Origin of the sequence: Dactylosporangium sp. CA-152071 (assembly GCF_050936335.1) — a bacterium.
Classification (GTDB): domain Bacteria; phylum Actinomycetota; class Actinomycetes; order Mycobacteriales; family Micromonosporaceae; genus Dactylosporangium; species Dactylosporangium maewongense.
The window spans coordinates 5,166,980-5,223,842 of record NZ_JBNJMZ010000001.1 but is presented as its reverse complement, the minus strand read 5'-3'; the positions used below and the strand labels follow the sequence as shown (position 1 = coordinate 5,223,842).

Genomic DNA, 56,863 nt, shown 5'->3' with positions numbered 1-56,863 from the left:
TGACCGGCGTCCGGACGACGGACCGGTGGGCGTCGGTGCACAGCGACGAGCACGGCGGCCGGGAGCTCCGCGTCGGCGAGCGCCGCGCCGCGGTCCACGCCGACGAGACCGGCACCCACGTCCGGATCGAGGACCGGTGGGCGTCCGTGCGCCACGAGGAGTACGTGCCCGAGCCCGACGACGACGAGCCCCGCCGCGAGAGCCCCCGCAGGTCCGAGGCCCGCCGCGAGCGCGAACGCCAGCACGGCGCCGACGTCCAGTGGTCCGAGTCCAGCTACGAGGAAGCCCGCCGCGACGACACCGGCACCACCCGCTGGTCGGAGGTCCGCCGCCCCGCCATCGGCGCCACCCAGGCCGCCCTCCCGGCGTCCCCGGCCTCCCGCTGGCAGGACCCCGGCCCCGCCCGCGACGACGAGCGCGTCTCCCGCCGTGCCCGCCACGACGACGACGATGACTACGGCTGGAACGGCTCCCGCGACGACTCCCGCCCCCGCTCCGCCCGCCAGATCGTCGACTTCGAAGGCGACGACGACCGCTGGCGCTGACCCGCGGCTGCGGACCGGAGGCGGCGGGCACCGCCCTGACGGATACGAGTGAACAGCTCCGCTATTTGTCGACGTCGCCGACGACGAAGAACATCGAGCCGAGGATGGCGATCAGGTCGGGGACCAGCGTGCCCGGCAGGAGCTTCGACAGGGCCTGGACGTTGGAGTAGGACGCGGTGCGCAGCTTCAGGCGCCACGGGGTCTTCTCGCCGCGGGAGACCAGGTAGTAGCCGTTGATGCCGAGCGGGTTCTCGGTCCAGGCGTAGGTGTGGCCCTCCGGCGCCTTCACGACCTTCGGCAGGCGGACGTTGACGGGGCCGGTGAGCTTGTCGACCTCGTCGAGGCACGCCTGCGCCAGGTCCAGCGACGCGTACACCTGGTCCAGGAGCACCTCGAAGCGGGCGTGGCAGTCGCCGGTGGTGCGGGTGACGACGGGGACGTCCAGGGCGCCGTAGGCCAGGTACGGCTCGTCGCGGCGCAGGTCGAAGTCCAGGCCGGAGGCGCGGGCGACCGGGCCGGAGGCGCCATACGCGGCGGCGTCGGCGGCGGACAGGACGCCGACGCCGACGGTGCGGGCGAGGAAGATCTCGTTGCGGCGGATCAGGTTGTCCAGGTCGGGCATGCGGCGGCGGACCTGGTCGATCGCGGCGCGGGCGCGGGTGGTCCAGCCGGCCGGGACCTCCTCCTTGAGGCCGCCGACGCGGTTGTACATGTAGTGCATCCGCCCGCCGGACGCCTCCTCGAGCACGGTCTGGATGGTCTCGCGCTCGCGGAAGGCGTAGAAGACCGGCGTGATCGCGCCGATCTCCAACGGGTAGGAGCCGAGGAACATCAGGTGGTTGAGGACCCGGTTGAGCTCGGCGAGGGCGGTGCGCAGCCAGGTGGCGCGCTCGGGGACCTCGATGCCCATGAGGCGCTCGACGGCGAGGGCGACGCCGAGCTCGTTGCAGAACGCAGACAGCCAGTCGTGCCGGTTGGCCAGCATGATGATCTGCCGGTAGTCGCGGACCTCGAAGAGCTTCTCCGCGCCGCGGTGCATGTAGCCGATGATCGGCTCGGCGCTCAGGACCCGCTCGCCGTCGAGGACGAGCTTCAGACGCAGCACGCCGTGGGTGGAGGGGTGCTGCGGGCCGATGTTGAGCACCATGTCGGCGGTGTCGAGGCCCGCCCCGGTGCCGACCGTCAACTCGGAGGTCATACCGTAACCCTAAGGCCCTACAGATCCTGCAGGATCCGCAGCGCGCGCGAGACGTTGTGCATCGTGGCGGTGTCGGCCACGGCGACCCGCTCGACGAACCAGCGCTTCAGCGGCGAGGAGATCCGGTCGGGCATGACGACCAGGTCGTCGAGCTCGACGGCGAGCGGCGAGTCGCGCAGCTCCTCCTGGTCGGTGACCTCGGCGACGATGACGACGGGCACGTCGGTGCCGTTGAAGACGTCGGAGCTGATGATCAGTCCGAGGCGCTCGCGGGCGCCCTTGATCAGCCAGACCTCACCGCGCCGCACGGCGCCCGCTGAACAGCTCCGCGTCGACCATGGCGATCTCTTCCTCGTCGGCGAGCGCGGCCCGCTCCAGGTCGGGTTTGGCGCGGCGCACCGCCTCGGCGTGCGCGGTGAAGATCTCACGCAGCGCGCGCTCCTGCGCGGCCCGGTCGATCCACGCGCTGAGCGACACGCCGTCGCGCTCGGCCCAGTGCCGGGCGTCGGCGATGGTCTGGTCGGAGAACGACAACGTCACCTTGGCCGTCATGCCCCTAGCGTACCCCCGGTATGACCGATGTTCATACCCAGTACATGACCCAATGATGGCCGCCGAGGCCGGCGGGGTCGGTCAGCTCGGCCGCCTGCCCGGCCCGTGCCAGGGCCCGCACGTAGCCGGCCGGGTCGGTCGAGGCGAGCGCCAGCGGCGGGCGCCGGCCGTCCACCCCGAGCAGGCGCAACGCCTCTCGCTGTGTCGTCAGCAGGTGGTGTACGCCCAGCGAGTCCAACGCCACCGCGATCGTCAGATCACACGACCCGTCGGGCACGGGTGCGGTCTCCCGGCCGTCCCGGAAGCCGGTGAGCGTGCCGAACAGCGGGCGGTCCCCGGCGAGGTGCCCGTAGTCGACGGCGAGCGCCATCCCGCGCGCCACGCTGGCCGTGGCCGCCGCCCAGGCCTCGTCGCGCGGGGCGCCCACCTCGGCGCGGGCACCCTCCGGTAACCCTGCGAGGGGCCACCAGTCGGCCAGCCATCGGGCGTCATCGGGTTCCAGCGGCGACTCGTCGAGCGTCAGGGTGCCGTCGGGCGTGCTGCGCCAGTACCGTGGCCGCAACGTCGAATCGAGCTCCACGACCTCGACGGGGATGTTGTCGAGCCATTCGGTCGCCACCAGAAGGCCGGTGATGCCGGAGGGGATCGCGGAAGTCCACCCGATCGTGGGGGGCAGGTGCTCGGGGCGGGGCGCGACCTCGACGCCGACGGCCGCGACCCGGGCGGCGACCGCGGGCGGCAGGGCGGCGAGGATGCCGCGCAGCAGCTCGCCGCGGCCGGCGCCGACGTCGACGAGGTCGAGCCGGGCCGGGTGGTCGAGGGCCTCGTCGACGCGCTCCAGCAGCGTGGCGATCGCCCCGGCGAAGAGCGGCGACGCGTGCGCGCTGGTCCTGAAGTGCGCGGCCGGACCGGCTTCCGCGCGGAAGAACCCGCCGTCGCCGTAGAGCGCCCGCTCCATCGCCGCCCGCCACCGCACGGCTCCGGCGTTCCGCTGGTTCACAGGAACACTTTGCCTTCTCCCCGGTACGTCGGCACGGTGTCGACGATCGTGTCGCCGGAGACGAGGTGCACCTCGTTGACGTGCTCGCACAGCTCGCCGGCCTTGGCGTGGCGGAAGTAGACGCGCTCGCCGAGGCGCAGGCCGGCCGCGCCGGGGCCGATGAGCGGGGTCTGCACCTCGCCGGCGCCCTCGGTGCCGATCAGTTTGAGGCCCTCCGGCAGCCACGGCTGCGGCTGGCGGGCCGGCGAGGTCTCCCCGGACGCGATCCAGCCGCCGCCGAGCACGGTCGCGACCTGCTGGTTCGGCCTGCGCACGACCGACATGGCGAAGAACGCCGCCGGTTGGGGGCGCCAGCGGCGGTACGAGTCGAACAGCCACGGCCCGAACAGGCCGGATCCGGCGGCGACCTCGGTGACCGAGGGGTCCTGCGCGGTGGCCTGGACGCTGCCGGTCCCGCCACCATTGACGAACTCGAGGTCGGCGTGGCGCCGCACCTCGGCGACGACCGCGGCCCGCCGGGCGAGCAGCTCCGGGAACGAGCGCGACTGGATCATGCGGATCAGCGCCCCGCGCACGGGCCGTCCGGGTGGGGCGTCGCCGAGGCCGGCGATCTGCGCCTCGTAGGACATGAGCCCCACCAGCCTGAATCCCGCCCGGCCGGCGATCGCGGCGGCGAGCTCACCGGCCTGGCGGGCGCTGTGGACCGGGGAGCGGCGCACCCCGATGTGCACGCTGCTCATCGGCCGCCAGGAGGCGTCCAGGTCGATGCACACGCGCACGGCGCCGGCCCGCTCGCCGGCCGGGATGACCGAGTCGACCAGGTCGAGCTGGGCGGTGCTGTCGACCATGACCGTGACGGTCGCGGCGAGCTTCTCGTCGGTGGCGAGCCGGTGCAGCGCGGCGCGGTCCGCCGTCGGGTACGCCACCAGGATGTCCCCGGACGTGCCCTGCTCCGCCAGCCAGATGGCCTCCGGCAGCGTGAACGCCATGACGCCCTGCCAGCCGGGCTGGGCGAGCGCCCGGTCCATCAGGGCGCGGACCCGCACCGACTTGCTGGGCATCCGCAGCGGCTTGCCGGCGGCGCGGCCGAGCATCGCGGCGCTGTTGGCGTCGAACGCGTCAAGGTCGACGATCGCGAACGGCGGGTCGAGATCCGCGGTCGCCCGGTCGTAGCGGGCCCGCTGGGCGGCACGTGAGCTGGTCACGACTCACCGTACCGAGTCGGTGATGAATATGAAAGAACCTCGCGTCCGCGCGTCGGCCGACACCGGGGCGACATCTGGGGACCGGTAGCGTGGTTACAGTAGGCGTCCTAGTTGAGGAGGTGCCGCCATCGCGAGCAGCGACCTGTCCGGCTTCGGGGAGCTCAAGGCGGTCCTGCGCATCCGGGCGTTCCGCCGGTTGTGGGCCGTCCTGGGGCTCTCGTCCCTGGGCGACTGGCTCGGCCTCCTCGCCGCGGCGACGTTCGCCGCCTCGCAGGTGTCCAACTCGGCGGCCCAGGGTGCGGCGTTCGGCTCGGTCATCGCCGTGCGCCTCCTGCCCGCGCTGATCCTCGGACCGGTGGCGGGGGTCTTCGCCGACCGGTTCGACCGGCGGCTCACGATGGTCGCCTGCGACCTGGTCCGCTTCCTGTTCTTCGCCTCGATCCCGGCGTCCGCGCTGATCCTCGACGACCCCGCGCTGGTGATCGGCTGGACCGCGATCGCCACGTTCATCATCGAGACCACCGCGATGATCTGGACCCCGGCGAAGGAAGCGGCGGTGCCCAACCTGCTGCCCCGCGCCCGGCTCGAGACGGCCAACCAGCTGACCCTCGCCACCACCTATGGCATCACGCCGGTGCTCGCCGGGCTCGTGCTGATCGGCCTGGAGCAGCTCGTCGTCCTCGTGTTCGGGGCCGAGGGCCGCCCGAGGGGCGCCGAGCCGAGCGACGTCGCGCTGTGGTTCAACTCGCTGACGTTCCTGGCCACCGCCGTCACCGTGTTCTTCGGCATCAAGGAGATCAGCGGCCGTCGCACCGCGGCCGTCGAGCACAAGCCGGGGATGCTCAAGGAGTTCGTGCAGGGCTGGGCGTTCGTCCGGCGCACCCCGCTGGTCCGCGGCCTGGTGCTGGGCATCTTCGGCGCCTTCGCCGGCGGCGGCGTGGTCGTCGGCACCGCGAAGTTCTACGCCGTGTCGCTCAGCGCCGGCGACGCCGCCTTCGCCCTGCTCTTCGCCACGCTCTTCCTCGGTCTCGGGGTCGGCATCGCGGCCGGCCCGCGGATCGTCGGCGCGCTGTCCCGGCGCCGCTGGTTCGGCTTGTCGATCATCCTGGCCGCCGGCTCCGTGCTCATCCTGGCCCTCGCCACCCACCTCGCGGTCGCCGTCGGCGGCGCGCTGCTCGTCGGCGTCGGCGCGGGCATGGCGTTCCTGTCCGGCACCACGCTGCTCGGCAGCGAGGTGTCCGACGACATGCGCGGCCGGGCGTTCGCCTTCGTGCAGACCGGCACCCGCGTCGTGCTCATGCTCACCATCTCGCTGTCCAGCGTCATCGTCGGCGCCGGCGGGTCGCGCCACCTCAGCCTCGGCTTCACGTCCGTGGAGATCTCCAGCACCCGGCCGCTGCTCGCCGTCGCCGGCGTCCTGGGCGTCATGGCCGGCATCGTGGCGCTGCGCCAGATGGACGACAAGAAGGGCGTGCCGCTCCTGGCCGACGTCCTCGGCTCGATCCGCGGCCGCCCGCTCAGCCCCGACGAGCCGAAGGCCGCCAGCGGGCTCTTCATCGTCTTCGAGGGCGGCGAGGGCGCCGGCAAGTCCACCCAGGTCAAGCACCTCGCCGAGGCGCTGCGGAAGCTCGGCCGCGACGTCGTCGTCACCCGCGAGCCGGGCGCCACCGCGCTCGGCGCCCGGATCCGCAGCCTCGTGCTCGACCCGCCGGAGGTCACCGGCGAGGTCGTCACGCCCCGCGCGGAGGCCCTGCTCTACGCCGCCGACCGCGCCCACCACGTCGCCTCCGTCGTGCGCCCCGCGCTCACCCGCGGCGCCGTCGTCGTCAGCGACCGCTACGTCGACTCGTCCCTGGCCTACCAGGGGGCCGGCCGCACCCTCCCGGTCGACGAGGTCTCCTGGCTGTCGAAGTGGGCGACCGGCGGCCTCAAGCCCGACCTGGTGGTCCTGCTCGACCTGGAGCCCTCGATCGGCCTCGCCAGGGCCGGCCGCCGCGGCGAGGCCGACCGGCTGGAGAGCGAGTCGCTCGCCTTTCACGAGCGGGTCCGCTACGCGTTCCTCGACCTGGCCGCCGCCGACCCGAGCCGCTACCTGGTCCTCGACGCCTCCATGCCACCCGAGGCCCTGGCCGCCGGCGTCCTGCAGCGGGTCCGGCACCTGATGCCCGCCGAGGAGGAGTTCGACCTGGAGGAGGCCATCGAGGAAGCCCTCGAGGACGCGGCCGACACCGTCACCATGCTCACCGGCGACGAGCTGACCGACCTCCCGCCCGTCGACCTGGACAAGGACGCCCCCGGCGGAGGCCGGGAGACCCGGGTATGACCCCCGACGCCGCCCCGCCCCGCCCGTTGCCCGCTGGCCTCCGGGCCGGCGCCGGCGCCCGGGGCGACGTCCTCCCGAGCACCGACCACCTGCGCCCTCCACCTGGCGCCTGCCTCCCGTCCGCCGCCGCGCTGAAGGCTGCCATGCCCGGCGCCACCGTGTCCGACGTCGACGTGCTGCACGCGGGCACGGACGGCGGTGTGCCGAGCGCGGGCGTGAAGGCCGACAGGTTTCCGGACGGCGGTGCACTCAGGACCGCTGGGCGGAGCGGCCGTGCGTCGTGCGTCGGCGTGCCGCGCCGATCGGCCTGGCCGGGATTTCGTGAGAGGACGGTCGGCGCGGGTTTGAGCCCTGTCACCATGCACCGTCCGCTGGATGTCGGCGCGGGCACCTCTGCGGGGGTGGGTGCTGTCCGCGACCCTCTGCTGAGTGGTGCTCGTCCGGGCGGCGGTGTTGCAGGCGGCCGACTGGCGAGTGACGCTCGTCGGGTGGCGGGCGAGCGGCTGCGGGGTGGTCGCCTGCGCCCGTCCGTTGCCGGCCGTTTGGCCATCGCGCGCGGGGTGGTGGGTCGGCTGGAGATCGCTCCGGCGGTCGGGGGGAGGCGTGGGCATGAGGTCTGAGGTCGGCACGGCTCCGCCGATCTTCGCGGAGCTGGTCGGGCAGGAGGACGCGGTCGCGACGCTGAGCAGGGCGGTCGCGGCCGCGGGGGTGATCGTCCAAGGGGGCGTGCCCGAGGCGGGCATGACGCATGCGTGGCTGTTCACCGGGCCGCCCGGGTCGGGCAGGTCGGTGGCGGCGCGCATCTTCGCCGCGGCACTGCAGTGTCCTGATGGTGGTTGCGGCGTGTGTACGGCATGCCACACGACCCTCGGTGGCACGCACGCCGACGTACGGTTCGTGGTGCCGGAGGGGCTGTCGATCGCGGTCGGGGAGATGCGGGCGCTCGTGTTGCGGGCGGCCAGCTCGCCGACGCAGGGGCGCTGGCAGGTGCTGCTGGTCGAGGACGCGGACCGGCTGACCGAGGCGGCGGGCAACGCGTTGCTCAAGGCGATCGAGGAGCCGCCGCCGCGGACCGTGTTCCTGCTGTGCACGCCCAGCACCCATCCCGACGACATCTCGGTCACCATCCGGTCCAGGTGCAGGGTCGTGCCGCTGCGGCAGCCGCCGGCCGACGCGATCGCCGGGCTGCTGCGGCGGCGGGACGGGCTGGACGAGCAGACCGCGGCGTGGGCGGCGGCCGCGGCGCAGGGGCATGTGGGGCGGGCGCGCCGGCTGGCCCGGGACCCGCAGGCCCGCGCCCGGCGCGAGGCGGTGCTCGCCGTGCCGCGGCGGCTGACGGGCATCGGGGCGGCGTTCGACGCGGCCGCGGCACTGATCGAGGCCGCCGAGGCGGAGGCGGCAGCGTCGGTACTGGAAACCGACGCGGCCGAGCGGGCGGCGCTGGAGACCGCGCTCGGCGCCGGCGGCACGGGCAAGGGCGCCGCCGGGGCGGTCCGCGGGTCGGCCGGGCAGCTCAAGGACCTCGAACGGCGGCAGAAGTCCCGCGCCACCCGGGCCCAGCGCGACGCGCTCGACCGGGCGCTGGTGGATCTCGCCGGGTTCTACCGGGACGTGCTGGTGCACACGTTCGGCGCGGGGGTCGAGCCCGTGCACGGCGACACCGACGAGCTCGCCGGGGCCGCCGCGCAGAAGTGGGCGCCGGAGAGCACGCTGCGGCGGCTGGAGTCGGTGCTGGAGTGCCGCGTCGCCATCGAGGCCAACGTCAAGCCCCGCATCGCCGTCGAGGCGATGATGCTCGCGCTGTGGCGGGGCTGACGCGCGAGGTTATCCACAGGCCTGAGTTCGGGGTTTCGTGTCACTCGCTGGTGCCGTACGGTCACTCCGGGGAGGGGCCGACATGCGCGAGATCGACGAGTCGTGGATCGAGGAGGCGGTGGAGCGTTACCGCCGCATCGAAGCGCTGCTCGCCGAGTTCGACAAGGCGGTCACGACCGTCGAGGTGAGTGTGCGCTCGCCCGACGGCCTGGTCGAGGTGGTGGTCACCGCCGACGGCACGATCCGCGACGTGCGGATCGACCACCTGCGGGGGCAGACGGGCGCCGAGGTGTCCCGCTCGGTCCGCGCGGCTGTCACCGCCGCCACCGACGCCGCCGCCTGGGCGAGGAAGAAGCTGCACGCCGAGACGTTCGGCGACTACCGCTCCCTGGCCTGACCAGCACACCGTCGACCCAGCGGGGGGACTGCATGCGACTCGACGACCTGGCCAACCGGCTCGACGCCACCGGCGACGAGCTGGCCGCCACCAGCACCACGACGGCGCTCATCGACCCCGGCTCCGGCCCGCTCGGCGGCGACGCCCCGGGCGGCCCCGGCGAGCTCGGCCGCGCCCTGCACCGCACGCTGACCACGGCCCTGACCGCCCGCGGCCGGGAGGCCTCGACCCACGGCGCCCGCCTCGCCGAGACGGCCGAAGCGCTCCGCCAGGCCGCCCGGTCCTACCGCGCCGCCGACCACGACGCCCGCCACCAGCACCGGGACACCTGATGCTCCGGGCCGCCGCACCTCCGACCCGTCCGGGCACCCGGGCCGCGGGCCGGCCGGCCTCACCGACCACCCCGACGGCCCACCGCGCCACGGAAACCGTGGCGCTGGACGGCCCCGCCAGCGACACCGGGACATCCAGCGCTCAGGGTCGACGCATCTCTTGCCCGTCCGGGGATCGGTCGGCGGCGCGATGATGGACGCGCTTGAGCGGTTGGCGGGGGTCGGGGGTGACCTGCTGCGCCGGGTCGACAGAGTGCTGATCGCCGGGGGTGCGCCGGCCGGGGACCCGGTCTGGGAGCTGCTGCGGCGGGTCGGGGCGCTGCCCGGGGACGTGCTGGAGTTCGGGCTCAAGGTCAGGGCCGAGCCGCTGCGGGTCGCCGGGGCGCAGCTGCGGGCCGACGCCGACCGGTTCGCGCGGCGGCAGGGCAAGCTCACCGTGGACCTGGCGGGGGTGTGGGAGGGGACGGGAGCCGAGGCGTTCGCGGTGCGGTGGGGGGCGCTCGCCTCGTACATCGGCGACGGCGGCGACCCGGGCACCATCACCGGCAGGCTGCGCGCCACGGCCACTTACGCCGAGGCGCTCGCCGACTGGTGCGACGCGCTGCGGGGCGAGCTCGCCGAGGCGGTCGCCCGGGTCGTGAGCTCCACGGAGGCCGTCACGCTGCGGCAGGTCGATCCGGCTGCACTGAGGGAGGAGCCACCGGCGGCGGACGTGCTGGAGGCGGCGGCGAGGATCGCGGTGCGGGTGCTGCAACCGGCGGCGGACGCGTTCGCCGAAGCGCGCGAGCTGATGGCGCGCCGGGCGCCCGACCTGGAAGAGCTGCGCTACAGCGAGCCCGGGGCCGGGCCCGCCGGGGGTGCGGCACCGACCACCAGGGTCACGTTGTAGGGGCATTACGATCGCCGCATGCCAACCGCGGTCGAGCAGCTCTCCGGATACGGCGACGACGGCTTCGAGGGCGACCTGGTCCGCTGGTTCCCGGACCGGCCGCCGGTCGAGGTATCGGCGGACACCCGGCCGGTGGACCCGTTCCTGGCGCGGCTCCCGCGGGAGGCGGCCGTGGCGCTCGCGGCGTTCGACCGGCGGGTGCGGTCCGGGACGCTGCCGTGGGTCGTCGACGTGTCCGGGTATTCGTACGGGTTCGACTTCGCCGGGAACGAGTGCGAGATCCTCGACTCGGACTACGCGACCCGGCTCACCGACGACGACGTGTGGTCGATCGCGTCGGACGGCGGCGGCAACCTGTACGTGATGCTGACCAACGGCAGGATCGCCGTCTGGTTCCACGAGGAGCAGGTCATCGAGGGGCACACCCAGTTCGACAACCTCGACGTGTTCCTGTATTCGATCGTGCGGTACCAGGCGGCCCGCAGCGGCGTGCTGGACCGGGCCGCCGTCGCCGAGGAGTTCCGCGCGCTCGGGCAGCCCGGTGCGCTCGCGCCCGAGGTGGGGCTGCTGGCGTACCTCGGCGGCTAGGACAGCTTCATCGGGCGCTCCATGAGGCCGGCCAGGACGGCTCGATCGAGGGCTCCATGAAGGCCGCGGCTAGGACAGCTCGATCGGGGGCTCCATCAGGCGCAGGGCCATCGGCTTGCGCGGGGCGAACCAGGAGCCGGTCGGCTGCGCGTTCCAGCGGCGGGCGGTGCGGTCCACCCCGATGGGGTAGATCGTGAGGGTGCCGTCGGCGCCGAACCGCATCCGGAGGAAGCCCTTGTAGCCGGTGATGCCCTGGCCGGCGAACAGCTCGTTGACGTTCACGCCGAACTTCGAGGCGATCAGCAGGTACAGCGCGAAGAGCTCGCCGGCCGCGACACACGACAGCGGGAAGTACAGCACGATCGCGATGAGCAGCGGCAGCGGCCACGGCTGGTCGACGAACGGCAGGTTGAGCCACGCCCACGTGCCGAGCACGGCGATGCCGACGAACGCGGCGCCGTGCCCCAGGCCGAGAATCCAGTGCCGGGGTCTGCGTTTCCCGGCGACGCCCGGCATCGCGAGGAAGAAGCCACTGAGCACGTCGACCATCACCATCAGGAACGCGGGGATGGTGACGAGCCGCTGCTCGGTGCCGGAGATGACGCGGTCGGCGGCGTTGACGAAGGCGAGCATCGTCAGGGTCTGCAGCACGCCGAGCAGCCCGAGGAACATGGGGTTGCGCCACGGCACGCGCCAGAAGACGCCGAGGGAGAGGGCCCGCGACCGGGCCTTGCTCGGGTACGCCGCCTTGAAGTCGAACCACTGCGAAGGGCTCGCGTTGCGCACCAGCGAGCGCCGGGGCGGCACCTCGATCCGCGGCGGCAGCTCGTGCGTCGGGTACAGGTACGCGCCCCCGCCGCCGCAGGTGATCAGCTGGCGGTCGGTGCCCTCGTACCGGGCGTAGTGATGCAGATCACCGGAGAGCATCAGCTTCACGTCGGCGCCGGTCGGGGCGATGACGGTCCGCACGAAGTAGTCGAGGCTGTCGTACGCCTTGCGGTCCTCCTGCGCCTCCACCCAGCTCGGCGCCGGTGGGCAGATGATCACCTTGTCACCGGGGCCGAGGCGGGCCGCGACGCGGTTGAAGTACCGCAGCTGCGGGTCGTCGATGTACGCGCCGGCCTGCACGTCCGTGCCGAGGATCCACCACCGGTTGGGCAGCTGGATCGCGAAGTACGACCGCGACTGGCGGGTCTGCCAGCCGCCGATCTTGCCCTCGCCGCCGCGGACGAACAGGCGGAGGAACGCGGTCAGGCCGTCGTACCAGTCGTGGTTGCCGGGCACCGCGTACATGCGGGGGCGGGGACCCTCCGCGGGCGGGTCGGGGAACGCGGCGCGGAACGGGCCCTTGAAGCGGTCCTCGTACTGCTGGCCGCTCGCCGTCGGGTAGACCTGGTCGCCGCCGAGGACGAGCACCTCACCGCGGGGCAGTTCGTGCCCCTCGACCGTCAGCGACTGCTGCGCCAGCAGATAGGCCACGGAGTAGGTGGCGTTGAACCCGTCGCCGGTGTCGGCGCAGTAGTCCACCCACAGCTCCCCGTCGGGGATGTCGTCGGTGTCCTCGGCGCTCAGGAAGCCGGTGTACCCGGGTGCCTCCCGCATGATCCGGTCCGGCATCGAGTCCTGCAGCTCGCGCTTGTCCAGGTACGCCCCGAACAGGTCGGCCAGCACCACCCGCACCGCGGTGCCGCTGAGCAGCACCGGGCTCAGCCACGGCACGGCCCGCCGCGGGGTGAACCCCATCTGGTCGGGGTCCAGCGCGTCGGGCCGGTCACCGACCCGCGCGACCGGCGGCCCGGTCTCGGGCATCGGCAGGATGGGGTCGCCGGGCTGTGCCGTGAGCTCGCCGGGGGCGGCCGGCAGATCGTCAGGGATCACGCGCCGGACGTTACCCGGATAACCCCTCGCGCGCGCCCCCCGGGCGTGCCGTACACTTGGTCATCGTTGCCGCCTTAGCTCAGTCGGCAGAGCGATTCACTCGTAATGAATAGGTCAACGGTTCGATTCCGTTAGGCGGCTCTGGCAACGTCGAAGCGCCCCCCACCTGTAGGTGGGGGGCGCTTTGCATGCCGCCGTAGAACCGGAAGCGGACGCGCTCAGGCGACCAGGGAGATCTCGGGCTCGCGGGGGTGGAACCCGAAGCGGTGCAGGCCGCGCTCGACCCGGCTCGGCCCGATGATCCGGTTCTGCCCGACGTGCGCCGCCGCGGTGGGAACGTCCTTGGACAGGTCCACGTGCTGCGAGTGGAGCATCGACCGCCGGTGCGCCTTGAGCTCGTCGATCGCCGCCTGACGCGCCGCGACGCGCAGCAGGCTCTGGTAGAGCCGGTCCGCTTCGTGCACGAGCATGTTCACGTCTTCGAACTCGTCGCGGTCGCGCTGGGCCAGGATCTGCGAGGTCAGGGTGTTCAACTGGCGTGCGTGGTGGATGACGTCCATGTTGAGGTCCAACGGGCCCGACTGGGTGAGCAGCTCCAGCTGGACCTCGTTGAGGTCGAACTCCATTGCGGCCATGATCGGCTCCTCCTCCGGTTCTGTCGGTTCGGGTCAGTTCGAGCGGCGGCGGATCAACAGGAAGGCGAGGGGCACCGCCGTGGCGACCGCGACTGCGCCCGCGACCAGTGCCCGGCGCCAGTCGGGTGCGACGACGATGACGGCCGCAATGCCGAGGCGACGCTCACCAGGAGGAGCGAAGTTATGAGCAGAACCGACACGCTTGACCATCGGGCCGCCGTCAATGACGACGTCGACATACCGGGGCCGGGTGACCCGGTGGGCGCCGGCGGTGGCAATGGGCTCACGCGAGTGACGGTGAACCTCAACCAGCAGGCCATGAAGGCGCTGGAGCAGATCAGCTCCACTGAGCGGTACAGCAAGACCGACACGATCAACCGGGCGCTGCAGATCTACGCCATCGTGCAGGAGATCATGGACCGCAATGAAGGAGTGCTGCGGGTCCAGCATGCCAATGGCGAGATCGAGCGCATTCACATCATCTGATCCGGGATGCCAGAAGGAAGGCCCGAGGTGTGCTCCTCGGGCCTTCCTGCCCTGGATTCCAGGAGAAACCCGATAGGCATGACGCAACGTATTCAGTTCGTCGCCTTCAGTCAATAGATACTCGCCGGTACGTTGCGGCATTGCTTGCGAAACGCAAAGCCCCCCACCGCCGTGGGTGGCTTTTCTATGCCCTGAAGCCTCTTGAAAGGCGCTCGGGTGGCGTGCAACACTCCTCAGCAGTAGATGGTCGATCGTATACGGTCGACGCTGAGCAGGGGAGATGCCTGACATGGCAGACGCGTTCGACAGGCCGCTCGGTGGGTTCCAGACCAAGGCGGACCTCGTGTACGAGCGGCTGCGCGACGCGATCCTCAGCGGTGAGCTGCGCCCCGGCGAGCGGGTCAACATCGACGCGCTGTCGCGGCAGTTCGGCATCAGCAAGATCCCGCTGCGGGAGGCGATCCAGCGGCTCACCGGCCAGGGGCTCGTGGTGCAGCCCAACCCGCACGCCGGTGCGCACGTGGCGCCCCTGTCGCTGCGCGAGATGCGCGGCGTCTACCTGGCCCGTGGCGCGCTCGAAGGGCTCAGCGCCCGGGTCGCCGCCGCGGTCATCACCGACGCCGAGCTGGAGGAGTTGGAGGAGCTGCACGCGCAGATGCAGTTCCAGCACCAGCGCGGCAAGCTCACCCCGATGTCGGGGCTCAACCGGCAGTTCCACACCGGCATCGCGACCGCCACCCGCTACGCGACGCTCCGCGAGCTGACCGACCTGGCCCTGCTGCGGGTGCAGCACTACCGCGTCGGCGTCCGCGTCGAGCCGGCCTGGGGGCAGGTCATCACCGAGCACGAGGCGATCCTCGGCGCGCTGCGGCGGCGGGACCCCGACGGTGCCGAGCGGGCCGCGCGCGACCACGTCGAGTGGCAGCTGGGCGTGGAGCTCGCCGCCCAGCTCGACCCGGAGCTGATCGACCTGGATGACGACCACCCGAGCGTGATGACATGAAGGACCGGACGTTCGGGTTCCTGCTGACCCTTCCCGCGCTGGCGTTGCTGAGCGCCGTGGTGCTGTACCCGCTGGTCGGTTCGCTGACCACGAGCCTGTTCGACCAGAGCCTGGTGCTGCCGGGGCGCTCGTTCGCCGGCCTGGCCAACTTCGCCGACGTGCTCGACCGGCAGTTCTGGCCGACGCTGCGCAACACGCTCGTCTTCACCGCCGGCGCGACCGTGGCGCCGGTCGTCATCGGCATGGCCCTCGCCCTGGCGCTCAACACGCGACTCAAAGGCCGGGCGGCGCTGCGCGGGCTGTTCCTGCTGCCGTGGGTGATCCCCGGCGTCGTCGTGTCGTTCGTCTGGCTCTGGATCTTCAACGCCAACTACGGCCTGCTCAACGGGCTCCTCACGAGCATGCACCTGATCGACGAGCCGATCGTCTGGCTCGGCAGCCCCGGCACCGCGATGGCCGCCGTCATCGTGGCGAAGACCTGGGCGAGCTTCCCGTGGATCATGGTGATGCTGCTCGCCGGGCTGCAGACCGTGCCCGAGGCGCTGTACGAGGCCGCCGCGCTCGACGGCGCCGGGAGCGTCAACCGGTTCTGGCACGTGACGCTGCCACACCTGCGCGGGGTCCTCGGCATCGTCGTGCTGCTCGAGGTCATCTGGAACCTGCAGCACTTCGACATGATCTACGTGCTGACGCACGGCGGCCCGGCCGGCTCCACGACGACGTTCGCGGTCGCGGTCTACGACACCGCGTTCAAGGCCTTCGACCTCGGCCAGGCGAGCGCGCTCGGCGCCCTGTGGCTGGTGCTCATCCTCGGCCTGACGATCGTCTACGTCCGGTTCTCCGAGCGGGGTGAGCGGGCGTGAGAAAGGCAGCGGCGACCGTCGCGCTCGTCGGCATCTTCGCCTTCGGGCCGGTCTACTGGGTGCTCGTCACGGCGCTGACCCCGACGCACGAGGTGTTCCGGTTCCCGCCGCGGCTCTTCCCGGAGCACCTCACGTTCGAGCACTTCACCGCGATCCTCGACAACGCGAAGCTGCTGCGGTACCTCACCAACAGCCTCATCGTGTCCACCGTGACCGCCGTGCTCACGGTCATCGTCGCGGCCTACACCGGCTACTCCTTCGCCAAGTTCCGCTACCGCGGCCGCCGCTCCCTCATGTACCTCGTCCTGGCCTCGCAGATGTTCCCCCAGGCGCTGCTGCTCATCACCCTGTACCTCGTGTTCAGCCAGGTCGGGCTGATCAACTCCTACCTCGCGCTCATCCTGTCCTTCACCACCTTCACCCTCCCGCTGTGCGTGTGGATGCTCAAAGGGTTCTTCGACACCATCCCCGACGAGCTCATCGAGGCCGCCAAGATGGACGGCGCCGGACAGGGCGCCATCATCCACCGCATCCTGCTGCCCGTCTCCCTGCCCGGACTCGTCGCCACCGGCCTGTTCGCGTTCATCCGCGGCTGGAACGACTTCATCTTCGCCCTCACCCTCGCCGGACCCGACAAACAGACCCTCCCACCCGGCCTGGTCAACACCTACCTCGGCGAGTTCGAGACCGCCTGGCCCGACCTCATGGCCGCGTCCCTGGTCGTGTCCCTCCCCGTCGTCATCGGCTTCACCATCCTCCAGCGCTATCTGGTCGCCGGCCTCACCGCCGGCGCCGTGAAGGGCTGAACACCCCGCCGCTGAACAACCCCTCCCGCTGAACACCCCGCCCCAGCCCAGGAGCACACCCATGTCACTCAGCCGCCGCAACATACTCAAGCTCGGCGCGTTCGGCACCGTCCTCGCCGCCTGCGCCCCATCGACCAGCACCCCGAAGCCCGCCGGCACCGAGGGCCTCAAGGACGACGGCGTCAAAGAGTTCCCGCTGACCAGCTGGGCCTACAACGAGGCCGTGACGAAGGAGCCCCTGCAGGCGGCGATCGACAGGTACGCCGCCGCGAACGCCGGGACGAAGATCAGCACGCCGTCGTACCCGTACAACGACTACCTCAACCAGGTCCTGCTGCAGGTGCAGGGCGGGCAGCTGACCGGCGCCGTCCAGCTCGACGTCGCCTGGCTCGCCACCCTCGCCGCCACCGGCAAGCTCCTGGACCTCAAGAGCGTCGCCGCCGGCCAGGACTACGCGGCCGCCCCGCTCGCGCTCGGCCAGTCCAAGGGCGTGCAGTACGGCCTGCCGTGGACCACCGCCGGCATCGGCCTCATCAGCAACACCGAGCTGCTGACGAAGGCCGGCGTCACGAGCGCCCCGAAGACGATCGCCGAGTTCGAGGCGGCGCTCACCGCCGTCAAGGGCCTCGGCGGCGGGGTCGTGCCATGGGCCGGGATGACGAAGGTCGACCAGCTCAAGGACATCATCCCGTGGCTGTGGGAGTTCGGGTCGCCGATCGTCGAGAACGACAGGATCGTCATCGGCGACGACCCGTCGATCGAGGCGCTCACCTGGTACAAGAAGCTCTACGACCAGAAGCTCATCGCCCCCGACGTCAACCGCGTCGACGCCCGCGCGCTGATGTCCCAGGGCAAGACCGCCTTCTACGAGGACGCCATCGGCGGCCGCGCCGCCGTCACGAAATCCTCGCCCGACAAGGACCTCGGCACGAAGATGGTCCCCGTCGCCCGCCCGGTGAAGAACGCCGGCGACAAGCCCCGCCACCTCGCCTGGGGGCAGATCATCGTGGTGGTCAACGGCGCCGGCGCGGCCGCGGCCGCGGCCTTCGCGAAGACCATCACCACCGACACCGGCTACTCGATCCCGTGGTTCACCAAGGCGGGCCTGCCGCCGACCACGACCGCGGGGCAGGCCGCCACCGAGGTGAAGAACGACAAGTTCGCCACCGACTTCACCAGCCAGATCGGCGTCAACTCCAGCGCCGGCCCGTTCTGGATCTACCCGCAGTTCTCCCAGATGGAGAAGGTCCTGGCCGAAGAGGTCCAGGCCATCCTCATCGGCAAGAAGACCCCGAAGGACGCGCTCATGGCTGCCCGTGACCGGATGAACGCCCTCATCAAATGAGTCTCACCATCGCCTCCGTCGAGGCCATCGCGCTCGCCGCGCCGTTCGCCGACCTCTACGACACCGTCCCGGACTGGCTCACGACCCCCGCGTCGAGCCACCGGGTCCTGCCGCGGCTCGGCCAGTACACCACCCTCGTGCGGATCCGGACGGTCGACGGCATCGAGGGGATCGGCGAGTGTTACGGCCTGCCCGAGCCGCGGGTGACCGCGACGATCGTCGGCACGCTGCTCGCCCCGATGCTGGTCGGGCGCGACGCGGGCGCGTCGGAGGCGCTGTGGGAGCTGATGTTCGGCGCGCAGTCCGGCGCCGGCCGGACCGGCGGGTTCTACCTGGAGGCGATCAGCGGCGTCGACCTGGCGCTGTGGGACCTGCGCGGCAAGGCCGCCGGGCTGCCGGTCCACCGGCTGCTCGGCGGGCCGGTCCGCGACACGGTCCCGGTCTACGCCAGCCCGATCCCGTTCCTGCCGGACGTGGCCGAGTCGGCCGAGCGCGCCCACGCGTTCCTCGACCAGGGCTTCCGCGCGATGAAGCTCAAGCTCGGGCGCGGCGAGGCCACCGACCTCGCCCACGCGTCGGCGGTCGTCGACGCCCTCGCCGGCCGGGCCGCGCTGCACGTCGACCTCAACTGCGCCTACGACGTGAAGACCGCGATCCGGCTCGGCCAGGCGCTCGACGGCCTCGGCGTGCGGTGGCTGGAAGAACCCCTGGCCACGGACGACGTCGCCGGGCTCGCCGAGGTGCGCGCCGCCGTCCGGATCCCGGTCGTGACCGGTGAGAGCGAGTTCAGCCGCTACGGGTACCGCGACTTCCTGCTCGCCCGCGCCGTCGACGTGGTCATGCCCAACCTGGCGCGGGCCGGCGGGATCACCGAGGCGCGGCGGATCGCGGCGCTGTGCGACGCCTTCCACGTCACCGTCTCCCCGCACGGGGTCGGCTCGGCGGTCGGGCTCGCCGCGGCGCTGCAGTTCGCCGCCGCGACCCCCAACGTGCCGATCTACGAGTACAACCGGCTGCCGAACCCGCTGCGCGACGACCTCCCGGTCACCAAACCGTCCCTTGTGGACGGTGCGCTGGCGGTGCCGGAGGGGCCCGGCCTCGGCGTCACGCTCGACGAGTCGCTCATCGCCAGATACGAGGTGTTCAGAGCATGAGAGGGGTGTTCAGAGCATGAGAACGGTCGTGACGGGGGCGGCGGGCGGCATCGGGTCGGCCGTGGCCGCCCGGTTGCAGGCGGACGGCCACGACGTCGTGGGCATCGACCGGCAGGAGGCGGACCTCACCGACCCCGGCGCGGTCGAGCGGGTCTTCGCCGCGATCGGGACCGTCGGCGTGCTCGTCACGTGTGCGGGGCTCACCGAGGGTGCGCCCGTCCACCGCACCGACCCGGCCGACTGGCACCGGATCATCGACGCCAACCTCACCTCCGCGTTCCTGTGCGCCCGCCAGGTGCTGCCCGGCATGACGGCCGCCGGCGAGGGCGTGATCGTCACCATCGGATCCGTGCTCGGGCAAACCGTCGCTCCTGGTCTGCCGGCGTACGCCGCCGCGAAGGCCGGACTGGTGGCGTTCACCCGCCAGCTCGCCGTGGACTACGCCACGCACGGCATCCGGGCCGTGACCGTCTCACCGGGCTGGATCCGTACACCGGCGACCACCGCACGACTGGGTGGTCCCGAGGACGAGGCCCGCCAGCGCGAGGCGCACCTCGGCCGGCTCGGCACCCCCGAGGACGTCGCCGCCGCGGTGTCCTTTGTGGTCTCTCCCGCCGCGGCCCTGCTGACGGCGACCGAGATCGTGCTCGACGGCGGCGCGTCGGCCGTGCAGGCGGCCAGCCTGCTGCGGACCGCCCCGCGCGCCGCCTTAGGTCTTCCACCACTGTGAGATCCGAGAGGAGTTCCACCGCCATGGCACTCACCCGCCGCTCCACCCTCGGCCTGGCCGCATCGGCCGGCGCCGGGGCCGTCCTCGGCACCGCCGCCCGCACCGCACCCGCGTCCGCGGCCGCCGCCGACTACGTCATCCGCCACGACCAGCCCCGCCAGACGATCTGGGGGCTCGGCGTCGAGCTGCAGTTCGACTCGATCGGCTCCGGCAACAACGGGCTGCCCGAGGCCACCACGTCGGTGCCGCACGACCTGGTCACCGAGGAGCGCACCCGGCTCTACCGGGACATGCTGAAGGTCCGCCCCGACCGGGGGTTCCGCTACTGCCGGCTCGCCCTCGGCCTGTACCTGCGCGGCCTGACCGCCGACCGGAAGAACATCGTCGGCCGGTGGCCCGAGCAGATGGCCGAGATCCGCGAGCTGATCCAGCAGTCCGGGATCGAGGGTGTGGCGGCCGAGTACTGGTCGCCGGCGCCCGCCTGGAAGTCCACGAACAGCTACATCGGCGGCACGCTCGCCTCGACCACGCCGGCGGCGCTGGACCAGTTCGGCGACGCGCTCGTGCGCGACATCGAGTACCTGGAGGCCAACGGGATCCCGGTGAAGATGTGGGGGCTGCAGAACGAGCCGCACCTGACCAACCTCGCGTATTCCGCGTGCGGCTACTCCAACGAGCAGTACTACGCCGCGTTCAAGGTCGCGGCCGGGAAGATCCGGGCGAGCCGGCCCGACATCCACATCCACGCCGACTCCAACGCCGGGCAGAACGGCCGCGGCGGCGCGCTCATCCGCGCCGACGCCACCGCGCTGTCCTATGTGGACGGCTGGAGCTGGCACCGGATCGGCGCCGACAGCAACGAGCAGCTGACCGCCGGCGCGTTCACCGGCAACGCGGCCGGGAAGGTGGTCTACAACAACGAGTTCGAGTACCTGTCCGGCGGCACCAGCGACTGGCGGATGATCAACACCGCGCAGTCCATCATGAACTGGATGACGTTCCAGAACTCGCCGACCTGGTTCTGGCTGCACGCGCTCAAGCCCACGTACAACACGGAGGCCGCCGGCTACTCGCTCGGCTTCTGGCGCCCGTACGACGACAACGACTTCACGAAGTACGCGAACATCGCCAAGGGGCACTGGGACTACAACCGCCAGAACTGGCACGCCGTCGCCGGCTTCGTGCAGTACCTGCCGTGGAACTCCGTGCGCCACCACGTCGACGAGGGCACCGTGCGCCAGGACCAGCGGATCATGGCCTGGAAGACGCCGCAGGGCAAGCTGGTCTTCGCCTTCACCAACCGGGGCACCGCATCCGTCTCGTACACCGTGGACACCGGCTCGACGCGAGCCTTCCACGGGCAGCAGTACACGCCGTCGCAGTACAACAGCGGCCTCGGCGACAAGACCGGCCCGGTCCTGGCGCTGACCCTGCCGCCGAAGTCCATCCAGTTCTGGATCGAGAAGGTCTGAGACCGCTGGTCATGCGGGCGGGAACAGCAGCGGCGAGTCGTGCTCGCGGAACAGCGCCGGCCGGGCGAGCAGGTGCGTCCGGCCGCGGGCGAACGCGTCCGGCACCGCCCAGCCGGCGAACAGCCCGAGGTAGAAGCCGACGCTGAACTCGATCGCCGCCTCGTCGCCGATGCGGTAGCGCATGCCGACGACGTGGTCGATCCGCGCCGTCAGCGCCTCGGCGAGCCGCTGCGAGTAGCAGGCGTTGAGCACGACGCAGCGGATCGTCGAGCTGTGCTGGCCGAACAGCCCGGCGAGCCCCTCCGGGGTGACCTTGGTGCTGTTGCCGGTCTCGTCCTCGACGCACAGGTTGCCGTCGCTGTCGCCGTGGCCGGAGAAGTGCACGATCTGCGGCTCGTAGTCGACGAGGGCCTGGCTGATGTCGTCGAAGCGGGCGGCGAGGAAGGGCTCGATGCGGTACTGGTCCCGGTGCCGGCTCAGCTGGAGCCGCTCCTTGACCTTGCGCATCTCCAGGTCCGACCGCAGCTGCGGCAGGTTGCGCGGGCTGGCCGCCAGGTACAGGACGGTCTGCACCGACGGGGACTCCTGCCGCGGCTCGACCGCCCGCACGACGACGGTCGCATGGTCCTCCTGCCGGGCCGTGCGGAGGTCCCCGCCCAGGTCCCGGTAGCCGTACGTGGTGCTGACGGTGACCGGCACGTGCCGCCCGCCCTGGGCCGCGTTCACCGCGAAGGTGCACCTCGCGGTCGCGCCGTCGGCCAGGACGGCGATCCGGGACCGCTTGCCGTCGCCGGAGAAGGGGCCGACGACGTCGACGATGACGTCGTCGAGCGGGACGCCGGTGGTGTTGGTGACCCTGACCGACAGCTCGTCCCACGCGCCGAGGTCGAGCTCGCGGTCCTCGCACTCGACGCGGAGGCGGCCGGAGGGCTGCTTGCGGCGCTCCGGCGCCGGCGCGGCCGTCGCGGTCAGGCCGGCGCGGAAGTCGTTGACCCGCACCGGGCTGTCGTTCTCGTCGCGGTAGGAGAAGTTGGTGCTGGTCAGCTCGAACGCGCCGGCCCGCCGGGCGGCGACGGTGACCGTGTGCGTGTGGGTCTGGCCGGCCCGGATCGCCGGGATCTCGACCTGGCCGGATCCGCTCATCAGCACGACCCCGGTCGGCAGCCGCAGCTTGAACACGACGTTGAAGCACGAGCCGCGGCCGGTGTTCGCGAAGCGGATCGACAGCGGCGTCGCACGCCCGGCGACGACGTCGCCGGGCGTGACGGAGACCTCGATCATGGCCGGACGACCGGTCGGGGGTCGGCCCAGCCGTGCCGCTTCACCGTGCCCTTGTGGAACCTGTCCACGCAGTCGCGGCAGTGCATGGCGGGCCGCGGCACCGTCAGCCCCGTCGCCGGTGGCGGCACGTCCGGCAGCACCGACAGCACGTGGGTGAACTCGGCGAACGCGTCGTCGGCCGCGACGACCCAGCCGTGCTCCTCGCACACCGGCATGCCGCAGTGGTGGCACACGAAGATCTGGTGAACGTCGCGCCCCTCGCCGTTGACCCCGCACTTGATGTTCATCGTGACGCCTCCAGCCTGCTGAGCTCCGATTCGATCCGGGCGACGATCCGGCCGTGCGTGTCCTCGTTGATCCGGCCGTTGATCACCGCGTCGTCCGCGGCCTCCCGCTGCCGGACGAGCTCGGCGCGCCGGTCTCCCGGCGCCGGCCCGCCGTTCGACGCGACCGGCACAGGCGCGACCGGCACAGGCGCGACCGGCACAGGCGCCGCCGACACGGGCACGGTGGGCATGGACCCGGTCTGCATGGGCACGGCCGTCGCGGACACGGCGGGCATCGGGTCGGCCCGCACGACGTGCTCCGGGACGGTGTCGACCAGCTCGCCGTGGTGGATCTTCTCCGCCGCCCCGGGCAGTGCGTGCCGCCGGACGGTCCGCTCGGCCCGGGCGGCCAGCAGGTCCGTGACCCTGGTGTGCAGGCTGACCCAGGTGTCCTCGATCCGCCGGAGCAGCTCGTCGCCCTGCAGGTCCGTCTCGACCGTCGCGTCCGCGAGGTCCATGACGGCGCCGGTCGTGTCGGAGGACTCCCGGCTGTCGACCAGGGTCCCCTTGGCGTACGCGCCCTTGACCGTCACCTGCACGACCGTGTTGCCGGTGAACCCGTCCTGCACGGCCATCTCGTCGCCGCGCAGGTTGATGTCGAAGTCCATCGGGAAGAGCCCGACGTACATCCGCCCGGCGATGTCCCAGACCCGGTTCACCACACCCATCCGGACGTCGTCGCGGAACGGTGGGTGCTCCACGACGCTCTTCACGTAGTAGCCGTCGGAGCTGATCGCGTTGGTCAGCTCCGCGACGGTCCGCGAGTCGGGCAGCACCCCGTGGAACTCGTCCGCCCGGTGCCGGCCCTGCGCGAGGTCGCTCTCGTGGTTCTCGTCCGGCACGACCCGGTCGTCCTGGTAGCGGATCGAGCGGAGGCTGGCGTCGAAGGTCACCGCCACCTTCGTCTGCGTCTTCGGCCGTGGCGAGTGGCCGGGCCCGCCGCCGGGCAGGTAGACGCCGACGCCGGTCACCCCGGACAGCAGCCCCTCGAAGGTGGCCTCCACCTTCCCGGAGAGCGTGAGCCGGCTGCGGCTGCCGTCGTCGTCCGGGTCCGTCGACTCCGGCACCTCCGTGATGGGCCGCTCGAACCGCAGCTGCAGGGTGAGGCTGCGCGCCCCGGGCTGCGGCGGCGGCAGCTGCTTCCAGCGGATCGTCCGCCGCCCGCCGGACCGCCCGATCGCCACCTGGCCGGGTGCGGAGCTCTCCACGGTGCCCCAGCTGGCCGGCACCTCCAGCTCGATGAGGTCGAACACGGCGAGGCTGAGCCGCTGCTCCCGCTCGGGGCCGAGCCGGTTCCAGTGCAGGTCGATCTCCAGCGCCCGCCGGTCCGACGCCGGCACCAGCGACGGCACGATCCACAGTGGAATCTCGCGCGGGCTGCGGCGGTCCTGCACCTCGTAGTCGATCGCGAGGGTGCTCTCGCGCTGCGGCAGCTGCGGGTCGGCGGGGAACAGCTCGTGCTCGTCGGCGGACTCGCCGCCGATCGAGACGCCGGTGCCGCCGCTGAGCACCGGCGCCTGCCCGGCCCGGAACGCCAGGCCGACGTCGCCCTGCAGCATCAGGTACCCGCCGGAGAACGGCACCGGCTCGGCGGCCGGTACCCCGAACTTCCTGCGGTAGGCGCGGAGCGCGGCGTGGCCCTCGTTGGCCGACATCTCGGCCGTCAGCTGCCCGGTGAGGGACTCGACGGTGCTCGTGTACTCGCCGTCCTCGAGCCGGACGTACCCGGCGAGCCGCTCGAGCAGCTCGACGGTGTTCACCTGCGGGACGAGCGGCAGCGGCGGGCGCACGATCCGCGTGGCCATGGCCCGGCCGAGCAGCCAGGCGCCGCCGCCGACCAGCCCGCCGGTCAGGATCAGGAACAGGCCGAACTTCGCGGCGACGCACAGCAGGAGCAGCCCGAGCACGGCGGCGCCTGCGCCGGCGTACACCCAGGGCATCAGGCTGCCGCGGACCATGTGCACGTGGTCCTTGCAGTGGTAGACGGCCTCCCGCAGGCCGCCCAGGTGCAGGCCGGCGAGCTCCTTGCTGGCCGGGCGCGCCTCCTCGGCCGACCCGCCGGGCATCCGGACCAGCGTGCCGCCCTGCCGGTAGGCGAGCGGGCTGTGGTGGTCGCACATCGGCCGCTGGCAGTGGTGGCACACCGCGAAGACGCGGTCGGACCCGCACTCGTAACAGCGCACCCGTGGCGCGCGGTCCACCAGTTCTTCAGTCATGATCCCGCCGACTTCCTGGACAGTTGGTGAGAGTGGTAGCGCTCGCGCAGCTTGCTCTGGAATGCGTTGATCTCGCGGGTGAGCTCCCGGTGGTCCCGTGGCAGCGTCGCCATGACGGACACCTTGAGCCGGCCGCTGTCCCTGATCCCGCTGACCTCGTAGTCCGAGCGCAGGAGCTGCTTGTGACCCTGGGTGGTGCGTTCGCCCTCGACGGCGACCAGGAGGTCCAGGCTGTCCGGCCCCTGGCTGCGGTGCGCCACCACCAGCCACGTCGGGGCGAGCGGGTCCTGCGGATCCTTCGGCCGCGGCTCGTCGACCGTGAACCTCGAGTTGCGCAGCACCGTGACGACGTCGGTGATCCGCTTCTCGTCGGGGAGGATGTCGTCGACGACGAACTGGTGGTAAGGCGAGAACGCCCGCCCGGCGAAGATGTCGGCCGGGTAGACCATGGTGCGGACGTTCAGCTTCGTGGCCAGCTTCGGCTGCGTGCGCTGCGGGTGCCCGGTCGCGTCGTAGAGGCGGGCCTCCATCCCGGACAGCAGGTAGTCCGGCACCCGCACCCGGGCGGTCACCTCGAGCTGGTCCTGGTCGAACAGCTCGCCGGGGTGCCCGATCTTCAGCAGGCAGTTCGCGCTGAGGAAGACCCGGGTGCCGGCGCCGTTGCCCGGCCCGCCCTCCTTCACCTCACGCATCGGGACGGCCTTCCACTCCAGCCGGCCCTTCACCGGGTTGTACCGCACGGGCGCCCGGCGGATCCGCTGGTCGGGCTTCCCGCCGAAGTTCTCGATGTACAGCTCGGTGCTGCGCATCGAGGTGAGCGTCGGCCACTCCACCGACATGTCGGTGACCGAGGGCCGCAGCGCGGGGTAGCCGGCCTTGACCGGGATCGCGATCTTGACCCGGAACGTCAGCAGCAGCGCGCTGGAGAAGCTGGCCTCCTGCTGGAGCCGCTCGATGACCAGTGACGGGTTCTCCCGCCCGCGGGTCATCAGCGTCTGCATGGTGTCGAACGTGCCGGTCAGGGTGTCCAGGTCGTCCAGCTCGACCGTCAGCGCCACCGGGTACACCGGCGGGTTCTCCGGCTGGTAGTCGAGCGTGACGACGCTCGCCTGCCGGCCGCCGCTCAGGTCGAGCGTCCCGTCGCGGTCCGCCACCGGGATGCTCAGCGGGACGAGGCCGGCCTGGCCGTGCGGCCGCATGACGTTGCGCAGGCCCGACGTGTTCGTGTGGTCGGCGAGCAGCAGGTGCCCGATGGTGGCCCGGCGCTCGCCCGGGGCGCCGCGCGCGCCGAGCGCCCGCTCCACGTCGGCGACGGCCTGCCGGGTGAAGAACTCGTACCCGTCGTACGGGACGGTGGCCTCGATCCGGCCGGCGCCGTCGCCGACCTGTTCGATCGTGGGGTTGCGTGAGATCTCCTGGTCGACGGCGTAGGTCTCGGTCAGCTCGACCTTCTGCGGCGTCGCTCGGACGTACACCGTGTCGTCGCCACGCGCGCGCCGCTGTCCAAGCATGGACACGTCACTCAGCCTCCATCGGGATGTCGGGCGTTCACTCGCACGCGGCTTCTGACGGACAGCGGCCACCGGCGCGCTGTCCGTCAAGTGAGCCTTGAGCGACGAGTGAAGGAGCTGGGGCGTGGCCGAGACCGACATCCACCTTCGGATCAATGAGGCGCTGAACGGGCGGCGCGGCCAGTGGGCGTTCGTCGACCGGCTCAGCGCCGGCTGGGCGGCGATGACCGGCGGGCTCGACCGCCTCGTCGGGCTGCTGGAGACGGCCGACCAGGCGGTCCGGCGGGAGCAGGACGTCGCGGAGCGGGCGCGGATCATCGCCGAGGTCGGCGGGCTGCTCCAGCAGGGGCGCGCGCTCGCCGGCAAGGGCGGGCGGATCGCGGACGCGGGCCGGCAGATCGACGCGGTGGCCGCCCGGGTGCGGCGGGAGACCGTCAACATCGGCGTGATCGGCGCGACGAAGGTCGGCAAGAGCACGCTGCTGCGCACGATCACGAACCTGCCGGACACGGTGGTGCCGTCGACCCGGTTCAACCCGACGACGGCGGCGGCCAGCAGCATCTACCACACCGAGGGCACGCCGTCGGCGACGCTGATGCTGCACACCTGGGCGTCGTTCCGGGACGGGTACCTCGCCCCGCTGCACGACCAGGCCGGTCTCGGGCCGGTGCCGCAGGACGTCGACGGCTTCCGCGACTACCGCTACCCGGCCGCCGGCAGCGCCGAGGCCGCCGGCGCGAAGGCCGACGACTACCTGCGCAAGCTGCACGCCGCGCACCGGTCGCTGGCCAGCTACGAGGCGCTGCTGCTCGGGCCGGACCGCACGGTCAGGGTGCCGTTCGAGCGGCTCCGGCCGTACATCGCCTATCCGCGCAAGGAGACCGGCGACCCGGTGGAGGTCCAGCCCTATCACGCGGTCCGCAGCGTGCGGATCGAGCAGTCCTTCCTCGACGGTACGGCGACGCGGCTGGGCCTGATCGACCTGCCCGGCTCGGGCGAGGCCGGGCTGGACATCGACCGGCAGTTCCTGCAACAGGTGAAGAACGAGATCGACCTGCTGGTGATGGTCAAGCGCGGCGACCGCAAGGGCGCCAGCTACCTGGCCGAGGACTCCTACACCCGCAACCTCGCCGACTCCGCGCGCGGCGGCGTGCCGCTCGAGGACTACTACGTGGTCGTCGTCAACCGCGACCGGGCCAACGACCCGGAGGGCGAGTACTTCGACAACACCGTCAAGAGCGTCCGGGACGCCTCGCTGGAGCGCGACATCCGGGTGCTGACCGCGGACGTCGCCGTCCGCGACGAGGTCGTCGAGGAGCTGCTCCAGCCGCTGCTGCGGCACCTGGCGGGGAAGCTGGCGGAGATGGACCGCGCGGTGGTCCGGGCGGCGGTGTCGGTCGCGTCCGGGGCCGCCGCCGCGGTCGCCGCGTTCGCCGCCGAGGTGCGGCGCAGCGGCCAGGACCTGGCGCAGCTGCTGCCGAACCGGGAGGACGAGTTCCGGACCCTGGCCGAGGAGCTGCGCAACGACCTCGCCGACGACCTGTCGCGGCTCGTCGACCGGTACGACGCGGCGCTGGCCGCTGGCGACGCCGGCCGGACCCTGACGGAGGCGATCGCCGAGGCGGTCGGCGAGGCGCGGGCCTGGACGCGCGGCGGGCTCGGGCACGGCGACCGGGCCACCTGGACCACCAAGATCCACGGTCAGTTCGTCCACGGGCCGCTGGAGACCAAGCAGGACGAGTACTACCGGGCGCGGACCAGGATCGGGGAGATCTTCAGCGGGATCGACCTGTCGCTGGCCGCGTCGGTCCAGCAGCTGTGGGACGACGTGGCGGAGGTGCTGCGCGGCCGGTTGACGCCGGAGCTGGTGCCGGCCGGGCCGAACGCCCTGCACGACCTGCGGGCCACCGCCGGCGACCGGCAGGCAAGGATCCTCGCCGGCGCCCTGCACCGGATGTGCGAGCTGAAGAAGGACTACGGCAGCGTCGTGCTGCGGGTCACCCAGCCGATCGTCCGCGAGGTGCACTGGGACACCGTCGTGCCGCCGTCCGCGCCACCGTCCGCGCCGGCGCCGTCCTCGCAGTGGCCCCCGCCGCCGCGGTCCGTGCCACGCCCCGCGGCCGCGCCGCCCCAGGCCGTGCCACCCCAGGCCGCTCCGGCCCAGGCGGCTCCGGCGCGGCAGGCCGCGCCGACCGGCGGCGGCAGCAGCCAGTGGGTGGTGATGCCGGACGGGTCGCGCAAGCGCGTGTCCCGCGTCGTCGGGCAGTTCGGGCATCCGGACCCTGCCGTGCCGCAGCGGGCCGCGTTCCAGCAGACGGCCGCGGTCGGCGTCGACGGCCTGTACGACGAGCTGACCGCCGTCGTCGAGCACTGCGTCGTCGAGCTGGAGACCGCGCTGCTGGACGAGGTGCGGCTGATGACCCGGATCCTCGCCGCCGCCGCCGACCGGTTCTTCGACACCGTCATCCGCACCAACCGCAGCGAACGCGACTACGAGAACCTCTGCCGGCAGGACATGTCGTCCATCTGGCCGCAGCGCTTCGACGGCGGCAACGCCAGGGTGGCCGCCGAGCTGGAGCGGCTGCAGGACCAGGCGCGGGCCGTGACCGATCTGGCGACCGCGGTGAGCGGCCTGTCCGCCGACCGCGGCGCCCCCTGATCCCAACCCGACCGAGAGGAACACCATGGACCACTCCGGAGCCAAGCTCCTGCCGTTCTACCTCGTCGTCGACGTGTCGCTGTCGATGCAGGGCAGCAAGCTCGACGAGGCCAACAAGATCATGCCGGCGATCGTCGACGCGCTGTCGGAGAACCCGATCCTGTCGGACAAGGTGCGCTTCGGGCTCATCGACTTCTCCGACGACGCGCAGGTCCGGCTGCCGCTGTGCGACCTGCTCGACCCCGACCTCACGCTGCCGGCGCTGTCGGTGCGCGGCGGCACCAGCTACGCCGCCGCGTTCCAGACCCTGCAGCGGGAGATCGACGCCAACGTCGCGCAGCTGAAGGCCGACCAGTACGTCGTGCACCGGCCGGCGGTCTGGTTCATCAGCGACGGCGAGCCCACCGACCAGAAGCAGGTGTGGGAGCGGGCGTTCGCCGACCTCACGTCCGCGCGGATCTACCCGAACTTCATCCCGTGCGGCGTCGACCAGGCCGACATCAAGGTGATGAGCTCGCTCATCCACCCGTCGGCCGGCGCGAAGAAGATGGCGCTGTACATGATGGAGACCGGCCACGACCCGGCGAAGGCGATCACCGGCATGGCCGAGATCCTGATCTCCAGCATGATCCAGTCCGGGTTGAGCCTCGCCGGCGGCGGCACCGGCACGATCCTGCCGCCGAAGTCGAGCCTGCCGGCCGGCATCAAGCAGTACGACCCGGACGACTTCGTATGAGCCCCGAGCTGCTGCCGCTGTACCTGCTCGTGGACCTGGCCGGCGAGCCGGCGAACCCGTCGAAGCAGGCCTCGGTCGACGCGTTCGTCCAAGGGTTCATCGGCGTGCTGAAGGAGCCGGACCTCGGGTCGCGGGTCCGGCTCACCGCCGTCGGCTTCGGCCGCACCGTGCGGCGCGTCCTGCTGCGGGCCGAGCCGGCGCACGCGAGCGGCTCGCTCCCGCTCCCCGTCGAGGGGGAGCGGGCCTACGGTGCCGCCTTCCAGAAGGTCGCCGGGTGGATGAAGGAGGACCTGGCCACCTTCCAGGCCGACGGTCTCGCCTCGCAGCCGCCGCTGCTGCTGGTGCTCGCCGACGGGCCGCAGGCCGGGGACGACGAGTGGGAGACGGCGCTGCAAGGGCTGACCGCGGCGCACCCGCTCGCCGTCGTCCGGCTGGTGTACCACCAGGGCCACGACTGGGACGGCGCACCGGTGGATCCGGTCGCCGCGGCCCGGCGCATCGTCCAGGGGCACGCCGCGCTGGGCCGCTCGGCCCCGCGCCGCCCGTCACCGACGAAGCGGGAAACCGCGGCACAGGCACCCCAGGTGTTGGCGCACGGGCCCGCCCGGGCGCAGGCCCCGGTGAAGGCGCACACTCCTGTCCTGACCAAGGCCCTGGCCCCGATCCAGCCGCAGTCCCAGCCGCAGTCCCAGCCGCAGTCCCAGCCCCAGTCCCAGCCCCAGTCCCAGCCCCAGTCCCAGCCCCAGTCCCAGTCCCGGTCCGAACCGCGAGCCGAGGTACAACCCCAGGCTCAGCCGCCGGGCCGGGGGCCGGAACCTGCCTGGGCCGGTGGGTTCACGCCATACACCGTCGGGGAGCCGGGTGCCGCCGCGCTGAGGGTGAAGCCGCGGCCCGACCCGGCCGAGTGGGACCGGCGCGACACCGTCCTGGACGGCGTGTACCTCCACGACGTCACCGACCGCCGGGTCCTGCAGCTGCGCGCGGCCAGCGTGCGCGGCCTCAGCCACCGGTACAACGGCACCGTCCGGCAGGACGACTACGCGTTCCGCTGCACCGACGACCGCCGCCACCTCGTGGCCGTCGTCTCCGACGGGGTGTCCAACAGCAAGCTGTCGCACAAGGCGGCGTCCGTCGTCACGCGGCTCGGCGCCGAGCTCGTCTCGCTCGCGCTGACCCGCAAGCCCCCGGCCGAGATCGACTGGCCGGAGATCGTGACGCAGCTCAGCGACGAGATCGTCCGGCTCGGCAACAAGCTGGTCGAGCCGGCGCCGGACGGCGGGGAGCTGGACGCCGGCGAGATCGCCCGGCACCTGGCCGCCACCGCCCTGTTCGGGGTGATCGACCTGCGCCCGGTGGAGCCGGAGGTCGACGCGTACTTCTACGCCGTGGGGGACTCCTCGGCGTGGGTGCTGCGCGACGGCAGGCACTGGCAGCCGATGTTCGAGACCAAGAACAGCGGGGAGGGCGCGGCCACCTCCGTGACGAAGGCGCTGCCGCTCAGCCGGCCACCCGCCGGCGGGTGTGTCACGACCACCGTGCGGAAGGGCGACGTCGTGGTGCTCATGAGCGACGGGCTCGGCGACCCGCTGGAGGACGGCACCCGCACCGTCGGCAGGTTCCTGGCCGAGGCGTGGCGGGAGCCGCCGGCGCCGCTGCAGTTCGCCGCGCAGGTCGACTTCGCCCGCAAGACCCACGACGACGATCGCACCGCCGTCGCGATCTGGGCCGTGTGACGCGGTGGCCGACGAAGTCGTCACCGTGGGCCAGCTCGGCGCGCTCGGCCGGCTGCTCGGCACGGGTGGGCAGGCCAGGGTGTACGAGGCACCGCACCTGCGGCTCCCCGACGCGCCCGGCCCGCTGGTCTACAAGGAGTACAAGCCGGAGTCCAAGGCCCGGCAGGGGCCGCGGCAGCTGGTCAAGTTCCGCAACGGGCTGGAGCCGGCGGGCCGCGCCAAGCTGGACAGCTTCACCGCCTGGCCGCTGCGGGTCGTCGAGGACGGCAGTCAGGTCAGCGGGGTGATCATGCCGCTGATCGACCCGTCGTTCATGCAGCTGCGCACCCTGCCCGGCACGGGCACCAAGAAGACGTCGACGCGGGAGGTGCAGAACCTGCTGGTGCCGCCGCAGCGGGCGGCGCTGGTCGGGATGCCGGTCGTCACGGCGCAGCAGCGCCTGACGATCTGCCGCGACCTGGCCGCCGCGCTGCACTGGCTGCACGCCATGGACCTGGTCTTCGGCGACCTCAACGCCCGCAACGAGCTGTTCCGGCTCAGTGGGCACCCGTCGGTGATGCTCGTCGACTGCGACGGCGTCCGGAAGAAGGGCACCATGGCGGAGGTCGCGCAGCTCGACGCGCCGGACTGGGACGCGCCGGAGGGGTGGCTGACCACCCAGTCCGACTGCTACAAGTTCGGCCTGTTCGTCCTGCGCGTCTTCAGCAGCGGCGACCAGCAGTCCACGACCCGCGACCCGGCGCGCGCCGACGCGGCGCTCGACGACGACGGCCGGCAGCTGCTGCGGGCCACCCTCAGCGAGGTGCCCGGCAGCCGGCCGCCCATCGAGGACTGGGGCTACTACTTCCGCTACCGGCTCACCGGCAAGCCGCCGCCGGCGGCCGACCCGGCCAGGACGGTGCCCCAGCCCCGCCCGGCGGCCGTCGTACCGGCGGCGAAGACCACCGCGACGACAGGATGGATCCGGGACAGGGTGACCGGCAGATGGACGCCGCTGTAGTGGCGCCGGCGTGCACCGTCTGCGGGAGCCGGCCGGTGCTGGCATACCGGCAGTCGCTGCACGGCGAGGTCACCTGCGCCGCCCACCCGGTCCTGGCCGAGTGCATGTTCTGCGCCCGGACCCACGCCGACCCGGCGCCGCCGGGCTGGCGGCCCTTCGCCGCCGGGATGATGCGCTGCCCGACGTGCCTCGCCGACGCGGTGGAGACCCAGCAGGACGCCCGGCTGCACCTGCCGTCGGTACGCCGGCAGATGACCGACATCGGGCTGGAGCTGCCGGACCGCGTGCGGGTGCGCATCGTCAGCCCGGAGGAGGCCGCGGCGACCGCCGGGCTGGTGACGACGGGGGTCCTGCTCGGGCTCACGGAACAGACGACCGGCGGAGCGGAGGGGACACGGGTGACCGGGATCAGCATCGTCGCGGGCCTGCCGCCGACCTACTTCGGCCGGGCGGTCGCCCACGAGATCGGCCACGCCTGGCTCGCGCTGCGCGGCCGGGCACCGGTCGACGACGTGATCGAGGAGGGCCTGTGCGAGCTCTTCGCCTACGCGTGGCTGCGGCGGCACGGCACCCCGATGGCGCTGGAGCTGCGCCGCCGGCTCAGCACCAACCCCGACCCGGTCTACGGCGGCGGGTTCCGCACGGTGCACCAGGCGGTGCGGCGGCACGGCGTCGCCACCGTCCTCGACCGGTTGCTGACGACAGGAGGCTTGCGGTGAACGGCCATGACCACGCGTGTGTCCCATCCCCGACCCAGCGGATCCGGGCACACGGACAGCGAGCTTCGGCCGGTCGCCCGGCCCTGGCGCACAAGCAGCGACCGGAGATCGACATGTGTGACTACGAGACCGACGGTGGCCTGCCCTGCACCGCGCAGTGCCGGCTGACCGGGCTGCTCGCCGGCGAGCTCGCCGCCGCCTGGGGCGCCGCCGTCGCGGCCGGGGCCGACCCGGCCGAGCTCTGCACGATCGTCGCCGAGCGGCTCAGCGCCGTCAACGACGACAGGGGTTGATCGCCACCCTCCGTTCTCCTGGCTTCTGCCGTCCGTGTCGCTACCGGGCGCCACCGCTTCGGTCCGACGTGCGGCGTCCGAGGGGGGAACTCGGCACAGGCCCGGCTGACATCGGCCGGTGGCGGAGGCACGATGGCGCAATGGCAGGCGATCGGACGGCCCGCGCGTTCGTCGGGCGTCGCACGGAGCTCGACCGGCTCCGGCATCTCCTGCGTGGCGCCGGCGGTTCCGCCGGCACCGGCACCGTCCTGATCGCCGGCGAGGCGGGCATCGGCAAGAGCCGGCTCATCAGCGAGTTCACCGCGGCGGCCATCGCCGCCGCGGGGCCGGCGGGCAGGCTGCACGTGCTGTCGGGGGCGTGCATCAACCTCGGCGTCGGCGTGCCCTACGCGCCGCTGGTCGACGCGATCCGGCGGCTCGTGCGGGCGCACGGCGACGACTACGTGACGAAGTACGGCGGGCCGGCGTACACCGAGCTGACCAAGCTGATCGCCGGCCTGCCGGGCGGCGGACCGGCGACCGGTGCCGCCGCCGAGCCCGTGTCGCAGATGCGGGTCTTCGGCGCGGTGCTGCGCATGCTCGACCATCTCGGCGCGAACGGCCCGACCATCCTCGTCTTCGAGGACCTGCACTGGGCGGACCCGTCGACCCTCGACCTGGTGTCGTACCTGGTGCAGTACCGCACGGACGAGCGGGTGCTGTTCGTCTTCAGCTACCGGCCCGGCCGGGAGATCGAGGGCAGCCGGCTGATGGCGCTGCTGGCGGAGACCACGTTCAGCGCTCGGGTCGAGCACATCAGGCTGCCCGCCTTCACCGAGACCGAGCTCGGTGAGCTGCTCGGCGCGTCCGTCGCCGAGGAGCTCGAGCCGGCCGTCGTGCGGCAGTACCACCGGCTCACCGGCGGCAACGCGTTCTTCGCCGAGGAGCTCATCGTCGACGGCCGGCTCACCGACCCGTCCGCGGGCCAGCTGCCGCACTCGCTGGAGCACCTGCTGCACTCGCGGCTGCACCCGCTCGGCGAGGACGCCAGGAACGTCGTCGACGCCGACGCCGTGGCCGGCCAGCCCGTCGGCTACGACCTGCTGGCGACGGTCTGCGAACTGCGCCCCCGCGTGCTCGACAACGCGCTGCGGGTCTGCGACGACCGGCAGATCCTGCAGCTGGACCCGCAGCGGCTGACGTACGACTTCCGCCACGCGCTGCTGCGTCAGGTGGTCCTCGACGACCTCGGCCCCGGGCACCTGCGCGAGCTGCACACCCTGCTCGCCGAGGCGCTCACCGCCGACCCGTCGCTCGCCACCGAGGGCAACCCGGCCGCGACGCTGGCCCACCACTGGTTCGAGGCCCGCCGCTGGCCGCAGGCGCTGCGGGCGGCGCTCGCCGCGGCCGCGGAGGCCGAGCGCAGCCAGGCGTTCCGGGTCGCGCAGAGCCACTACGAGCGGGTGCTGGACCGGCTCTGGCAGCTGGTCCCGGACGCGGCCGCGGTCGCCGGCACGACCGAGGACCGGCTGCTCGCCTCCGCCGCCGAGGCCGCCCGCTGGGCCGGCGACCTCGACAAGGCCCTCCAGCTGCTGCGCCGCGCGATCGACGGGGTCGACGCGGGCGAGCGGCCGGTCCGCGCCGGCGAGCTGCACGAGCGGCTCGGCCGGTACCTGTGGGAGCAGGGCGACAACGAGGCGTCGGTGGTCGCCTACCGCCGGGCCGACACCCTCCTGCCGCTGGAGCCGCCCAGCGCGGCGAAGGCCCGCGTGCTCGCCGCGCTCGCGACCGTCCAGCTGCAGTCCGGGCACTACCGGGACGGGCTGGCGGCGGCCCGCACCGCCGTCGGGCACGCCCGCAAGGCGGGGGCCCGGGCCGAGGAGGGGCGCGCCCTCAACACCGTCGGGGTGGCGCTGACCCTGCTCGACGAGCCCGACCGGGGCATCCCCGACCTGCTCTCCGCCGTCGCGATCGCCAAGGAGGTCAGCCAGCTCGAGGACCTGCACCGGGCCTACGGGAACCTGACCGTCGCCCTGGAGCACGCCGGCCGGCTGGCCGAGTCGGCGGCGGTCGCGCTGGACGAGCTCGACCGCTGCGAGGCGGCCGGGCTGCAGACCAAGAGCACCCGGGTGCTGGCCAACAACGTCAGCACCACGCTGGTCATGCTCGGCCGGTGGGACGAGGCCGAGTCGCTGCTGACCGGCGCGATCCGCGACCGGCCGGTGCGGGAGACCCGGTACCCACGGCTCACCCTCGCCGAGATCCACGTCGCCCGCGGCCGGTTCGGCCGCGCCGCCGAGCTGCTCCGGGACCTGCGGGCCGACGCCGGCACGGACCCCCGGTTCCTCAGTCCGCTCGCCTGCTGCCTCATCGAGCTGGCGCTCTGGCAGCGGGAGCACGACGCCGCGGCCGAGGCCGTCGACCGCTGGATCGACCTGCTCAAGGGCACGGAGCACGTGCTGTCGCTGCTGCGGTTCCTGGCGAGCGCGCTGCGGGCGGCCGCCGACGTGCCGCGCAGCGAGGGGCGGCAGCGGCACCAGGAGGCGCTCGCCGGGCGGCTGGCGGCGCTGGAGCCGCTGCTCGACCGGGCCCGGCCGGCCGAGCCGGGGTCGGAGGTCGACGTCCTGTCGGCGCAGTGCCGGGCGGAGCTGGACCGTGCGCGATCCGCCGCCACCGCCGGGCAGTGGGAGCGGGTCGCCGCCGGCTGGGCCCGGCTGGAGCGGCCCTACCACCGCGCCTACGCCCTGTGGCGCGCGGCCGAGGCGGCGGTCCGCACCGGCCCGAAGGAGACGGTGACCCGCTGGGCCGGCGACGCGAACGGGCTGGCCCGCGAGCTGTCGGCGAAACCGCTGATGCGGGCGGTCGAGGAGCTGGCCGGGGCGGCCGGCGTCGAGCTGGACCCGGTACGAATGGCCGAGACGTCCGACGCCCCGCCGCAGCCGGCCATTCCGCAGCAGCGGCGACCGGCGGTCCCCTGGGGGCTGACCGGCCGGGAGATGGAGGTGCTCGAGCTGCTGACCGCCGGCGACACCAACCGGAAGATCGCCAGGAGACTGGGTATCGCCGAGCGGACCGTGGCGGTCCATGTCGGCAGCATCCTTCGGAAAGCGGATGTCGAGAACCGGCAGATGGCCGCGATGGCGGCACAACGGCTCCAGTTGTTCGCCGATTCGTAGGAGTAGGTGTCGCCCGATACCGGAAGCGCTTGCCCACAAGGGCGGTCCTGCGCAATACGTGAACCAACGTAGTCGTCGGCTAGTGACTGCCGCACCGCGCAGCCAATAACGTCCGGGGTGGATTTCTTCACCCACCTTGCTGAGGGGGCGTTGTGGCGCGGAAGGCATTGCTGATCGGCGCGCAGACCAACGGGCTCGCCGGAGTTGAAAACGACGTCGACGCGATGGCCGACGCGCTCTCGCGGCGGGAATTCACCATTCAACGGTGCACCGGGGAAGCGGCCTCGCGGGCCGGGATCCTCGACGCCTACGAGCAGCTGATCGCCCAGACCGGCACCGGAGACTCGGTCTTCGTCTACTACAGCGGGCACGGCGGGCGGCTGCTCGCCCCGCCGGACGAGCGGCACCCGTCGCGGCAGGGCCGGCCCTCGGTGCAGTTCATCGTGCCGAACGACCTGGAGAAGTCGACCGAGGGCGACTTCCGGGGCATCACGGCGGCCACCCTGTCGAGCCTGCTCGCGCTGCTCACCGGGAAGACGGACAACGTCGCGGTCATGATCGACGCGTGCCACTCCGCGCTGGTGTCGCGCGACGACTTCAGGGTCAAGGCACTGCACTACCCGTACGAGTGGGCCGAGGAGCACGTCGCCGAGGAGCTCGACAGGTTCAAGCGCCTCGGCGGGCTCCCCAGGGACATCCTGGGCAGCGACCTCGCGGTGCGGCTGGTCGCCTGCGCGCCGGAGGAGGCCGCGTACGAGTACACGAACGCCCACGGCGTGCGGACGGGCATGTTCACCGACGCGTTCGTCCGGGCGCTGCGCGACGCCGGCGACCTGCCGGTGACCTGGTCGTCGCTGATGGACCGGGTGCGCCGGGAGGTCCTCGCGCTCGCCCCGGCGCAGCGCCCCGAGGCCGAGGGGGTCGCCGCCGACCGGGTGATCTTCTCCACCCGGGTCCCGGACGCGGCCGGCGCGCTGCGGGTCGTGCCGGGCGCCAACCCGGAGCGGATCTCGCTGCAGGTCGCGCCGCTGCTCGGGATCCGGCTCGGCGACGAGTTCGCGGTCATGCCGGCCGGGGCGGTGGAGGCCGACCCGGCGCACGCGGTCGGGACGGCGGTCGTCGACCGGGTCGGGTCCCTGGAGGTGCACGCCCACCTGACCTTCGCCGGCACGTGGACCGCCGTGCCACCCGGCGCGCGGGCGTTCCAGACCCGCTCGTCCGAGCCGAGCCTGCCGGTCGGGATCCCCGACGACCCGCGGGCCGATGAGCTCCGCCTGGCCGTCGGCACGACGCCCCTGCTGCGACCGGCGGAGCCGGGCGAGGCCACCGTCGCGGACGTCGTCCTCGACGGCGACGGCGGCATGGCGCTGCGCGACCGGGTCGGCCCGCTGCACCCGCCCCGCCCGGCCGGCGGCGCGCAGGCCGGCCTGGTGAAGATCGACCTGGTGCGGCTCGCCCGCGCGGCCCGGCTGCGTGAGCTGCACGACGACCCCAGGTTCGCCCTGGACGCGCAGATCAGCCTGGAGTGGGGCCGCGTCGTGGACGGCGCCGAGCAGCCGCTGCGCCACACCGGCGAGGTGTTGTACCGCGACGAGCGGGTCTTCGTCCGGATCGGCAACAGCGGCGAGCGGACGGTCCACGTCGCGCTCGTCGACATCGGCGTCGGCGGCGCGATCACCCTGCAGACCAGGTTCAGCCCGTCGGGCATCCGCCTCGACCCGGGGCAGTTCTACCTCTTCGGCCTCGACGACATGACGGGGCGGCTGGAGGGGGTACAGCTGGGCTGGTCCGACGGGCTGGACCCGAGCGCGGTGCGCCCGGAGAGCCTCGTCGTCGTGGCGTCGGACCGCCCGCAGGACCTGTCCGTGCTGGAGCAGGGCGCCGCGTACACCAACCGGAAGGGCCACTGGCCGTCGCCGCTGGAGCAGCTTGTCCGTCAGATCGCTGTAGGGGGCACGCGCGACATGGTGATGTCGTCCGGCCCGCAGATCCAGTACACCGTCCGCTTCATCGATTTCGACCTGAGCCCGGTGCCCGCACCGGTGGCCGAGGAGGTCACCTTTGCGATCGACGACCGTCCGGACCCGGCGGCGCGGCTGCTCACGCCGTCGTTCACCGCGCGCGGCGCGGCGCCCGAACGGGTGGCCGTCCGCCTCGGCGAGCTGGTCGTGCACCGCAACCGGGCCCTGTTCGGCGCCGACGTCCGGGTCGACGCCGTGGTCCTGACCGGCGGATCGCACCCGGGCACGCCGGTCTACACCGCGCAGACCCAGCGCTTCGCCAACGTCCGCGACGGCGACCGGCTGCCGCTGGACAAGCTGCTGGTCTACCACGGGCCGGCGACCGACTTCCTCGACATCGCGGTCTTCGTGTCCCGCGACTCGGCCGGAAGTCTCGAGCTCAGCGACATGATGCGCGCCGAGCTCGGCGACCCCGAGGTGCAGGGCGCGGCGACGACCCTGGCCGGCCTCGCCCTGGCCGCGCCGCAGGCGGCCCTGGCGGTCGCCGCGATCGGTGCCGGGGCCGTCGTCGTCAACGTCGCCTACAAGCTGCTGCGCCGGGCCGTCGGCGACAGCATCGGGCTCTACCGGACCTCCCTGCTGGCCCATGAAGGGTTCGGCGCGGGACGGCACCCGGCCGACGGGACCCTGCGCCGCGCGCAGGACTTCTCGTTCTCGTTCACCGTCGAGGCAGTCGCCTGAGCTGCCCGGCGTCCATCGCAACGCACCACCTTCTGAGAGGAAGACCGTCATGGGCACCAAGCGGATCGTCATCGGCCAGCACGAGTACGGCATCCACGCAGACCAGTTCACCTCCGTCGTCCAGAACGTCCAGTCCGCGATGGAGAGCGCCACCACCGCCCGGCTGGCCCTGCTGGACAAGGAGGAGCGGCCGGTCACCGTGTACCTCAACGGCCGCGTCGCCGAGGTCGTCGTCGTGGACGGCGACGAGCTGGACCGCGACACCAGGCCGAGCGAGATCTCCTGAGGCTCCCGGAGCCGCTGCGCTCCCGAGGCCCGGACGCCGGGTGCGGCGTCCGGGCCCTGCCTGCGTGACGGCTCAGGCACCGGGTTTCAGCAGGCCCAGCCGCTGCGCCCGCAGGACGGTGGTCAGCCGGTCGGAGGTGCCCAGCTTGCGGTACACCTTCTCCTGGTGCTTGGCCACGGTCCGCTGCGACAGGCACAGCCGCTGGGCGATGCCCCTGGTGCTCAGGCCGCTGCCGAGCATCGTGAGGACCTCCCGCTCACGGCGGGTCAGCCGGGTCTCGTCGGTGGCGTCGCCGGGGTCGGTGCGGTCGCCCAGCGCCTGGGTGACGGCCGCGAACGGCTCGGCGCCGGTGGCGGTGAGGGTCCGCAGGGCGGCCAGCTGGTCGGGCTTCATGGTGAACGCCCTGGCCTCGATCAGGCCGGTCGTCCGGCTCGCTTGCGACAGGTCCGGGGCCCAGCGCCACCGCCCCGATTGCCACACCAGGGTGCCGTCGGCGAGGGCGCTCGTCACCAGGGCCCGCAGCAGCTGGGGGTCGCCGCCGGACGCGGTGTGCAGCAGCCGCCGGGTGGTGGGCGCGACGGGGCCGTTCAGCACGTGGTGCACGAGCCGGGCCAGCACCGCGTGCAGAGGCTCCGGCTCCGGTTCGAGGGTCGGTCGAAGGGTCGTCATCTGCGTGCTCCTCGTCGCTCGAGAGGTACGCAAGAAGCCTCTCGACCTGCGGAGACGATCGATATCGGCAACGTTGACTAGGCGCCGGAACGCGATGACTAGTCCATCGGGGGAGAGGGGGACGGGACATGGTCGCCGCCGGTCCACACCAGCCCGTAGCCGTGCCTGGGCACCAGGTCGTCGAAGACCAGCCGCAGCCCGCGGCGCCCGTCCTGCCCGTCCCGGTCGTCCTGTTCCGCGTGTACGGCGTCGCCGGCGGTCCCCAGGACCGGGGGCTCCTCGCCTGCGCTGCCCGGGGGCGCCGCCTCCAGCCGGTGGATGCGCAGGCGGGTGCCGGGCGACAGGCGCACCTCGACCTCGAACCGCGCACAGGGCACCAGCGGCACCACCGTGTAGTGCGAGCCGGTCCTGCCCTGCGACAGCCACGACTCGTGCGTGGCGGGCAGCCTCGCCGGACGGCGGCCCGCGGGCGCGGTGACGTCGACGGTCTCGCACGCCTCGTGCAGCTGGAGCGTGCCGTCGCCCAGGTGCAGCACGGCGCGCAGCGAGCGCAGCTGCCGGCCGGCCGCGTCCCGGTGCTCCTGCCGGTTCAGGGCGGCCCGGACGACCAGGCGCAGCGCGTGGTCCATCCGCCGGCGGACCGTCCGCGGCGCGCACGACTGCTCCCGGGCCAGCCACTCGACCCGCTGGGTGAGGTGCCGGTGCTGGACGTCGCGCTCCAGCGCGAACGCCACCGCGGTCGTGCGGGCCAGCTCCGCCGGGAGGTCCACGACGTGCGAGCCCAGCCAGGTGAGCAGCCGGTCGCGGACGTCGCGGTCGCTGTCGGCCGGCTCGACACCGCACAGCGCGGCCAGCCGCTCGCCGACCCTGGCGCGCAGGTCGTGGCTGTCCAGCCCCCACCCCCGGCGGATCCGCACCAGCTCGCGCACGAGATCGTCCTCTGCGGACACCGGTCCCCCTCTCGAACTGCTCCAGCGAAGATTCGACGGGCGCCAGCGTAAGCCCCCATTCCGGCGCTCAGACCACGTCACTCTTCAATGTCCGCACTATTGCGCAGAACTTGGCCAGTACTTGTCCAATGAAAGGGTCGGGATATCGGGTGCCGGGACCCGTCCGATCGACGGACGGCAGAAAGCCGAAGGAACGTCATTGGATGCGGGTAGTGGGATCTTTTGCGTAATGGTCTTTTCCGGTGCGGGGGCGCTCGGGCACTGTTGCAGCATTAGCAGGCGAAAGGATTCTGAGGTGCCCGAATCGACGGAAACGGTGCGCGATCTCGCCCGCGTCGGCGAGCTGGCACACCGGGCGAGCGACACCATCGGCAGCAACGACTACACCGCCCTCACGGCCGGCGCCTACGACGTCGTCTGGCCGCTCGTCTTCGAACAGCACACCCGGCGCTTCGAGCTGCAGCGCGGACATCCGACGTGTGCCGCGTCGATCGCCGGGCTGCGCCCCGACTGCCTCGATCGGTTCCAGGACGACGTCGAGGCGGTGATGGAGGACCTCCTCCGCAACGCGAAGGTGCCGATCCACAACCTTGAAGGCTGGATCGTCCGCCGGCTCACCCCGGCGACCGTCGACGGCCACCGCCGCCGCCGGGGCGCCGCCGGGGCGCTCCAGCGTCCGCGGATGCCCGCCTGGCTCGCCACGGCGCTGCACCACGACCCGTGGCACACGACGCTGGCCATCGAGATCCTCGTCTGGGTCGGCGTCCCGGCCACCGCCGGCACCGGTCTCTGGCCGCTGAGCGCGTGGGCCGAGCTGCGCTCGAAGGTCACGGGGGAGCCGCTCGGCAGCGAGCGGGCGGTCGCGGCGGACGTGGAGACCGTCCTCGCGGCGATGCGGCAGAGCACGACGTGGTACGCGAACTTCGTCGAGCGACCGCTCGGCAGAAAGCAGGCACCTGTGACGCCATCGCCCCGCTCGGACCCCGACTCGGCCGCCCTGTTCGAGCAGCCGCACCTGGCCCTCAGCGAGCGCCACGACAACGACGAGGCCCGGCTCGCCGACCTGGCGGCGGCCGCGGTCCAGGCGATCGACCGCCGGATCCGGGCCGGCCAGGACCCGGTCGAGGCGGTCGGCATCGTCCTGGACCTGACCTTCCGCTCCGGCAGTGGCGCCGAGGACCTGGACCTGGTCCCCGGCGCCGGCGCGGACCCCGGCGAGCGGATCACGCTCCTGCTCGCCGACGAGACGGCGATGGCCCGCATCACCAGGGCGGTCCTGGACATCCTCGGCATCGATCTCCAGGCATGATCCGTCCCACCCGCGACGGTGCGGCCGGACACCGGCCGCACCGCCGCCGGAACACGTCCTCCACCCGCGGCTGACCCCGGCCGTCGAGCGGTGTGCGGCGAAGGCGGCGCGGCCGGTTCGTCGGGTGGTGGAGCGTGGTGGAGATGGCGGCATGACACGGCTGCCGGGACTCATGGAGGAGGACGGCATGCACGACCCGCTGGACGCCGGGTTCGCCCTCGCGCGCGGCGCTGTGCCGGCGGGGCTGCGCCGCTGTGCCTGGGACGTGCTGCTCCAGCGCGACGCGGCCGCCGCCCGGGCGGCCGCCCGCGACGCCGCCGGCAGTGTGCTGGAGATCGCCCGTCGCTGTCTCGTGGGCGACGACCTCGCCGCGGCCGTGCAGGCGCTCGACGCCGGGCGAGGGCTCGCGCTCTTCGCCGCTACGGAGTTCGTCGACGTCGCCGCCCGGCTCGACCGGGCCGGGCGGCCGGGACTCGCCACCCGCTGGCGGATGGTCACCGGCGGCGCCGGGGACATCCCCGCCGACCTGCGCACCGCCGCTCGGGCCGCACTGTCCGGGGACGGGGACGGGGACGGGGACGGTGGCGACCCCGCGCTCGCCGGCCTGCTCGACCCGCCGGGACTGCCCGACATCCGCGCCGCCCTCGCGGCCCTGGACACCGACGCGCTCGTCTACCTCGTGCCCGGCACCGACCGGATGCCCGGCTGGGCGGTCATGGTGCCGGCCGCCGGTCCGCCGAGCCTGATGGCGCTGCCGGGCCTGGTCCCCGACGTCGGCGTCGAGCGTCTGCTCGCCGCGGTCTCCGCACCGGACCTGGTCGGCGACGCGCCAGGCGGCGAGGCCGTCGCGGGGAGCCTCGACGCGCTGTGCGACTGGGCCTGGGGGGCCGCCGTCGGGCCGCTCGCGGAGCGGTTCCTGCCGGCCCTGCCGCCGGCGGCCGGTGGACGGCCGCCGCGGGTGGTGCTCGTGCCGGTGGGCGACCTCGCACGGGTGCCGTGGCATGCTGCGCGGCGCGGCGACGGGACCCACGCCGTGCGGCTCGTGGCGTTTTCGCAGACCGTCTCGGCGCGGATGCTGTGCCGTTCGGCGGCGGCGTCTGCGGTGCCGCTCCTGCCCGTCGGCCTCGTCGTCGCCGACCCGCGGACCGGCGAGGGGACCACCGACCTGATCGCGGCGCGGACCGGGGCCGAGGCCGTCCACCGCTCGTTCTACCCCGGCGCCCGCTACGTCGGCCGCCGGCCCGACGGCACGACCAGCACGTCGGGCGCCGGCACCGCCGCCGAGGTGCGCGACTGGCTGACCAGCGGCCGGCCCGGCGCCGGGGCGATGCTGCACCTCGCCTGCCACGGGGTCAGCCAGCCGGCGGCCGGCGACACCACCTCGCACCTCGTGCTCGCCGGCCCGGACGGGCGGCTCACCGCCGAGGAGCTCGTGGCGCTGCTGGTGAAGGTGCCGGACCGGGCCATCGGCCTCGTCGTCCTGGCCGCCTGCCGCACGGGCGTCGCCGGGCGCGGCCACGACGCGGCGTTCGGCCTCGGCGCCGCGTTCCTCGCCGCCGGGGTCCGCACCGTGCTGTCCACCCAGTGGAGCGCCCCCGAACAGGACACCTCCGTCCTCGTGTACATGTTCCACCACCACCTCATGGTCGAGCGCCGCCCGGCGTGGGACGCGCTGCGCCGCGCGCAGTTGTGGATGCTCGACCCCCGGCGCGAGGTCCCGCCGGCGATGCCGGAGGCGCTGACCCGCCGGCTGGCCGGCGCTGACCCGGCGCGGGTCGTGGCCTGGGCCGGACTCGTCCACAGTGGACAGTGACGGGGCGGACGGCGCGATGGACACCCCGACGGACACCACGACCCTGCGCGCCCGGCTCGCCGCCCCGGCAGCCGCGCCGCTCGACCTCGACGCGCTGCGGTTCGTCCTGCTGGACACGGTGTCGGCCCTCGCCACGGAGGCGGCAAGCGCCCCAGATCAAGCTCCAGACCAAGCTCCAGACCAAGCTCCAGACCAAGCGTTGGACCAGGCCCCGGACCGGGCCGCGGACGGGCCGGGCGCGCTGCACGTGCTGGCCGCCGTGCTGGTCAGGGCGGCCGTGGAGCCTCCCGCGGCAGGGGCCGTCGACGAGCTGGTGGGCCTGGCGACCACCATCGTCTACGGCGCCGAGGAAGCGGACCCCGCCACGGCGGGCGTCGACCGGCTCGTCCTCGCGGTGGCCCACCTGCTGCGCGCCCGGCTGCAGCCAGGCGCCGGCGACGCCGACCGGGTGACCGCGGCCGGGCACCTGCTGGCCGCGGCCGAGCTGCTGCCCGCCGGTCACCCCGCCGCCGCCACCGTCGCCTCGGCGGCGCCCGCGTTCGTGGGGGCGGCCGGCCCGTACGCCGCCCGGCTCGCCGCCGCCCTCGCCCCCACCCGCACCGCCGGGGCGCTCCGGCCGGATGCACCGCCCTGACCCGACGGCCGCGGCGACCCGCCATTCGCCGCTGCGCTCGGCCCGCCGGGCCGGTGGCTGTTAACCTCGGTGTGCCATGGAACTGTCACCGCAGCAGCGCGACCAGCTTGCCCAGCTCCTGCGGGCCGAGCTCGGCACGCTGCGTGACGCCGCCGTGGCGTCGGGCGCGGACGCCGAAGCGGTGGCCGAGACCGTGGAGTCCCGCCGTCGCGCCCTTGAGGCCGACGCCCCCGACGGCGAGCCCCAGGACGACGCCCAGGGCGACCCCCAGCCGTAACGGCTCACCCGGCACGCCGCCGTCCATCGCGGCCGGGTGCTCCACGCCGCCCGTACCGGCGAGAAAACCCTCCATCGAGGTGCCCTCCATCCGTCCTGACTGACGGACATGCGACCGCGACCGGTCGCGGAGACGTGCTGCCGGAAGCGCTGTCCGTCAGGGATGCGGCGAAACGGGGTTCGACCGCAGAGAGGACGGCAAACCGTGACGCGAGGCGTATCTGCACGGGTGGCACTTGTCGCCCTGGCCGCCTGTGCCGGTGTATTCGCAGGCGCGGGGCCGGCGGCCGCGGAAGAGGGCGAGGTCAAGCCCATCGACGTCGTCGTGGCGGTGGACGAGTCGGGAAGTCTCCGCCCGGAAGCCGTCATACAGGAGAAGGCGGCCGCGACCACGATCGCGCTCGGCGAGCTGTCGGCGCAGTCGAGGGTGATCGTCTTCGGCTTCGCCAGCAGGGGCACGAAGCCCGCCGTCGAGTCGCAGCGGTGCGAGCTGCGCCCGGGGGCCGGCGCCGCCGACCGCGAGGCGATGGGCCGGTGCATCCAGCAGAACATCAACCTCCGCGCCGGCGGCGACGGCGACGACACCGACTTCGTCGCCGCGCTCAACCAGGGCATCTCCGACCTCGGCGGCAGCGACCGGCCGAAGGTGCTGTTCCTGCTCACCGACGGCCGGCTCGACGTGCGCGGCGACACCTCCTACGGGCCGAACGACACCGCCCAGCAGCAGCACGCCGAGGACCTGCTGCGGCGGCAGGTCCTGCCGAAGGCCAAGGAGCGCGGCGTCCAGGTGTGGCCGCTCGGCTTCGGCGGCGACATCGACCAGACCATGCTGGAGTTCTTCGCCGCCAACGGCGGCCGGGCGCAGTGCGACGGCCGGGAGGTCACGCCGAAGGCCACGCTGGTCCAGGACTCCGGCGGCGCGCGGCTGCTCAAGTCGATGCAGGAGGCGTTCGCCACCGCACGGTGCGGCGGCAGCTCGTTCGCCGAGCCGACGACCCTGGACGGTGGCGGCGAGGTCACCCTGAAGGTGCCGATCCCCGCCATCGCGACCGACGGCACCATCACCGTCTACAAGGCCGACCCCGCCGTGTCGGTCACCTTCACCGACCCGGACGGGCGGAAGGCGCCGAGCAGCGGCGAGGCCGACGGCTCGACCTTCGAGCTGGCCGGCAACAGCGGCACCGTCGAGGCGCTGCGGATCCGCAACCCGAAGCCGGGCGACTGGGCCGTCAAGCTCGTCGCGCCCGGCGGGATGTCCAAGCAGCTGGTCACCGCGAGCGCGCTGTGGCAGGGCGTGCTGCGCTCGGTGTTCGTCCTCGACCCGCCGAGCCCGGCGCCGGGGCAGGCCTTCACCGTGTACATGCGCCCGCACACCCGCTCGCTGGAGATCACCGACCCGAAGATCCTTGAGGGGCTGACGTTCTCGGCGCGGCTCACCGGCGCCGGCGCCGACACGAGCGTGGCGCTGCTCGACGACGGCAAGGACGCGGACGCCAAGGCCGGCGACGCGATCTACAGCGCCTCGTTCCAGCTCCCGGCGAACGCCTCCGGGCGGTACACCGTCCGCGGCGTCGCCAGCGGCACGGGCGTCGCCGCCGACGAGCACTCCGAGACCTTCGAGCCCGGCAAGCCGACGGACGTCAACGCGCAGATCGCCTTCGACCGGGCTCCCGCGGAGGCGGGGTCGACCCGGTCCGGGGTCGTCCGGGTGACCAACCGCGGCACCGCGCCGAAGGAGGTCCGCCTGCTCGTCAAGGACCTCAACCGGAGCGGGTCGGTGTCGGTCTCCCCGGCCACGGCCGCGGCGGCGCCGGGGCAGAGCGAGTTCAAGTTCAGCCTGGCGTTCGCGAAGGACGCCGTCGGCCCGTCCGGCGGCGTGCTGCAGCTCGTCGACGCCGCCAGCGGGGACGTGCTGACGAACACTCCGCTCGGCGTGACCGTCACCGAGCGCCCGTCCTGGCCGCAGCGGTACTTCTGGTGGCTGGTGGGCGCCGCGGTCCTGCTGGCCGCCGCCGCCGTCAAGGCCGCGCTGATGCTCGTCGCGCGGGTCCGGGGGCAGGACGTCAGGGGGCTGCAGTTCGCGCTGTACCGCGGCAACCAGCAGCAAGGAGGCGTGCTGGGGCCCGAGCCCGAACACCGCTCGAACCGGTTCGACTTCGACATCCTCGTGCCCCAGGACCATCGCGACCCGGCGGGCCTGCGATCCACCAACACCGGCGAGGGCCCCTACACGGCGCGCCGCGGCGGCAAGAGCGGCGTGCTGCTGGAGCACCCCGGCGCCGGCAAGCCGCTCGAGCTCCTCACCGACGGCCCGGCGGTCGACCTGCAGCACCTGCCCGGCGGCTACTCGATCGCGGTGCGGGACTCGGGACAGGTCCCGAAGCAGCGGGACTACGACCCGCCCCAGCACGAAGACACCAGCCCCACCAACCGAGCGCCTGAATATCTCTAGGGGACCCCATGCATATCTATCACCCGGTCATGTTCGTAGGCCTCGGCGGCACCGGTTGCCGGGTCGGCGCGGAGCTGGAGCGCCGGCTCCGGGAGGAGCTGTGCGGCGCCGACGGCATGCGGCTGCGTGGCCCCGAGTACAACCTGCAGCACCTGCAGCCGTACGAGCTGCCGCACTGCCTGCAGTTCATCTACGCCGACCTGAGCCAGGAGGAGCTCAGCCAGCTCCGCCGCCGTTCGGTGCCGAACGAGTCCTACGCGGACGTGGCGAGCAAGACCGCCTCCTACGCGTACGACCTGCTGCCGCCGTTCGAGAGCTACCCGCAGGTCGCCCGGAACCTGCGGATCCAGGCCCCGGACTTCGTGGAGAGCTGGCTGCCGGGCCCCGAGCGGGAGCCGATGGTGGTGCCGCTCGGGCTCGGCGCCGGGCAGCTGCCGACGGTGGGCCGGGCGGCGATCTTCGAGACCGTCTCGCAGAACATCGACGCGGTCCGGCACCCGATCACGCAGGCGATCGGCGCGATCAACACCTCGGCCGCGGACCTGCGGGTGCTCAACCGCGACCTGGAGACGGCGCTGCAGCCGGTCGACGTCTTCGTGGCGTTCTCGGTCGCGGGCGGCACCGGCGCCGGCATCTTCTACGACTACCTGCACCTGATCGACTCGGCGTTCGCCCGCGCGAACGTCAAGGCGAACATCTACCCGCTGGTGCTGATGCCGTCGGCGTTCGACGAGGGCCGCGGCGGCGGGATGGCCGCCTCGCTCAACGCCGGCCGGTCGCTGCTGGACCTGTTCCGCCTCATCGACGACCTCAACCAGGACAACCGCAACCACGGCGCGCTCAGCGCCGAGCTGGTCAGCCGCGGCCTGCACGTGACCTACCCCAACGAGGGCGACGTGCTGATGCGCCTGGGCGCGGCGCAGACCGCGTTCCTGTTCAGCAAGACCGCCGGCATCGACCGGGAGGACCTGCACCGCTCGATCGTCGCGCTGATCCTGTCGCTGGTCGGCCTGGAGCAGCCGAAGCAGGCCCTCGGCGGGACCGACGGCCACCAGTCCTTCGCCGCGACGTTCATCAACGGCAGCCACGAGCGGCAGCTGATCTCCAAGACCGGCATCGGCCAGCGCAGCGTCTCCACCAGCCTGGTCGGGTCGCTGACCGTGCCCTTCGACGACCTCGCTGACATGTTCGCCGGCCGGATGCTGGCCAGGGGCGTGCGGGAGCTGCTGCCGGCGCCGCCCGGGCGGGCCGAGTCCAACCTCGACCACATCCGCAACTTCTTCAACGCCTCCGGCGTCGGCGCCGTGTGGGCGCGGGAGGAGCAGCCGTTCCGCGAGCCGGCCGCGGTGCGGGGCGCGACCGACATCGTCAACATGCTGCGCACCCGGGTCAAGCGGATGGAGGAGGGCCTGACGGGCCTCGACCAGTCCCTCGCCCGGCGGTCGCCGGAGCTGGCCCGGGACTTCAACCCGGTCGAGGGTGGGCTGCACGTCCTCAACGAGATCGACCTGCTGCGGCTGAAGCGGGTCTTCTGCGGCGACTCCGCCCTCGCCGAGCAGATCGACAAGATGGGCGTCGAAGGGGTGATGGAGAACCGCCGGCAGCAGCCCGAGCCGCCGTCGCAGGACTGGCGCATCCAGGCGCCCCAGCCCGCCGCGATCAAGAACGGGTTCGGCGGGGTGATCCGGGTGACCGTCGCCGACCCCGCCGTGCGCAAGAGCATCGAGACCCAGAACGCCTGGTACCGCTACCGCACCAACCGCTGCTGGCACGCCGCCTGGAACGACCACCGCGCCCTCTGGCACCCGCGGGTCGACCGGTTCGGCCAGAAGCTGCGGGCGCTCGTCGACGCCCTCGCCAACCACGCCGGCAAGAGCGAGGAGGACTACAACCGGCGCGCCGACGAGCTCTACCGGTCGCGGGTCGGCGTCACGTACCTGCTGCCGCTGCGGACCGAGCTGGAGCTGACCTACGACCGGATGCTGCGCCGGCTCGCCGACCGGTACGCCGGCAAGAAGATCCGCCCGAACGCGACCGAGGGCGAGATCATCGCCGCGGTCCTCGGCCCCGACGGCTGGCGGGCGGCGCTCACCGAGAGCCTCACCCCCGGCCGCGGCCCGGAGCACGGCCTGCAGATCCTGCTCGGCCTGCTCAAGCAGCAGGTGGTGCAGATCCTGCGGGGCAGCGAGCAGCAGCAGGAGGAGGCGCCGCTGCTGCCGCACATGAGCCAGCTGCTGCGCGCCGCCGCGACCCGTGACGAGGCGGCCGTCGCCCACAACGACGTGCAGTGGTTCGTCTCGGCGCTGGCCGGCATGATCCCGGCCGCGTTCGTCCCCGAGGGCACCGGGAAGCTGGACACGCTCGTTGTGTACCCGGCCGGCGCGCCCGACGACGACGTCGAGCGGTTCCTGCAGGAGACGCTGAAGCTGCCGCACGGGCACAACGTCGCGCCGCCCGAGTTCCGCGCCGTGAACACCGAGCTGATCACGGTCGTGTTCGCCCGTGGCGGCATGGGCGTCACCGAGGTCGCCGAGGTGCGGCAGGTCCTGCTCGACTGGTCCCAGGCGGCGAAGGCACCGAAGCCGCAGCACTACCTCCCGTGGCGGCAGCGGCTCGGGTACGACCAGGACTGGCTCGCCACCACCGAACGGCACCGCGTGGAGATCCTGCAGCGGTTCCTCGCCGCGCTGTGGAACGGGCAGATCACCGTCAGCGGCGACCGGGACTCGCCGGCCGGGATCCAGGTCGTCACCCGCCGCGGCGCCCCCGCCTCCACCGGGATGGTCCTGGACCTGCAGCCGTTCGGCGCCGCCTCCTCGTGGGGCAGCCTGCTGCGCGCGTACGAGGAATGGACCCTCACCGACAGCAACGTGATCCGGCTGAACTTCTGCGAGAAGCTCATGGAGACCTCCCCGAACGGCCTCGCCACGATCATCGAGGACCCGGACCCGCTCTACGTGCACGTCGTCGACGTCGTCGTCGAGCGCGAGATCAAGATCCTCACGGACATGCTGGAGCGGCTGCCCGCCGGCACCCAGCCGTACTGCAAGCAGCTGCTCGGGTTCTGGCGGGACACGTTCTCCGCGGCCCGGCGCCGCACCTTCCTCGGCACCGCGCCGAGCGGCAACACGTTCGAGGAGCTGGAGCACACCGTGCTGACCCGCCACGCCCCGATGCCCGGGATGACGAAGCGATGACCACGACGACGCTGACGACGCAGGCACCGGAGAGCCGGACGCTCCTGGTCGACCTGCGCACCGAGTACGCCGCGCTGGCCGCGTGCCGCACCTTCAACGAGTACGTGCGGCAGCGGGGCGCCGGGCTGGACGGCGGCGTCCGGGAGGTCGACCTGAGCCGGGTCGTCGTCGTCGACCGGGCCGTCGACCTGCTCGCGCACAGCGACGCGCTGACCGTCGTGCGCAACGCCGGGGCCGTGCGGCACGTCGTGTGCATCGCGGTCGGGATGGCCGACGACGCCTCGGGCGTGCCGGTCCGGCTGCCGACGATCCTGCGCAACGAGGTCACGACCGTCCTGTGGGTCGGCGACGAGCACGGCATCACCTGGAACCCCGGCGAAGGGCCCGCGCCGGTCGTCGTCCTCGTCCCGGCCGGCGCCGGGTACAACCACCTCGACGACCTCCTCGAGGCGCTGACCGCGAAGGAGCTCTTCGACGAGGTGGCCGCCCGCGCGGCCGCCATGCCGTCGCGGGTCGCCGTCCCCGGGGTGCGGGTGGTGTCCAACCGCGTCGCCGGCGACGTGCTCGTGGCCGCCCAGCGGCGGGCCGTCGAGGCGATCGTCACCGGCGGCGACCGGGTCATCCCGGCCCAGCCGGGCGGCCAGGATCCGGTGGCCCTCGGGGGCGAGCTGGCCCGCCGGTTCGGGCACCCGGACCCGACCCAGCCCACCGGCGAGTTCGGGCACGCCCGCGGCGACGCCGAACGGGCCGCGCGGGCGCTCGGCGCGGCCCTCGCCACCGCCGGCCGCCCCTGGCAGCCGCTGCTGCCGCAGCGCGGGCCCGGGATCCCGGGCCTGTTCCGCCGGTCCGCGGAGACGCTGCACACCTACCGCGAGGCGCTGCGGCGGCTGCTGCTCACCGGCGACGCCGGCCCCGACGAGCAGCGCCGGGCCAAGCTGCGGGCCGAGGGGGTCACGCTGCCGCCGCCGCCCGGCGGGCCGGCCACCGACCAGCCGGCCGCGGTCGACCAGGTCCTGCGCACGACCCTCGGCGGGATCGGGATGGGCCGGCCGCTGCGGCAGCTCGTCACCGAGATCTTCGAGACCGCCAGCGCGCTGCGCCCGGCCGGCAGCGCGGTCCGGGTCCCGTCCGTCGACCAGGCCTGCCCCGACCAGCGCCTCGCGGAGCTGAGCTCCGTCCCGGCGATGCCGGGCGGGTTCGGCAGCCTCCTGGTGCCGCTGCTGATGGTGCTCGCGCCGCTGCTCGCGCTCGTCCCGGCGGCCGGGTCGCCGCTCGGCCGCACCGTCGCCGCCGGGCTCGGCGGTGCCGTGGTGGCGCTGCTCGTCCTCGGCGCCGTACTGCTGCGCGGCCGGCGCAACCGGATCGGGCTGGTCCGTCGCGCCGCCGTCCGCGACGTCGCCATGGTCGCGCTGGTACTGGTGATCAGCGCGGCGCTGCCCGCGGTCGGCGCCGCGCTGCTGCTCAGCGGAGGCCTCGGCGACGACCTCGGTGCCGGTGCCGACCCGCCCGTGCCGGCACAGGTCGCCTGGGCCTGCGCCGGAGCCGGCGTGCTGCTCGCCGTCGTCGCGACCGGGCTGTGGTGGAGCCGCCTGGTCGCGGCGTGGCGGCTGCGGCTGCCCGCCGGCCAGCCCGACCGGCTCGTGCGGGCGCTCACCGACGTGTACGACGAGGCGACCGTGGAATGGGTGCTCACCGACGCCCGTACCCGCGCCTCCGACGCCGTGCGGACGCTGGGCAGCACGCTCGACTCGCTCGGCGACGAGCTGCTCGCGCACGGATCGGCGCTGGACGCCGGCCCGCAGGGGACGCCCTACACGGCGGCGACGACCGTCGGCGCGGTCAACGCGATCGTCCGGCACGACCTCGTCACCCTCACCGTCGACTGTGTGGAGCGCGGCGCCGCCGACATCAGGCGCGGCGAGCGTGACGGCGTGCCCGACCGGGTCGCGCAGGACGCCCGCGACCTCGCCACCGGCTACGACCGCTACGTGCGGCACGACGGCATCCAGCACCCGCCGCCCCGCTGGCCCGCCCGCGGCGACCGCGACCAGCTCGTCCTCACCTGGTGGCGCGGCCTGGACGACTTCCGCCGGGCGGCGCTGGACGACGGCCCGGTGCAGCAGCTGTGCGCCGACGACCAGCTGCAGCTGATCGGCAAGGACCCGGCCGGCGCGGTCGTCGTCGCGTTCGCGCCCGGCAGCGCCAAGGAGGCGATCGCCGACGCCGTCGACGGCCTGGACCCCGGGCGCCGGCCGCGCCCCGCCGAGCTGGTCTGGACGACCGCCGGCACGTCGGCCGGGATGCTGCACCTGGTGCCGCTGCGCGCCCGCGTCGAGTTCGAGCAGTTGGAGGCGACCGCATGACCGATCTGGGGACGTGGCAGGCGATTGTGGCCGGCGTACTGACGCTCATCGGCCTGTACGCCGTGTGGTCGACCGCCGAGGGCCTGATCCATCCGGCGGGTCCTGCCGGCAAGCGGGACGGCACGGCGGGCGACAGGCGCGCCGACGAGGACGGAGGTGGCCGGGATGTCCGGCGCGATCTGTGACGAGGTCCTGGACTTCACCACGCCTGCCGGTGACGAGGTCTCCTGGCCGGTCCTGAGCGACCCGGGCGACTCCGGCGGCCCGTTCGACAACGGCGGCTTCCGGTTCCGCACCCGCTACCTCGCCGCCGGCGGCGGATACCAGGTCCTGCAGCGCCGGCTGGTCGGCAGCGGCACACCCGGCGAACGCGACGCCTGGGAGCGCCGCCTCGACGGTGAGATCTGCGCCGGCCTGCGCCTGCACCGCCGCTTCGGCGAGCGGGACCAGCGGCCGCTGCTGCCGCGCATCGTCGGCTACAAGGTCGACGTGGACGAGCCGTTCGTCCTCTGGCAGCCGGTGCCCGGCGAGCCGCTGGCCGGCCACCTCGGCCGGCTGCTCAACGAGGACATCGACCGGGTGCTCGTGGACGTGCTCACCGCCCTGGCCCGCCTCGACGCGGTCGGCGTGGTCCACCGGGCGATCAGCCCCGACACCGTGCGCTGGGACCGGCACCACGCCTACCTCGACGGGTTCTCCTGGGCGGCGCTCGCCGGGGAGCCCCGCGAGCCGCTCGGCGAAGGGCCGTGGAGCCCGCCGGAGCAACGTACCGGCGAAGGCAACGCCGACCCGCGCGACGACGTCTGGAGCGTCGGGGTGCTGCTCGGGCGGATCGTGTCCGGGACGCTGAACGGCACGCCCCGCCCGCAGGACCTCGGGCCGCGGTTCGGCGCGCTGCTCGGCGACATGCTGGAGCCGGTCGCCGCGCGCCGGCCGACCGCCGTCGAGGCGCTCGCGCGGCTGTCGATCGCGTCCCCGGTCGGCCGCCCGGGCGAGCCCGACGACCGGCTGGCGGCCGGCCGCCGGCGCTACGAGGAGCTGCGGTCCGGCCGTGTGCCGGGCGGGCACGGCGCGGCCCACGCCGCCGCGGCGCTGGAGGAGGCCCGCCCGGCCCGGCGGGGGTTCTTCCGGTCGCGGCCGCCGGCGCAGGCCGCGCCCGAGGCGCAGTACCCGCCCCGGCGGTGCTACCTGTGCCTGGACGACGTGCAGTGGACCGGGACGAACCTGCGCCGCTGGGTCGACGGCAAGTACCGGGCGCTGGAGCTGACGCCGGACCTGTCCGAGGCGCAGCGCGAGTCGCTGCTGCTGCACGCGATCCAGCGCTGCCCGAACCGGGCCGGCGACGGCCCCGACCACTACCTGCCGGTGGGCTACCTGCGCAGCGGCAGGCCGATCAACGTCGCCGTCATCGGCAGGTCCGGCGCGGGCAAGACGCACCTGCTCGCCGGCATCGTGCGCGACATCGACGCCGGCGGGCTGACCAACTTCAACGTCATGACCGGCGCGGTCGACATGGCCGGGCACGACAGCTTCCGCGAGCAGCACATCACGCCGCTGTACGACCAGGGCACCATGCTCCCGCACACCGGCGCGGTGGCCGAGGTCGAGTACACCGACGGCGTCGTGGTGACCGTCAACGGCCGGTCGCGGCCGCTCATGTTCTTCGACGTCGCCGGGGAGACCCTGCAGCCGCGGCAGCAGCGCACCCGGGCGGCGCAGTTCCTGTCCGCCGTCGACGCGCTGCTGTTCGTCGCCGACCCGGAGATGGACACGATCGACGCGACGTTCGGCGCGGTGATCGACCGGCTCGCCACCCGGCAGGGCCCCGACGGCCGGCTCGACATGCCCGCCGCGATCGTCGTGACGAAGAGCGACCTGGGCCGCTTCGAGGAGCCGGTCGACCGGTGGATCCGCGCCCGCTCGACGGCCGTCCCGCCGCTGGACTGGGACCGGGTCGTCGAGGAGAGCCGGGATGCCTACGCGTACCTGCACCGCCGGGGGCGCACCGGGCTGCTCGCGCCGTTCGCCCGCTTCCGCGACTGCACGCTGCACTTCGCCTCGGCGACCGGCGGCGGCGCCGACTCCGGCGGGCGCTTCCCGCGTGGCGCCCGGCCGCAGCGCTGCCTGGAGCCGCTGCTCTCGCTGCTGGCGCAGCTGGACGTGCTGCCCGCCGGGACGCTGCATCGGGGTGCGGAGATGCCGGCCGGGACGACGAGGAGGGCGTAGTGAGCGGCCAGGTGCACACGATGCTGTTCCAGTGGTCGGAGGCGAAGGGCTTCATGACCGCCCGCTCGTCGCTGCCGAGGCCGGAGCAGGAGCTCTGGTACGACCGTCTGCTGCCGCGGCTGTCGCTGCCGCAGGGCCAGTACGACACCGGCAGCACCTGCTACCTGCAGTACGACGACGTCATGGCGCTGCTGCACCGCTGGCCCGCCAGGGACGGCCACCACCGCGCCTCGACCCGCACCCGGGCCCTGCTCGGGCCGCCGCGGCTGCTCACGTTCGCCGACGCGGTCAGGGTCCGCACCGACGCCGAGCCGGTCGAGGGGACCGACGGCGAAGGCCCGTTCCCGGGGATGCCACCGGGATGGCGGGCGGCGAGCGACGACGACGCCACGATCCTCGCCGCGCTCGAGGAGTGCCACGATCGGCTGGTCACCTTCGTCGCCGGGCTCCTCACCGACGGCGCCGCGGGGCGCTTCGCGGTGGTGGCGCCCGAGCAGTACCGGCGGGCGCTGCTGTGGGGCGCGCAGCACTGCTTCCGGCCCGACGAGTGTCCACCGTGGACGTTCTCGACGGCGGAGGCGGGCGTGGCCGGGACCGACCTGCCGCGCATCGTGTTCGTCCCGTCCGAGGCGTCGTCTCGCGGCTACGGCGGCGACGACCTGTCGTGGATCGACGTCAACCGGCCCGAGTACGTCGACCCGCTGGCGCGCGACCATGCCGCGCGGGTCGTGGACGACGCGCTGTACCGCGTCGCCGTCCCGCACCGCACCGCCCACAACGGACGGCCGCCGGTGCCGCACTCGCTGCCGCAGGCGGTGCCTCATTCGATACCGCAGCCGGTGCCGCATTCGGTGCCGCATTCGGTGCCGCATTCGGTGCCGAGTTCGGTGCCGCAGCCAGTACCGCAGCAGCCGCCGATGCCGGAGCAGGTGAGCGTGCCGCCCGGGTCCCCGGATGCCCGCCGGCAGGCTGAGCGGCCGGCCATGGAGCCGGCGGTGCTGCGGACCGAGGAGAGCGAGTACGCCGTGTTCGTCCTCAGCCTGGCGATCGGGTCGGCGCTGTTCGTGCTGCTCCTGATGTATCTGGGGGCGGCGCAGTGAGCGCCGTCCGGGCGGTGCTGCGGGACCCGCACTGGTACCGC

Annotated in this window: 48 protein-coding genes and 1 tRNA gene (2 of these 49 cut by a window edge); 35 read left to right on the top strand and 14 right to left on the bottom strand. The window is 73.3% G+C overall.

Translation table 11 applies throughout. The features are described 5' to 3' along the window. Positions 1 to 545, top strand: the 3' end of a protein-coding gene (locus ACQEVZ_RS23375; protein ID WP_433369852.1) for a hypothetical protein. Its footprint begins 1,486 nt before the window's first position; the window shows 545 of its 2,031 coding nt (coding positions 1,487-2,031); the start codon falls outside the window, past its left edge; its stop codon occupies positions 543 to 545. 61 nt (positions 546 to 606) lie between these two features. On the opposite strand, the gene ACQEVZ_RS23370 is transcribed toward ACQEVZ_RS23375, so the two are convergent. From ACQEVZ_RS23370 to ACQEVZ_RS23350, 5 genes are read right to left on the bottom strand one after another with little or no spacing between them, the layout of a single operon-like run. Then, complete coding sequence (locus ACQEVZ_RS23370) at positions 607 to 1,743, bottom strand: NADH-quinone oxidoreductase subunit D (RefSeq protein WP_344514161.1); 1,137 nt, start codon at positions 1,741 to 1,743, stop codon at positions 607 to 609. A gap of 17 nt (positions 1,744 to 1,760) precedes the next feature. Further along, positions 1,761 to 2,051 (bottom strand): type II toxin-antitoxin system PemK/MazF family toxin, encoded by a 291-nt coding sequence (locus tag ACQEVZ_RS23365; RefSeq protein WP_344514163.1) that lies wholly within the window; start codon positions 2,049 to 2,051, stop codon positions 1,761 to 1,763. Continuing rightward, entirely contained in the window at positions 2,038 to 2,295 is a 258-nt protein-coding gene (locus ACQEVZ_RS23360) for a DUF6364 family protein (RefSeq protein WP_344514165.1), read from the bottom strand. The genes ACQEVZ_RS23365 and ACQEVZ_RS23360 overlap by 14 nt, the downstream gene beginning before the upstream one ends. Before the next feature lie 31 nt (positions 2,296 to 2,326). After that, positions 2,327 to 3,253, bottom strand: a complete 927-nt coding sequence (locus ACQEVZ_RS23355) for an SAM-dependent methyltransferase (RefSeq protein ID WP_433376934.1) — start codon at positions 3,251 to 3,253, stop codon at positions 2,327 to 2,329. Positions 3,254 to 3,291: 38 nt separating this feature from the next. Then, the gene (locus ACQEVZ_RS23350; RefSeq protein WP_360564269.1) at positions 3,292 to 4,500 is read right to left on the bottom strand and encodes an amino acid deaminase/aldolase; all 1,209 of its coding nucleotides are present in this window, start codon (positions 4,498 to 4,500) and stop codon (positions 3,292 to 3,294) included. A 172-nt stretch (positions 4,501 to 4,672) separates the two neighbouring features. Here ACQEVZ_RS23350 and tmk point away from each other — a divergent pair, with 172 nt between their 5' ends. The 6 genes from tmk to ACQEVZ_RS23320 all read left to right on the top strand — a co-directional run bounded on the left by tmk (position 4,673) and on the right by ACQEVZ_RS23320 (position 10,844). Continuing rightward, entirely contained in the window at positions 4,673 to 6,823 is a 2,151-nt protein-coding gene (gene tmk, locus ACQEVZ_RS23345; protein ID WP_433376931.1) for a dTMP kinase, read from the top strand. A 609-nt stretch (positions 6,824 to 7,432) separates the two neighbouring features. After that, positions 7,433 to 8,638, top strand: coding sequence for a DNA polymerase III subunit delta' (locus ACQEVZ_RS23340; protein WP_433369847.1), 1,206 nt, complete (start codon positions 7,433 to 7,435; stop codon positions 8,636 to 8,638). Between the two features lie 82 nt (positions 8,639 to 8,720). Next, on the top strand, positions 8,721 to 9,035 hold the full coding sequence (locus tag ACQEVZ_RS23335; protein WP_344514173.1) for a YbaB/EbfC family nucleoid-associated protein: 315 nt from the start codon (positions 8,721 to 8,723) through the stop codon (positions 9,033 to 9,035). A 32-nt stretch (positions 9,036 to 9,067) separates the two neighbouring features. After that, positions 9,068 to 9,367 (top strand): hypothetical protein, encoded by a 300-nt coding sequence (locus ACQEVZ_RS23330; RefSeq protein WP_344514175.1) that lies wholly within the window; start codon positions 9,068 to 9,070, stop codon positions 9,365 to 9,367. Positions 9,368 to 9,557: 190 nt separating this feature from the next. After that, entirely contained in the window at positions 9,558 to 10,256 is a 699-nt protein-coding gene (locus ACQEVZ_RS23325) for a hypothetical protein (RefSeq protein ID WP_433369843.1), read from the top strand. An 18-nt stretch (positions 10,257 to 10,274) separates the two neighbouring features. Beyond that, positions 10,275 to 10,844, top strand: a complete 570-nt coding sequence (locus tag ACQEVZ_RS23320; RefSeq protein WP_433369840.1) for a hypothetical protein — start codon at positions 10,275 to 10,277, stop codon at positions 10,842 to 10,844. A gap of 69 nt (positions 10,845 to 10,913) precedes the next feature. Here the strand turns inward: ACQEVZ_RS23320 and ACQEVZ_RS23315 are convergent, their stop codons facing one another. Next, positions 10,914 to 12,653, bottom strand: a complete 1,740-nt coding sequence (locus ACQEVZ_RS23315; protein WP_433376928.1) for a metallophosphoesterase family protein — start codon at positions 12,651 to 12,653, stop codon at positions 10,914 to 10,916. A 137-nt stretch (positions 12,654 to 12,790) separates the two neighbouring features. On the opposite strand from ACQEVZ_RS23315, the gene ACQEVZ_RS23310 reads away from it, so the two are divergent. Then, a tRNA-Thr gene (locus tag ACQEVZ_RS23310) sits at positions 12,791 to 12,863 on the top strand. 77 nt (positions 12,864 to 12,940) lie between these two features. On the opposite strand, the gene ACQEVZ_RS23305 is transcribed toward ACQEVZ_RS23310, so the two are convergent. Then, positions 12,941 to 13,357 carry a hypothetical protein gene (locus tag ACQEVZ_RS23305; protein ID WP_344514183.1) on the bottom strand — a complete coding sequence of 139 codons (417 nt, stop codon included), beginning with the start codon at positions 13,355 to 13,357 and terminating at the stop codon, positions 12,941 to 12,943. Between the two features lie 183 nt (positions 13,358 to 13,540). On the opposite strand from ACQEVZ_RS23305, the gene ACQEVZ_RS23300 reads away from it, so the two are divergent. The 8 genes from ACQEVZ_RS23300 (at position 13,541) to ACQEVZ_RS23265 (ending at position 21,216) form a co-directional block, all read left to right on the top strand. After that, positions 13,541 to 13,843, top strand: coding sequence for a hypothetical protein (locus ACQEVZ_RS23300; RefSeq protein WP_344514187.1), 303 nt, complete (start codon positions 13,541 to 13,543; stop codon positions 13,841 to 13,843). A 280-nt stretch (positions 13,844 to 14,123) separates the two neighbouring features. After that, positions 14,124 to 14,846 (top strand): GntR family transcriptional regulator, encoded by a 723-nt coding sequence (locus ACQEVZ_RS23295; RefSeq protein WP_344514189.1) that lies wholly within the window; start codon positions 14,124 to 14,126, stop codon positions 14,844 to 14,846. Then, positions 14,843 to 15,709 carry a carbohydrate ABC transporter permease gene (locus ACQEVZ_RS23290; RefSeq protein ID WP_433369835.1) on the top strand — a complete coding sequence of 289 codons (867 nt, stop codon included), beginning with the start codon at positions 14,843 to 14,845 and terminating at the stop codon, positions 15,707 to 15,709. Before ACQEVZ_RS23295 ends, ACQEVZ_RS23290 begins: the two co-directional genes overlap by 4 nt. Next, positions 15,706 to 16,515, top strand: coding sequence for a carbohydrate ABC transporter permease (locus ACQEVZ_RS23285; protein ID WP_433369832.1), 810 nt, complete (start codon positions 15,706 to 15,708; stop codon positions 16,513 to 16,515). Before ACQEVZ_RS23290 ends, ACQEVZ_RS23285 begins: the two co-directional genes overlap by 4 nt. Before the next feature lie 61 nt (positions 16,516 to 16,576). Continuing rightward, positions 16,577 to 17,860: an ABC transporter substrate-binding protein gene (locus ACQEVZ_RS23280; RefSeq protein WP_433369829.1), complete on the top strand. Its 1,284-nt coding sequence runs from the start codon at positions 16,577 to 16,579 to the stop codon at positions 17,858 to 17,860. Continuing rightward, a complete protein-coding gene (locus ACQEVZ_RS23275) occupies positions 17,857 to 19,014 on the top strand; it encodes a mandelate racemase/muconate lactonizing enzyme family protein (protein WP_354901143.1) in 1,158 nt (385 codons plus the stop codon). Before ACQEVZ_RS23280 ends, ACQEVZ_RS23275 begins: the two co-directional genes overlap by 4 nt. A 16-nt stretch (positions 19,015 to 19,030) precedes the next feature. Continuing rightward, on the top strand, positions 19,031 to 19,744 hold the full coding sequence (locus tag ACQEVZ_RS23270) for an SDR family NAD(P)-dependent oxidoreductase (protein ID WP_433369825.1): 714 nt from the start codon (positions 19,031 to 19,033) through the stop codon (positions 19,742 to 19,744). Positions 19,745 to 19,767: 23 nt separating this feature from the next. Continuing rightward, positions 19,768 to 21,216 (top strand): hypothetical protein, encoded by a 1,449-nt coding sequence (locus tag ACQEVZ_RS23265; protein ID WP_433369823.1) that lies wholly within the window; start codon positions 19,768 to 19,770, stop codon positions 21,214 to 21,216. Between the two features lie 9 nt (positions 21,217 to 21,225). On the opposite strand, the gene ACQEVZ_RS23260 is transcribed toward ACQEVZ_RS23265, so the two are convergent. Genes ACQEVZ_RS23260 through ACQEVZ_RS23245 form a run of 4 tightly spaced genes read right to left on the bottom strand, consistent with a single transcriptional unit; the run spans position 21,226 to position 26,556 of the window. After that, the gene (locus ACQEVZ_RS23260; RefSeq protein ID WP_433369820.1) at positions 21,226 to 22,497 is read right to left on the bottom strand and encodes a CHAT domain-containing protein; all 1,272 of its coding nucleotides are present in this window, start codon (positions 22,495 to 22,497) and stop codon (positions 21,226 to 21,228) included. Then, a complete protein-coding gene (locus tag ACQEVZ_RS23255) occupies positions 22,494 to 22,784 on the bottom strand; it encodes a hypothetical protein (protein WP_344511380.1) in 291 nt (96 codons plus the stop codon). Before ACQEVZ_RS23255 ends, ACQEVZ_RS23260 begins: the two co-directional genes overlap by 4 nt. After that, positions 22,781 to 25,039, bottom strand: coding sequence for a hypothetical protein (locus ACQEVZ_RS23250; RefSeq protein WP_433369817.1), 2,259 nt, complete (start codon positions 25,037 to 25,039; stop codon positions 22,781 to 22,783). Before ACQEVZ_RS23250 ends, ACQEVZ_RS23255 begins: the two co-directional genes overlap by 4 nt. Then, positions 25,036 to 26,556: a hypothetical protein gene (locus ACQEVZ_RS23245; protein WP_433369814.1), complete on the bottom strand. Its 1,521-nt coding sequence runs from the start codon at positions 26,554 to 26,556 to the stop codon at positions 25,036 to 25,038. The genes ACQEVZ_RS23250 and ACQEVZ_RS23245 overlap by 4 nt, the downstream gene beginning before the upstream one ends. A 118-nt stretch (positions 26,557 to 26,674) precedes the next feature. Between ACQEVZ_RS23245 and ACQEVZ_RS23240 the strand changes: the two genes are divergently transcribed. The 9 genes from ACQEVZ_RS23240 (at position 26,675) to ACQEVZ_RS23200 (ending at position 39,833) form a co-directional block, all read left to right on the top strand. Next, on the top strand, positions 26,675 to 29,209 hold the full coding sequence (locus ACQEVZ_RS23240) for a hypothetical protein (protein ID WP_433369812.1): 2,535 nt from the start codon (positions 26,675 to 26,677) through the stop codon (positions 29,207 to 29,209). A 25-nt stretch (positions 29,210 to 29,234) separates the two neighbouring features. Next, positions 29,235 to 29,945, top strand: a complete 711-nt coding sequence (locus tag ACQEVZ_RS23235) for a vWA domain-containing protein (protein ID WP_344511388.1) — start codon at positions 29,235 to 29,237, stop codon at positions 29,943 to 29,945. Beyond that, entirely contained in the window at positions 29,942 to 31,678 is a 1,737-nt protein-coding gene (locus ACQEVZ_RS23230; RefSeq protein WP_433369808.1) for a protein phosphatase 2C domain-containing protein, read from the top strand. Before ACQEVZ_RS23235 ends, ACQEVZ_RS23230 begins: the two co-directional genes overlap by 4 nt. Before the next feature lie 4 nt (positions 31,679 to 31,682). Beyond that, positions 31,683 to 32,678, top strand: a complete 996-nt coding sequence (locus ACQEVZ_RS23225) for a protein kinase (protein WP_344511392.1) — start codon at positions 31,683 to 31,685, stop codon at positions 32,676 to 32,678. Continuing rightward, complete coding sequence (locus ACQEVZ_RS23220) at positions 32,663 to 33,397, top strand: protein DA1 (RefSeq protein ID WP_344511394.1); 735 nt, start codon at positions 32,663 to 32,665, stop codon at positions 33,395 to 33,397. Before ACQEVZ_RS23225 ends, ACQEVZ_RS23220 begins: the two co-directional genes overlap by 16 nt. Positions 33,398 to 33,510: 113 nt before the next feature. Then, positions 33,511 to 33,690, top strand: coding sequence for a hypothetical protein (locus tag ACQEVZ_RS23215; protein WP_344511396.1), 180 nt, complete (start codon positions 33,511 to 33,513; stop codon positions 33,688 to 33,690). Between the two features lie 140 nt (positions 33,691 to 33,830). Next, a complete protein-coding gene (locus tag ACQEVZ_RS23210) occupies positions 33,831 to 36,845 on the top strand; it encodes an AAA family ATPase (protein WP_433369803.1) in 3,015 nt (1,004 codons plus the stop codon). A 152-nt stretch (positions 36,846 to 36,997) separates the two neighbouring features. Then, on the top strand, positions 36,998 to 39,547 hold the full coding sequence (locus ACQEVZ_RS23205; protein WP_344511400.1) for a caspase family protein: 2,550 nt from the start codon (positions 36,998 to 37,000) through the stop codon (positions 39,545 to 39,547). Between the two features lie 49 nt (positions 39,548 to 39,596). Continuing rightward, positions 39,597 to 39,833: a hypothetical protein gene (locus ACQEVZ_RS23200; RefSeq protein WP_344511402.1), complete on the top strand. Its 237-nt coding sequence runs from the start codon at positions 39,597 to 39,599 to the stop codon at positions 39,831 to 39,833. 72 nt (positions 39,834 to 39,905) lie between these two features. On the opposite strand, the gene ACQEVZ_RS23195 is transcribed toward ACQEVZ_RS23200, so the two are convergent. Together ACQEVZ_RS23195 and ACQEVZ_RS23190 are read right to left on the bottom strand one after the other, a co-directional pair. Then, positions 39,906 to 40,502, bottom strand: a complete 597-nt coding sequence (locus ACQEVZ_RS23195; RefSeq protein WP_344511404.1) for a helix-turn-helix transcriptional regulator — start codon at positions 40,500 to 40,502, stop codon at positions 39,906 to 39,908. A 98-nt stretch (positions 40,503 to 40,600) separates the two neighbouring features. Then, entirely contained in the window at positions 40,601 to 41,452 is an 852-nt protein-coding gene (locus ACQEVZ_RS23190) for a hypothetical protein (RefSeq protein ID WP_433369799.1), read from the bottom strand. A gap of 295 nt (positions 41,453 to 41,747) precedes the next feature. Here ACQEVZ_RS23190 and ACQEVZ_RS23185 point away from each other — a divergent pair, with 295 nt between their 5' ends. The 3 genes from ACQEVZ_RS23185 to ACQEVZ_RS23175 all read left to right on the top strand — a co-directional run bounded on the left by ACQEVZ_RS23185 (position 41,748) and on the right by ACQEVZ_RS23175 (position 45,208). After that, positions 41,748 to 42,761 (top strand): hypothetical protein, encoded by a 1,014-nt coding sequence (locus ACQEVZ_RS23185; protein WP_433369797.1) that lies wholly within the window; start codon positions 41,748 to 41,750, stop codon positions 42,759 to 42,761. Between the two features lie 151 nt (positions 42,762 to 42,912). Next, positions 42,913 to 44,574 (top strand): CHAT domain-containing protein, encoded by a 1,662-nt coding sequence (locus ACQEVZ_RS23180; protein ID WP_433369794.1) that lies wholly within the window; start codon positions 42,913 to 42,915, stop codon positions 44,572 to 44,574. Between the two features lie 16 nt (positions 44,575 to 44,590). Next, complete coding sequence (locus tag ACQEVZ_RS23175) at positions 44,591 to 45,208, top strand: hypothetical protein (RefSeq protein ID WP_433369791.1); 618 nt, start codon at positions 44,591 to 44,593, stop codon at positions 45,206 to 45,208. Between the two features lie 85 nt (positions 45,209 to 45,293). Here ACQEVZ_RS23175 and ACQEVZ_RS23170 read toward each other — a convergent pair whose 3' ends face one another. Continuing rightward, positions 45,294 to 45,560 carry a hypothetical protein gene (locus tag ACQEVZ_RS23170; RefSeq protein ID WP_433369788.1) on the bottom strand — a complete coding sequence of 89 codons (267 nt, stop codon included), beginning with the start codon at positions 45,558 to 45,560 and terminating at the stop codon, positions 45,294 to 45,296. Between the two features lie 153 nt (positions 45,561 to 45,713). Here ACQEVZ_RS23170 and ACQEVZ_RS23165 point away from each other — a divergent pair, with 153 nt between their 5' ends. The 7 genes in view from ACQEVZ_RS23165 to ACQEVZ_RS23135 are tightly spaced (at most 29 nt apart) and all read left to right on the top strand, a layout consistent with a single transcriptional unit that may run on beyond the window. After that, a complete protein-coding gene (locus tag ACQEVZ_RS23165) occupies positions 45,714 to 47,936 on the top strand; it encodes a vWA domain-containing protein (protein ID WP_344511416.1) in 2,223 nt (740 codons plus the stop codon). Positions 47,937 to 47,965: 29 nt separating this feature from the next. Further along, on the top strand, positions 47,966 to 51,133 hold the full coding sequence (locus ACQEVZ_RS23160) for a tubulin-like doman-containing protein (RefSeq protein WP_433369785.1): 3,168 nt from the start codon (positions 47,966 to 47,968) through the stop codon (positions 51,131 to 51,133). Continuing rightward, positions 51,130 to 53,496, top strand: coding sequence for a hypothetical protein (locus ACQEVZ_RS23155; protein WP_433369782.1), 2,367 nt, complete (start codon positions 51,130 to 51,132; stop codon positions 53,494 to 53,496). The genes ACQEVZ_RS23160 and ACQEVZ_RS23155 overlap by 4 nt, the downstream gene beginning before the upstream one ends. After that, positions 53,493 to 53,681, top strand: coding sequence for a hypothetical protein (locus tag ACQEVZ_RS23150; RefSeq protein ID WP_344511422.1), 189 nt, complete (start codon positions 53,493 to 53,495; stop codon positions 53,679 to 53,681). Before ACQEVZ_RS23155 ends, ACQEVZ_RS23150 begins: the two co-directional genes overlap by 4 nt. Next, positions 53,662 to 55,722: a TRAFAC clade GTPase domain-containing protein gene (locus ACQEVZ_RS23145; protein WP_354901116.1), complete on the top strand. Its 2,061-nt coding sequence runs from the start codon at positions 53,662 to 53,664 to the stop codon at positions 55,720 to 55,722. The genes ACQEVZ_RS23150 and ACQEVZ_RS23145 overlap by 20 nt, the downstream gene beginning before the upstream one ends. Beyond that, positions 55,722 to 56,822 carry a hypothetical protein gene (locus ACQEVZ_RS23140; RefSeq protein ID WP_433369778.1) on the top strand — a complete coding sequence of 367 codons (1,101 nt, stop codon included), beginning with the start codon at positions 55,722 to 55,724 and terminating at the stop codon, positions 56,820 to 56,822. The genes ACQEVZ_RS23145 and ACQEVZ_RS23140 overlap by 1 nt, the downstream gene beginning before the upstream one ends. Further along, positions 56,819 to 56,863 carry the start of a hypothetical protein gene (locus ACQEVZ_RS23135; RefSeq protein ID WP_433369775.1) on the top strand. Its footprint extends 1,170 nt past the window's final position, so only the first 45 of its 1,215 coding nucleotides appear in the window; the start codon lies at positions 56,819 to 56,821; the stop codon falls past the right edge of the window. Before ACQEVZ_RS23140 ends, ACQEVZ_RS23135 begins: the two co-directional genes overlap by 4 nt.

Excerpts from the sequence above, each read along its gene's own strand:
- ACQEVZ_RS23370 (WP_344514161.1), bottom strand. The coding sequence starts at position 1,743 with ATGACCTCCGAGTTGACGGTCGGCACCGGGGCGGGCCTCGACACCGCC.
- ACQEVZ_RS23360 (WP_344514165.1), bottom strand. The coding sequence starts at position 2,295 with ATGACGGCCAAGGTGACGTTGTCGTTCTCCGACCAGACCATCGCCGAC.
- ACQEVZ_RS23355 (WP_433376934.1), bottom strand. The coding sequence starts at position 3,253 with ATGGAGCGGGCGCTCTACGGCGACGGCGGGTTCTTCCGCGCGGAAGCC.
- ACQEVZ_RS23340 (WP_433369847.1), top strand. The coding sequence starts at position 7,433 with ATGAGGTCTGAGGTCGGCACGGCTCCGCCGATCTTCGCGGAGCTGGTC.
- ACQEVZ_RS23335 (WP_344514173.1), top strand. The coding sequence starts at position 8,721 with ATGCGCGAGATCGACGAGTCGTGGATCGAGGAGGCGGTGGAGCGTTAC.
- ACQEVZ_RS23330 (WP_344514175.1), top strand. The coding sequence starts at position 9,068 with ATGCGACTCGACGACCTGGCCAACCGGCTCGACGCCACCGGCGACGAG.
- ACQEVZ_RS23325 (WP_433369843.1), top strand. The coding sequence starts at position 9,558 with ATGATGGACGCGCTTGAGCGGTTGGCGGGGGTCGGGGGTGACCTGCTG.
- ACQEVZ_RS23320 (WP_433369840.1), top strand. The coding sequence starts at position 10,275 with ATGCCAACCGCGGTCGAGCAGCTCTCCGGATACGGCGACGACGGCTTC.
- ACQEVZ_RS23315 (WP_433376928.1), bottom strand. The coding sequence starts at position 12,653 with ATGCCCGAGACCGGGCCGCCGGTCGCGCGGGTCGGTGACCGGCCCGAC.
- ACQEVZ_RS23305 (WP_344514183.1), bottom strand. The coding sequence starts at position 13,357 with ATGGCCGCAATGGAGTTCGACCTCAACGAGGTCCAGCTGGAGCTGCTC.
- ACQEVZ_RS23300 (WP_344514187.1), top strand. The coding sequence starts at position 13,541 with ATGAGCAGAACCGACACGCTTGACCATCGGGCCGCCGTCAATGACGAC.
- ACQEVZ_RS23295 (WP_344514189.1), top strand. The coding sequence starts at position 14,124 with ATGCCTGACATGGCAGACGCGTTCGACAGGCCGCTCGGTGGGTTCCAG.
- ACQEVZ_RS23290 (WP_433369835.1), top strand. The coding sequence starts at position 14,843 with ATGAAGGACCGGACGTTCGGGTTCCTGCTGACCCTTCCCGCGCTGGCG.
- ACQEVZ_RS23280 (WP_433369829.1), top strand. The coding sequence starts at position 16,577 with ATGTCACTCAGCCGCCGCAACATACTCAAGCTCGGCGCGTTCGGCACC.
- ACQEVZ_RS23275 (WP_354901143.1), top strand. The coding sequence starts at position 17,857 with ATGAGTCTCACCATCGCCTCCGTCGAGGCCATCGCGCTCGCCGCGCCG.
- ACQEVZ_RS23270 (WP_433369825.1), top strand. The coding sequence starts at position 19,031 with ATGAGAACGGTCGTGACGGGGGCGGCGGGCGGCATCGGGTCGGCCGTG.
- ACQEVZ_RS23265 (WP_433369823.1), top strand. The coding sequence starts at position 19,768 with ATGGCACTCACCCGCCGCTCCACCCTCGGCCTGGCCGCATCGGCCGGC.
- ACQEVZ_RS23260 (WP_433369820.1), bottom strand. The coding sequence starts at position 22,497 with ATGATCGAGGTCTCCGTCACGCCCGGCGACGTCGTCGCCGGGCGTGCG.
- ACQEVZ_RS23255 (WP_344511380.1), bottom strand. The coding sequence starts at position 22,784 with ATGAACATCAAGTGCGGGGTCAACGGCGAGGGGCGCGACGTTCACCAG.
- ACQEVZ_RS23250 (WP_433369817.1), bottom strand. The coding sequence starts at position 25,039 with ATGACTGAAGAACTGGTGGACCGCGCGCCACGGGTGCGCTGTTACGAG.
- ACQEVZ_RS23235 (WP_344511388.1), top strand. The coding sequence starts at position 29,235 with ATGGACCACTCCGGAGCCAAGCTCCTGCCGTTCTACCTCGTCGTCGAC.
- ACQEVZ_RS23230 (WP_433369808.1), top strand. The coding sequence starts at position 29,942 with ATGAGCCCCGAGCTGCTGCCGCTGTACCTGCTCGTGGACCTGGCCGGC.
- ACQEVZ_RS23220 (WP_344511394.1), top strand. The coding sequence starts at position 32,663 with ATGGACGCCGCTGTAGTGGCGCCGGCGTGCACCGTCTGCGGGAGCCGG.
- ACQEVZ_RS23215 (WP_344511396.1), top strand. The coding sequence starts at position 33,511 with ATGTGTGACTACGAGACCGACGGTGGCCTGCCCTGCACCGCGCAGTGC.
- ACQEVZ_RS23210 (WP_433369803.1), top strand. The coding sequence starts at position 33,831 with ATGGCAGGCGATCGGACGGCCCGCGCGTTCGTCGGGCGTCGCACGGAG.
- ACQEVZ_RS23200 (WP_344511402.1), top strand. The coding sequence starts at position 39,597 with ATGGGCACCAAGCGGATCGTCATCGGCCAGCACGAGTACGGCATCCAC.
- ACQEVZ_RS23195 (WP_344511404.1), bottom strand. The coding sequence starts at position 40,502 with ATGACGACCCTTCGACCGACCCTCGAACCGGAGCCGGAGCCTCTGCAC.
- ACQEVZ_RS23180 (WP_433369794.1), top strand. The coding sequence starts at position 42,913 with ATGACACGGCTGCCGGGACTCATGGAGGAGGACGGCATGCACGACCCG.
- ACQEVZ_RS23175 (WP_433369791.1), top strand. The coding sequence starts at position 44,591 with ATGGACACCCCGACGGACACCACGACCCTGCGCGCCCGGCTCGCCGCC.
- ACQEVZ_RS23170 (WP_433369788.1), bottom strand. The coding sequence starts at position 45,560 with ATGGAGGGTTTTCTCGCCGGTACGGGCGGCGTGGAGCACCCGGCCGCG.
- ACQEVZ_RS23160 (WP_433369785.1), top strand. The coding sequence starts at position 47,966 with ATGTTCGTAGGCCTCGGCGGCACCGGTTGCCGGGTCGGCGCGGAGCTG.
- ACQEVZ_RS23155 (WP_433369782.1), top strand. The coding sequence starts at position 51,130 with ATGACCACGACGACGCTGACGACGCAGGCACCGGAGAGCCGGACGCTC.
- ACQEVZ_RS23150 (WP_344511422.1), top strand. The coding sequence starts at position 53,493 with ATGACCGATCTGGGGACGTGGCAGGCGATTGTGGCCGGCGTACTGACG.
- ACQEVZ_RS23145 (WP_354901116.1), top strand. The coding sequence starts at position 53,662 with ATGTCCGGCGCGATCTGTGACGAGGTCCTGGACTTCACCACGCCTGCC.